Consider the following 57,671-nt stretch of genomic DNA (forward strand, 5'->3'; position numbering starts at 1 on the left):
TCTGCTCTAGGTAGCACGCCTGATTTTCCATTAGATGAGGATCAAAGATATCAATTTGAAATTATAGGTAATACTTTACAGGCTGTAGGGAGTGGTTTATCTGCGGACGGGCAAGGTTCGAATTTTATGGGAACTGTAGGTGAACAAATACAAGCGACTGGTAATTCAACTGTTTTAGTCGGATTATTAATTTACAAGAAAGACAATCCCGACCTTGCGGAAAGGGTGGTGATTTCAGGGAATTGGCTACAAGCGTTGGGGAGTTTTGTTGGTCTTGATTATATTGAAAATGAAAGTATTAGTGTCTTAGACAGTAATATAGGAGGAGTCCTACAAGGTATCGGAAACTCATTGCAAGCAATAGGAGGAATTGAGACATTACGTCCTAACCTTATCCCTTATAAGGGTGTTGGTACTCTTGGAAGTTGGATACAAGCAACTGGTAGCGTTATATCTTTTCTTGTGGAAGTAAGTGATGAATGAACTGAGAGCGGTTTTCGTGGTGGTTGCATAGATGTGGGATGTAACAAGCGGTTAAGAGGGTGAAATGGTCAAGGGCCGCATTAGCTCATCTGCCAAGAGTAGAATGAGAATCCGGTTTTCGCACTGCGATTATCGGTTTTTAAGGGTTCGGGGTTAGCCTGGACGGTCACCTTGCTGATAAGGCCTTGCTACTAATTACTATGTAGGGTGAGTCCATCACAGCCTTATTATGGATAGCAAAGTGATTTGAAGCGTCTTCCTTTCAGGGGGGCGCTTTTTTATATGGAGGGATGGCATTGGAACTCTTGAAAGATTGTTCAAAACAACATACAAGGACTTTCATCGTAGGGGCAAACACTTGTCAGGCAAGAGCGCTATGGCAAGATTTGAAAAAGAGATTCCCACAATATAAATCGCAATTTGTTTCAATGAATCCGGCAAAGCTATACGGGGTAAATCCTAGCGAAACAATTTTAATTTTATTGCCGGGTTATTTCCGAAATCCAATAATCAATTGCTATGAATTTCAATGGTTGAAGGAAAAAGCTATTGAAGTAATTCATATCAATGAGGAGGAAATCAAATGAGAATTTTAGTTCTTAAAACGAATTGTCTACTAGATCAGGGGACAAAGGAGAACATTAGAGAAGAAGCTAAGAAAGCAGCACAGACTGGTATTATGATTCTTGATAGGGGAATGGGTTTAGATGTTATTGAAGTAGACAAGTCAGCCCTATTAGATGAAAAGGGAATTGCGGAGAGTTTTGAACAAGCAATGAAAAAAGTTAGGGAAATGACGGTAGGTGGAAAATATGTTCCGTACGAAGAACGAAAAGCCGAGAAACTTGAAGCGTCTCCATTGATACAAATCACATTGAAAGATATACATTCAGTTCCCGAAGTGATTCACAAAGGAGAGCCATTAGAAGGACGGGTTGATATAGATTTCAATTGGAAAACGGGTGGATTTGACACAGTTGGTTCAACTTATATTAATCTGCGGACACTTGGGAGTAAGGGTAAGAAACCAAGTGAAAAACGGATTGAGTATAAACATGGAGAAGCAATGGATGAGCTGCCGACAAAAGATGATCTAGTTTGGGATAAAGAACGAGGCGTTTATATTCTTCCGAAGAAAAAACAAGACTGAAAGCACTGTCCAATAGGATGGTGCTTTTTCTATTTGCTGTAAAGCGTTCCTGTCTGTTTACAAAATCAATGGCGGCTAACAAACAGGGGCGGCTTAGATCAAATAAAAAAGGAGAGATTGAGGATGTCGTTTACAAAGCCAACAAGTTTAAGTTTTGCAAAGTCGACTGATGATGATGTGAAAAATGAAGAAGAGCGAGACTTTCAAAGAAATCTTCGTTTAGGGATATTAACACTCAATGAAGTGCGTGCGCATTATGGACTAAAGCACATTGGAGAGATTGGCAATGTCATTTATAAAAGGAGGTAAGAGCAATGAAGCCTATTAAAGAAACGTCAGAAGGTCAGATCATGTGGGATGAAAAGAATCATCCCGAGACATCAAATGAATGGATCAACACAAGAAGATGAAACACCTGTGATTGAAGAAACAGAGCAACAACATGAAGACGATCCGGCGCTTGATGATCTTACGAAAGAGGAACTTATGAAGCTTGCTGCGGATCGAGGCATTGAAGTAAAGCCAGCAATGAACAAACCAACGATCATTGAATTGTTAAGCGCAGCTGATGAAGGGTGAGATATTGCATTCATGATGGATGTCGAAATCTCTTAGAGCCTGGCAGATATTATTGTGACGAGCACCGGAAGAAGAGGAAGCTGAAAGGAAAGAAACGTAATGCCTTTCAATCAGTCAACAAGTCTTTTTATAGATCGGATGCTTGGCAGTCTATGAGGCAGTTCATATATGAGAGAGATAAAGGCAAATGCACAAAGTGTAATAAATTTGTGTTTGGAAAGTCTGCTCACGTTCACCATATCGAACCAATTTCAAAAAGTCCTGAATTGAAACTTGAGGAAACAAACCTCACTCTTCTTTGCAACAAGTGCCACGCAGAGGAAGAGAACAAAATGAGCAAAGCCCCCCCTTCAATCTTCGAAAAATACTTTGGCTAGGGGACAGGGTAGGGGGAGGCTTGCGTGTAAAAAGACAAAATTTTCGAGGGGGGGTAAGGGCTAAAAAATGGAAATGGATGATAAAAAAGCACGGGCAGCGCAAACAAGAAAATTGAACAAAATTCGTAAAGATGAACATGAGAAAATCGTGGGTCTTTTAAAAGCAATTGGAACTTATTCAACATCCCTTACGCCTCTAATCGAAACTTATTTAGATGCTTATGTTGTTTATACAGTGATGTATGAAGAATGGCGTAATGACGGGTTTCAGGCCACAATCATGTATATAAATAAAGCTGGCCACGAAAACGAAATGAAGCATCCTTTGGCTCAACAGGTTGCCGACTGGAATAGTAAGATAAGTAAGCTCTTAGAGTTGCTAGGATTGACACCGAAGTTGCAAAAAATGGTCAACGGTTCTACACCAAAAAGCACTGACAAAATACAAGCATTTGCGCAGAAATGGGCTAAAAAATAGTGATTGAACCGGGCGTAAACTACGCTGATATATATGCAAAACAGGTGTTAAGCAACAAAAAAGAACATTGTAAGGCGGTCATCAAAGCCGTTGAGCGTTATTTGCGGTGGAAAAAACGAAAAGATATTTGGCTAGATGTGGACGCTGCTAATAGAGCAATGGATTTCATTGAAACCTTCTGTAAACATTCAAAAGGTGAACTAGCTGGGAAGCCGTTAACATTGGAATTGTGGCAAAAATTTATATATACGAACATCTATGGATTTTATAAGAAAGATGAAAAAGGCCGTGAAGTCAGAGCGGTTAGAACTGCATATGTTCAAGTGCCGAGGAAAAACGGGAAAACGGTTTTAGCGAGTGGGTCGGGCACTTATGCATTATATGGTGATGGTGAACTTGGTGCCGAATGTTATACAGCTGCAACGGATTCAGATCAAGCCAATATCGCTGCGCAGCAAATAGCATCTACAATCATAAATAGCCCAGACCTAGATGAGGTCACTCAAATTTATAAAGGGCAAAAAGGAAAGATAAATGCGATTTGGTACCGTTTTTCAATTGATGGTGTGGAATATGCGAACTGCCTTGTTCCCTTATCCAAAAATACTAAAGGTCTTGATGGAAAGGGACCTCATTTTGTTCTCTTAGACGAAGTACACGCCCAGGATAATGCGGACATGTATGACATTCTTAAATCAGGAATGGGCTCACGCTTGCAACCACTTATGTTCATTATTTCTACAGCTGGAAAAGGGACAACGTCTGTAGGTTTGCAAATATATGAGTATGCTAAAAGTCTATTGAATTTAAGAAAAGATGAAGAAGATGACACTTCTTATTTCACTTTCATAACGGAACCTGACAAGGGTGATAAATGGGATGATCGCAAGGTTTGGAAGAAAGTAAATCCGAACTGGGGAGTAAGTGTCCAGCCTTCTTTCTTGGAAAGTGAATTTAAAAATGCTCAACAAAGCGCCGAGCGTAAAGATGAATTTTTGGCGAAATACTTAAACATTTTCGTGAGAAGCACAGGCGCTTATTTTGATAAAGATATTGTAGGAAAAATGATACTCGATGATAACGGGGAAATCATACGTGACATAGGGGATTATTCCGGGTCCGAGGTTGTCTTGGGTCTCGACTTGTCAAAAACAACTGATTTGACTTGTGTATCAATTAATATACCAACACACGATGATTCCGGCCGTTCAAGACTTGTGGTCAAACAAATGTATTTTATTCCCGATCACAATATTGAAGGGCGCGAAAAGACTGAAAACATACCATATCGGCAAATGGCCGAAAAAGGTTTTTTGACGTTTTGTCCTGGAAGGTCCATTGATTATGACATGGTCATTCGTTACATGATTGAATGTGCGCAAATGTATGATGTCATTCAAGTGAACTATGATCCGGCGCTATCTGAAAAAATCATTGAGTCGTTAGAGGCAGAGGGTTTTACATGTGTAGAAGTTAAACAATATGGGGCCGTTTTAAATAGCCCGTGGGATGATGCAGAAGTATTGATGTATGAAGAGAGAATTAAAACAGACAATCCACTATTTATCTATTGTATTGAGAACGTGGTGGCTGAAAAGAATTACCAGGGCTTAAAGCGGCCATCGAAGAAACAGAGCAAGAATAAGATTGACGGCTTTTCGGCTTTCCTTACAGCACATAAGGAAACAATGATGATGATGGAAGATTACAACAGCGATGAATATGAATCGATGCTAGATGAATTATACCGTTAGGGGGTGAATACGTGGGAATTGTTCAAAGAATTAAACAACTTTTTTCATCAAAAAGGAGTGTTGATCTATTCAACAATTCTTTTTTTAATTTTGGGACATACGTGAATGATGACAACATCCTTAGTTCCAGTGATACTTATTACCTTTTGAAATTAATAAGTGACCAAGTGGCGCTCGCTAACTTCATTGTGGAAGATGAGACAGGCAAAGACATATACACGGGCCAGGCTGCAAAAGTTTTGAAACAGCTAAACAACCCGAATGACTATTTAACTTCTTATGAATTTAAGAAATTGCTAGTCAACGTATATCTTCTCAGAGGTGAAGTGTTCCTTTTTCATGAAGGTGCGCAGCTGCACATCTTAGACAATGTTTATGCTGAAATGACGAATTTCGGATATGAAAAATATTCGCTAGGCGGTCAAGGTATTCCGAGGTACATGATCAGACACATAAAAAACATAGGTGTGAACCATTTGAAAGGTGTCGGTTTGCTTGATTTGGCCCGTGAAACACTAGAGGGTGTTATGAATGCTGAAAAGGCATTGACCGACAAATATAAAAAAGGTGGATTAATGGCGTTTTTGCTCAAACTTGAGGCGCACTTATCACCAACGAATGCAAACCAAAATAAAACAGTCAAAAAGATTCTTGATCAACTCGAAGACATTAAAGATTCAGGAAAAACAAAGCTCATTCCATTGGGTAAAGGTTATGAAATAGAAGCTCTTGAGTCTCCTGTGGATGATGAAAAAACCCTGCAATATCTTAGTATCTACAAAAAAGATTTGGGGAAATACTTCGGCCTTGATAAAGAGCTGCTAGATAAATTGGAAGAGAAAGATATGGAGCAAGCTATGATGAAATTATTCACCAGCTGCTTGAAGCCAATTTTTAAAAACATTGAAGAGCATTTGACGGCTTTACTACTTGGAGAAGATAGCGTCCTAAAAATTAAATTTCGTCACGATTTACTGGATTTTGTAGGCATTAAAACAAAAACAGAGATCGCATACAACTTAGTCAGAACGATGATCGCCACGCCGGACGATGCCCGCAAAATGCTTGGATGGGACCCACTCAATACAGAAGAGTCCTCTAAACTCTATGTAAGTAAAGATTTGGTCGGCATTGATCGTCTTCATGAGGAAGCGGCAAACGCTTTGAAAGGTGGTGAGGATGATGGGTAAAGAAAAACGCACATTTTCAATAAAAGGGCTTGAGGTTCGAGAGTCCGGCGAAGAAGCAGCACCGTCCAAAATTGTTGGATATGGTGCTGTTTTTGATAGTCCGGCAGATATTGCAGGATGCTTCACGGAAATTATTTCACCAGGAGCATTTAAAAAGGCGCTTGATTCAAATTCAGACGTACGGGCCTTATTTAATCATAATTGGGATTGTGTTCTAGGCCGAGTGAAGAGCGGCACCCTGATGCTTGAGGAAGATGAGAGGGGCCTTAGATTTGAAGTGACACCACCTGAAACAACCTGGGTGGAAGACCTTAAAAAAAGCATGAAGCGTGGCGACATTGATCAATGCAGTTTTGGTTTTATAGTCACAAAAGACGAATGGGATTACGAAGCAGAGCCAGCAGTGAGAACAATCAAAGAAGTCGAGCTTTACGAAATTAGTGTTGTGTCTCTTCCTGCTTATGAAGATACAGAAGCCGCAGTAAGATCGGGAGACATTCTAAAGAAAGCAAAAGAAGAGCGTGAACATTCAAAAAAGAAACAAGCAATCATAAATAAAATACAGGAGGTTTTACAATAATGAACATCAAAAAAATCCTTGAAAATCGCAAAAAGCAAATTGAAAACAGAATGACGGAAATTCGTGAAACAATCGAAGGGGAAGGCACTACGGATACTACTCTTGAAGAATTACAAAAAGAAGTTGATGAACTGGCTGAGGAGCTTGCTGAAATTAAAGAAGAGCTTGAGAAGGATGCGAAAGATGACGATTCTGACGGTAACACGGGGACAGGTGAAGAAGGCCGCAGCGCAACACCTAAAGACAAAGAGCAGGAAAAACGTAATGCCCTTGCTGATTCTATTCTGTCTTCTCTTTCTTCAAGATCACGTGAACAAGCAAAAGAAGGCGAAGTAAGAAAGGGTTTTGCGCAATTTGTAGCGGGTCAAATTTCTACTTCTGAAGCTAGAGCGATGGGCCTGAAAACAAACGGTAATGATATTTTTGTACCTGATGTCTTGGCATCTGAAATCTTAACGTATGCACAAGAAGAAAACCCGTTGAGAAAACACGGTACAGTGTATAGAACAACAGGTACACAAGGTTTCCCAATCCTAGTTAAAAAGTCGAAAGTTAATCGACATAAGGACGAACGAGGAAAGAATGAGCCTATCCCTGAAACAGATATCTCTTTCGAAGAGTATGCACTTAATCCATCTGAAACGGATGCGCTAGTTCTTGTTACGAAAAAATTGCTTGCGCGCACTGACCTTCCTATTGAACAAGTGATCATCGACGACCTCAAAAAAGCCTATGTGGAGGAAGAGGCAAGTTTCTTCTTCAATGGTGCTGATAACCCAGGTTCTTTGTTTGAAAAAGCTGTGAAATTCACAACTACAGAAACCGATCCTTATAATCGTTTTGTCAGATTAAAGAATACATTGCCGACAGCTATTTTGAAGCAAGCTAGATGGATGACAAACAGAGCGGGCTTAACGCTTATCGAAACATTAAAAGACAAAGAGGGACGCCCGTTACTGCGTGAAACAGGCATTGAGGGCAAATTCGGTGAAGCGATTCTTAATTTCCCTGTGGAAGTTTCTGATTATGTCGATGGTGACAATTCTGAAATCCCACGTTTCTTCTTCGGTGACTTCTCAAAATTCCGTGTGCAAGATGTTATCGGATCAATGGAAGTGACAAAGTTGAATGAAAGATATTCAGATACAAACCATGTCGGTCTTAAAATTTGGAATCTGAATGACGGTCAATTGGTTCAGTCACCTCTTGAGCCTGCCATTTTCCACATGGAGTTGAACCCGGATGGCTCAACACCGACTGAATGATCAATTAAAAGAACATTTACGGCTTGATGACGGGGAAGAAGATACTTCCCTGTCTTTTTATTTAACAGCTGCGACAAATTACGTCAGGAACGCCACAGGCGGCGAAGATGACTATTTGATTGTTCTTCTTGCTGGCGTGCTGTTTGAGTATCGTGTCGAAAAGAACATTGATCAAGCATTAAACGCATTATCACCATTTATTATCCAAGCGGATATGGCAAGGGGTGAAGAAGATGGCACATAATCCAGGAAGAAGGCGCCATAAAATTCATATTCAACACAGCGTGCCTGGGCGGAATCCTGAAACAATGAAACCTGTTCAAGAATGGGTGACGCACCGGATGGCTTGGGCTGAAATTCTACAGCCGAAAGGAAATTGGGTCATCCAAGCAGCAGCGCAAGGACAACAAAACACCGTCTTTTTTCGCATAAGACACAAAGAAACAACGGATAAAACGGGAACTATGCGTGTTCTTTTTGCGGGGACAGAATTAAATCAATCATGCCTGATCTCCAATATAAGGAGTTAATGGTGATTGAATGTGTGGGGTGGGATCATGAGGATCGCAGCACAAGCGGAGGGAATTGACGAGGCAATCCGACGGCTTCAAGAAGTTGGGGCGAATTTAAAAAAAGCACAACCAAAAGCCTTGAGAGCTGGCGCCAAAATTCTTGCAGAACAAATGAAAAAAGAGGTTAACGTTTCTGATATTGACCATGTTCATATTAGGGATGACATCAAGGTGAGACAAACACCGAAAAAAGAGCGTGTTTACGCTGATGCGGTTTCATATGATGTGGGACCTGGTAAGGAAACCGCCTGGCGTGCAAGATTCCATCATGAAGGCTATGTCGCAAAGAACGGCCGTTTTGTGAAGGGGAATCCCTTTGGAACACGGGCCTATCGAATTAAAAAAGATGCGATTAATCAAGCCGTACTAAAGGAACTGCAAAAAGGAGCAACATGACCATGATTGATTTTGAGCCAATTGTAACGAAACATTTGTTAGATGATCCGGCCATTCAATCAATGACGAGTGGAAGAGTTTTCGCAGGAGACTTTCCTCTTGAATTTAAAGCGGAATTCCCGCATATCCTGGTTGCTGAAATGGACAATGTAGATGTCGAATACTCCGACAACAAGGCAACACATTCAGAGATCGACATACAAGTAAACATTTGGATTCAAGCGAGCGAAAGCATATCGGCTATTCAACAAGCCGTAGATCAAAAAATGAAAGCCCTGGGATGCAAAAGAATCACGGTTTCTTCTTTCAACGAAATAGAAAGAAATGCTTTCAGAAGAGCTTTTTTATATAGAACAATTGTGAAACATTAAAGGAGGAAAAAGCATGTCAGTCATTGTAGGTTTAGAAAACCTTGTTTATGCCGATTTAACCGAAAACGGAAAGTCTTTTGAATATGGAGAGGTAAAACCCTTTGCGCCACTATGTGCAGCAAAAGTAGACACTAGCACAGACTCATCAACGGTTTATGCTGATAATGGTCCTATCATTGTGCTTTCATCTACAGGTGAAACAAAAGTGACAATTGAGACAACTGAAATCCCGCAGGATGTATTGGCCCACATTACCGGCCAAAAGATTGTAGATGGTGTAATTGCATGGAAACAAGATGCTATCCCACCTTATATCGCACTAGGATTCACGGGAACGAAAGAAGACGGCAATGTTCGTCATGTGTGGTTAGTCAAAGGCCGTTTCTCGATTCCATCCACTGATTGGAAAACAAAAGAGGACAAGCCGGAAGCGCAAAAAGAAAGTATCGAAGGAACTTTTGTTCAGCGGAGTGATAAAGTTTTCAAAATCACAGGAGACAGCAGCGTCAAAGGTTATGAAAAATATCGCGAAAAATTCTTTGATCAGGTATTTGATATTAAGCAGCTGGAAGAAACAAGCGGTGGTACTTCTTCTAAAGTAGATACAACTAAATCTAGTGGAGGTGCTGCTTAATGTCGAAGCCATTAGAAATCACGCTGCGTATTGATCAAAATGATCAAACATTTTATCAAGAATTTGTGTCTTTAAAATATAAACGCAAGGCCCTTGAAATTGAACTGGATGCCAAAAAAGATGATATTGATCCAGGGGATATCGAAGCACGACAACTCAATTTAATTTGGGAAGTGTTCGGAAAACAGTTCACGAAAAAGCAACTTGATGAAGGTTTAAACGCCATTGGGTTCCGTGATGTTTTATACGATATTATCGGGGTTGGGCTTTTAGGCTATCCATCCAGGGAAGAAATTGAGGCGAGAGAGTCGGAAAACGACCTGGGAAAGCTAGTGGAAAAGCTGATGAAAGAGCAAATGGAACAAAACTGATCACGCTTGAAAAAGCGTACGAGAATATTAAAACGCAATATTTGCAGCTAATGCGTCAAGGGTGGTCCGTCCCTCAAATTGATGAGATGGATTACCCTTTTTATATTGAGCTTCTTGAGCACTTGCCAAAAATGGAAAGTGAAATCAAAGAAGAAGAAAGCAAACCGAAAGTCGTGCCTATAGATAAAGTGTTTTAAGGAGGGAGAGCATGGCAGCCAGTGAAGTGACAAATATGATTATGCGTTTAGGCTTTGACGATGGCGGGACATCTGCGGGCATTGAAAATATAGCAGAAAAAATGGCCCTTGTTAGAAGTAGTATGAAGGCTACTGCCTCCCAATTTGGACAATTTGGGGACGAGTCGGAAAAGCTTAGACGCAAACAAGAAGACCTTTCACAGCTTTATGAATTACAAGGAAGCAAGATCGAGCAGTTAAAGAAAAAGTATGAAGTGTTAGCCAGGGAAAAAGGTGAAAATTCTAAAGAAGCCTTGCAGCTGGCGACAGTAATTAATAGAGAAGTGACAAACCATAATCAGCTTGAGCGTGCTCTTCGATCAACTACCTTACAAATAAATACACAAAATTCAGCTTGGACAAGAGCCGGAAACAGCTTGCAAGAATATGGTGAACGTCTTCAATCAACTGGAAACAAGATGTCAACAATCGGAAAAGTGGGTTTTGCTGCCATTACGGCACCTGTTAGCGCACTTGGCGTGATGGCTGTTAAATCTGCGGCCGATGTTGAAAAGGCACAAGGGAAGATTGCTGCTTCCCTCAACTTAACCAAGAAAGAAGCAGCCGAGGTGAACAAAGTCACAAGAGAAATGTGGCTATCTGGCTTCGGTGAGTCGATGGAGGAAGTAAATCAAGGTGTCATTGATACACGTAAAAACCTTCAAAACCTCAAAGGGGATCAACTTGAATTAGCAACTAAAAGAGCTAATATTTTAAAAGATGTGTTTGAGTACGAGATCCCGGAAAGCACGAGAGCGGCCAAAGCACTCATGGATAATTACGGTGAGGATGTGGGGAAATCATTTGATTATATTACAGTAGCCGCACAAAAAGGTGGGGACTATTCCAACGAGCTTCTTGATACGGTGAGCGAATATTCATCTCAATTTAGTTCAGCGGGTATATCCATAGAAGGCATGTTTAACATCATGTTGCAAGGTGCTAAAAATGGTGCTTGGAACATGGATAAAGTTGGTGACGCAGTAAAAGAGTTTAATATTCGTGCGCAGGACGGTTCAAAAAGTACCGTTAACGCATTTAAAGATATCGGCCTTGATGCTGAAAAGATGGGTACGGCCATTGCAGAAGGTGGAGAAAAAGGACAAAAGGCATTCATGGCAACTGTTTCAGCGATTGCGGCCGTAAAAGACCCACTCGACAGGGATGCGGCTGGTGTCGCTCTTTTCGGTACCATGTGGGAGGATTTACGGGGGAAAGTCGTGACATCCTTAGACCCGACAAAAGACATGCTCGGGGAAGTGGAAGGCGCAACAGAAAAGGCAGGAAAAGCGATAAAGGATAATTTCAATGATCGTGCTGTCATGGCCTTTCGCAAATTGATGTCAAACCTTTTGCCGATTGGTGAAATTTTGCTAGAAAAAATCGAGCCGGCACTAGATAAGGCTGGCGATGCGGTTGATCGTTTCACAAAATGGTTTCAAGGCTTAACACCTTCAATGCAAAATACCATTGTCATTGCTGGTTTATTGGCTGCTGCTTTTCCTCCTGTTATCATTGCCCTGGGTTTGGTTGTTTCCAGCATAGGGACCGTTACGGGAGCATTAGGCAGGGGGGCGGTTGCGTTTGGTCGTTATCGGGCAGAGGCAGCACTTGCAAGAACTTCCACCTCACAACTTGCCGCCGCAAATACTGCCGCAGCTGCACAAATGAATATCAGTAATGCAGCAGTGACAAGGAACACAAGGGGCCTTCGTGGTTTACGTGGAGCGTCAGGCCTTGCAGGTACAGCGATGATGTCCTTTGGAGGTAAATGGGGCTCATTGTTAGGCGTTGCAACGATGTTCGCACCGGAGATCGCAAAAGGCGCACAATCTTTATTTAATTTCAGAGGAGGCGCACGAGTCGCTACGACTGCTACATCTAGTCTAGGTGCCGGCACAGCTCAAACAGCCGGAAGGTTTGCCGGATTTGGCGTAAAGGCGCTAGGTGTGGTTAAAAGTCTTGGGAATGTTGCCCGAGTCGCAAGCGTTGCAAGGGTGGGTATGTCTGCATTCGGTGGACCGGTTGGTTTAGCGGTTACGGGTGTGTCTTTATTAGCTGAAGGCGGTTATAAACTATATAAGCATTTAAAAGAAGAGCAAATACCAGCCCTTGAGGACTTCGGGGAAAAGGTTTCAGAAAGTACCACGAAATCGGTTCTCGGTTATAAAAAATTAAATGATCAAGCAACCGCACAATTAAACCAATTGAACTGGTCAGGCCAAAAGGTTTCAAAAGAAACAGCTGATAACATCGTGAAAAATTTCAATACGATGGGTGATCAGATAAAACAAAGCATTGAAACGAAAGGGAATCAAAGTTTTGAATCACTTAGAAAATTTATGGCCGGCAGCAAAAGCCTTTCTCAAAAAGAACAGGAAGCCATTTTAAACAATGTTAAAAAGAAACAGAATGAGCAAGTAAAAGCCGTGAGCGATGGCGAAGCGAAAATAAAAGCGATCTTAACCCAAGCAAGTTCAGAGAAAAGAAACCTTACTCAAAAAGAAAAAACAACGATCAATAACATTCAAAAAAGCATGATGACAACGGCAGTTAAAACAATGAGTAAAAGCGAAGTCGAACAAAAGGCCATTATGAGTAAATTACAAACCGAATCTAAAAGTATCACGGCGAGACAAGCAGCGGACACCATTAAAAACAGCATCAAAGCAAAAGAAGGCGCAGTGAAAGAGGCTGATGATAAATATAATAAAACGGTTGCTGCCGTTATCCGTGAACGTGATGAAACGGGTTCGATTTCTACGAAACAGGCAAACAAACTTATTAAAGAGGCGAAAAGACAGCGTGACGATTCTGTTTCAACAGCAAAGGACATGCATAAAAAGGTGGTCAAAGAAGCGAGAAAACAGGCTGGTGCTCACGCTGATGAAATTAATACCGAAACTGGAGAAGTAAAAACCGGTTGGGAAAAAATGATGGATATTGTTAATAGTGCTTGGAACTGGATTCAAGGTCTCTTCGGTGGAGGGGATAAGAAAAAGAAAAAATCTAACCCGCCAAAATTAGGCACGGACGGTAAGGGGAAGTATTTAGAAAACCGAGCTTATGCAAAAGGCACGCCAGCAACAGGGCACCCGGGTGGGCTTGCTGTTACGAGTGAAAAGGGTCGCGAATTAATTCATGAGCCAGGAGTCGGAACCTATGTGTCAGGAAATTCTGGCCCAGAGCTGCGCTATTTAAGAAAAGGGTCATCCGTTCTGCCAAACAGAGAAACCGAACGTGTGTTAAAACGTCATGGGATGCCTGGATATGAAAATGGTGTAGGAGACTATTTTGATTGGATCATGAAAGGACCGAAATTCCTTTGGAATAAGGCTACTGAAAAATTCGGTTTGAATGATGGTTTACTTCCTTCGTGGTTCACGAATGTGAGCGGCAGCCCAGTAGAAGCCATTGCAAAACTTGCATTCAGTGGTGTGGATTCTCTCATAGGTTCCATTGGTTCTTTCTTTGGTGGCGGTAACGCTACTGAAAACGTGAAAAGATGGGTGGCTCAAGCCATTTCAATTGCGGGTATTTCTCCTTCTTTCGCAGGAGCTTTACAGACAATAGCAATGAAGGAATCAGGAGGAAACCCGACCGTCGTTAACAATTGGGATAGCAACGCAAAGGCGGGTCATCCGTCACAAGGGCTTATGCAGTTTATCCCTTCTACATTTGCAGCGCACGCAAAAAAGGGGTTCACAGATATAAGAAATCCTGTTCATCAAATACTAGCTGCGATAAATTATCTCAACAGTCGATATGGGGGGATCAACAGACACCCTGGTCTTGTGAATATGAGTAAAGGCGGGAAATATATTGGCTACGCAGCGGGCGGCGTTTCCCCAGGAGCAGGAGGTACCAAACTAGCTGCACTAAATGAAAGAGGATATGACGAACATATCATTACAACAGACCCGTCATATCGTGAAAGGAGCCTAGCAATTTGGGCCCGTGCTGGCGCTGAATTAGGTGTCAATCCACAGTCTGCACCAAGCGGGATGAATTTGGAGCCGATGACATCAAGACAAGATACAACAAACGCATTATTACAAGAACAAAACGAGCTTTTACGTGAAATTGTTAGCACTGGCGGTGTCATCAAGGTTGGCGAAAAAACATTTGCAAAAGTCATGAATAAAATCGGTATGAAGCAGCTTCAAGATAAAGCAGTATTGATGGGGGGATGGTGATGGAATTTGATCTTATTATTGACGGGGAGCGTTTAAATGATGTCTTCCCCAATGTCTTTCTAACGTCATTTGAACCCGAGGCACCATCATTCGATAGAAAAAACTTTACAAATTCGAGCCGCCACGGTATTCAGACACAAAGAAAGAGTCGTTTTACACGTTTGAAAGAAAGAAAAATACTTGTTGATCTTACAATAGACGCAGCAAACACAGAGCATTTTTATCTTGTAAGATCAGAAGTATATGAATATCTTGGCCGGCCCGATCCATACGAAATCATATGCACGTTTCGGCCCGAAAGGAAATGGCTTGTTGTGTGTGATGACGCATATACCATTGGTCAGGAGCAGGGGAAAACGGGTGGAACTTTTACAATCACGCTTACGGCCATTGAAGGGTGCTCACAGTCGGTGCATGATAGCCGATCACCACAGGAATTGCAAAGTGAGAGATTCATGGGAAGAAATTTTGAACGTTATAGAGAGCAGCCTTTTCGATTTAAAGAAAGGGCTTTTTCTGTTTATAACTATGGTGATGTGAGATTGTCACCTATTGATCATGAGTATACAGTCAATATGTTTTTGGCTGGAACAGACATAAAAATTGAGAACAAAACAACAGGCGAGTCTATTACATTAGTAGGCGCTCAATCAAAAAACAATTTGTTGAACGTGATAAAGCAGTATGTTTTTAAAGGTTCGCAAGCTGTGGAAAGAAGAGGTCGCTTTCCTGAACTCATGCCAGGTAAGAATGACTTTGTGATTACGGGTGCAACGTATATCGACATTGAATTTATTACTCATTTTTACTACAAAGGAGGGTAAGCATGAACCAACTATTTGTCCAGGATAAAGGAACAAAACAAGAATATGAAATAGTCGGCAGTAGCCCGCGCCTAACGGATGGAATTGATGGCAAAAAGACAATGGAACTACAGATAGAAGCGGGCTTTACTGATCCTATATCTTTTGAGGCATTGGTCGGGAGAAACCTTCTAATTGTGGATGAAAAGGTACACAAGCGGCAAAAATACGTTATCCGAAATTTTTCAAAAACTCAAGATGGTGATGTACTGTCTAAAAGTGTTTCAGCTACTCATATTTATGCTTTTTTGCTATCAAAAAACAGAGTAGATGAGGTTATTCAAGGCGAATTAACACTTGAACAGGCGTTTGCTCATGCCTTGAAAGGGAGTAAATTCACGTTCAAAATTATGGATGATGCGAAAGACATCAAACCTGTCAAAAATGAAGGGTTTGGCGATGCATTTTCTATTGAACTGATAGACACGATTATTTCAAATTACAAAATCGAACTTGATGTGAATAATTACGAGATTTATATACACAAGAAAATAGGAAAGAAAATCAATAAAACGCTTGATACTAGAGCGAATATAAACGGTCTAACGGTTACTATTTCAGAAGACAACACGGCCACACGGGGCAGAGGCTTCGGCAAGCAAAAAGAAGAAAAAGACACGATAAGTGAAAGCGCTATAGGTTATGAGAGCAAAACCGGTACGTGGTCTTATGACGATGCTTTGAAAGCTGATTTTACGAATAAGCCTGGTGCCACTTTTACTTTTTCTTTCACTGGCACCGGATTCCGATTTGTTACCTTAACTTCAAAATTGGGAGGTAAATGGGAATTTAAAATTGATGACGATAAGACGAAAACGATCAGCGTTTATAAAGATCAAACACCTAAAAAAGAAACGATAGAAGTCATTAGAGGTCTTGAGCATAAAAAACATAAGGTCGTTGCAACGTTTAAGGGAAAGGACAACAAAAATCCCAATACAAAAGGGAAGAAAACAGCGGTCCCGATCATGTATCTATTGAGGGACAACGTCATTGAAACATATCGGGAATATAAAAATGAAAATGAAAAATATGTATTCGAGCCGGTCCTTTTCGTTCATCCAAACGAACAGGATTTTTTAATTGACGGTCAGCCTACATGGGCCGAACCAATTAAAGATGATGCAGTTACAAAGGCAGAAGATATGAACACTCTTTTGAAAGAAAAAGTCAATCCATTCCCGGAAGTGACCGTGGCAATTGATTTTGAGGAATTTGAAGTTGAAGAGCTAAAAGGGTTAGAGGATGAACTCAACAAGGGTGACACGCTACATGTTATAGCCGATACACCTGAACATGGTATCACGTTTGAAGATGATGTAAGAGCCGTCAGCATGACTTATAACCCGTTAGACTCGACCGAGAAACCCGACGTTACTTTTACCAATGTCCAAAAGGATATGTTTGATTTGCAGCTTGAAGACAGGCGAAGAATCAGAAACCAAGAGCGCTATATCAAGGAACAAAAAAATAGTTTATTGGCTCAAATTCAAGCAGCAAAAAACGAATTGTCCGATCTAATTGAAAAAGGAAAAACAGGTAGCCCGCAAAATGCGGGTTTTAGTTTGGTCTTTAAAGGCGGATCGTGGGGTTCTTCTGCTGGTGATGTGTATATAGACGGAAGCGATTTAATATTTGAAACACCTGAAAATTATGAAATGGTTTATGCGACTGTAGACGGCTCGTCGCTGCTTAAACAGAACGGGATCACGCCTTCAATCGACTATGAAGACAATCAAACTGATACATTCATCATTTCCTTTTTTCAGAGTGGAAAAAAAATAAAGCCGGATCAAGTGCCCGATACTTCAAAAATATCGGTTGGTATTGTCGGCTATTCATAAGAAGGTGATCACATGTTTAATTTGAAGAAACAGCACACGCCTAGCCCACATTCAAAATTAATACAAGAGCTGAATGACAATGCCCGCACCACTGAAAATGCTTTGAATGAATTGAATAGAGCAGATGAGAGGCACCAACAAAGCGAGACGGCACACAAAGCCGAGCATATTACCCATCGTGGGAAAAGCGTTGCTCACTGGGTTAATAGTTTATGGGCTAGATTGATTAATCTAATTGTAAATCACGACGGAAATGACGTGAAAGAGGTCGTGGATGGTCGGGTTGCAATAGATGCCACCATTCATCCAACCTTAAACGACCGACTTGAATATGACTTTGATAGATTGGAGCAAAAAGTGAATGACATGCTTTCAATCGTGTCTTTGCAGCCGTTTCTGAACAAATACGGCAACTTTACAAAAGCTCTTCAAGCTGCACTTGATTTGTCAAAAGATCGTCCCATTTGGCTTTATATTCCCCCTGGAGGCTATACCCTGCGTGAACGAGTGAGGATTTATAAAAACACTCATATCACTTTACAGGCAGGGGCAACGATCAAGCGTGGATTTGTTGGCAGCATGTTTGTAAATGGTGATTCCACAGAGAGTTTCACCGGATATAACGGCCACGGAAAATTGATCATTGACGGACAAGGAACAATTGACAGCATGGGGCATGAAATCAAAGAGCAGTGTTCTATTTTCGGCTTTGCTCACGCATCCGGCATTATCATGCGAGATATTACCTTGAGAAATGTTTGTGGTGGGCACGCCTTTGACTGTGCCGGAAATGAAAACGTGCTGATCGACAATGTGACATTCGAAGGGTTTGCGGATTATGTAGGGGATAGATGGTTCTCCGCAGCGGTTCAAGTTGATTTGATGCGTTCCTCTAGTAACTTCGGTGCGTTTGGCGCTTATGACCACGCACCGACAAGGAACCTCACAATGCAAAATTGTACTATCCGAAAATCAGCAGAGCTTGGGGGTTATCCTAGAGCCATTGATTCACATACAAGCACTGACGGCGTTCTATACTCGGGCATAAGGTTTATTAACAATAAGGTCTATGACTGTACAGAATGGGCGGTATCGGGCAACAAATGGCAAGATGTGTTTATAGATGGTAATAGCTTTGAGAACTGTTCTGGTGGCGTTAGAACGTTATTGCCGAGCGTCAGCAGCGTTTACACTCAAGACAAAAACGGAAATCCGACTAGCAGAGTAAACAAGACAAAGCGTCACACAATCACAAATAACAAATTTATAAATATGTCGGTTGATCATGCGATTCAGGTTTATGGCCGTAAAGGTTATCAAACGATTGATCATGTGGTCATTTCAAAAAATCAAATTGACGGCACAACAAGGCACGCTATTCATGTGTCAGATGTGAAACATTTTGTTATTGATGATAACAACATGGAGAACATTGGACACCACGGCGTACTGGTCACACGCAGCACACGGGGAAAGGTACATCACAACACAGGAAGGGAAATTCAAGGAAACGGCGTGCGTGTCGAAGAAGGCAGCTGCGATTATGTATCGGTCGATGATAACACGCTAGAAGAGATCGGTTTCTCGGGTATATCAGTTTCGGGAGAATCGGAATATGTACAGGTGGATAAAAACACAATTATGAATGCGGGCAAGCGAGGGGATGAATATGACTTTATTTTGCTTATGGATGGCGTCAAAAATAGTGCTGTCCGCAACAACACGGCAACCGGGAAAACAGGCAGGTACGGTATGTATTTAACAAGTAAATGTTCATCTATTCAGCATTACGGCAACCGATTAAAAGGTGCTGGAAAAGTATCAGCATTAAACGATAATAGCGTTGATCCTATTCGGACCGTTGAAAATATCACTTGATTTGAGGGGGGATAACATGACGAATCAACTTTTTAAAAATGGCGTGCTGCCTTTCGTGGTTGATGCCTATGATCAAAGCGTGTACGATTCAAAAATTGTTTTTTCGACCCAGGACATCGGCACAGCAAAGCTAATTTTCAAATTGCGTAAAGATGGTGTGCCACTTCCGTTGTCAGCGGTTGACGGAAAACTCGTACTTTTATTTAATAATGGATCCAAGAACGTTCGGAATATCACACTTGTTGATAAAGTCGAAGGGATCGCCGAATACGTCCTAGATAATGACGAGATCAAGCAATATGGCAAGGTTCAAGCGTCCTTAAATTTGTATTATCGCAACGGACAAGCCTTGTCGATTCATGAATTTACATTTGAAATTCAGCGAAACTTAATTGACCAGGACATTGCCCCGGCAGCGGAATTTTATATTGATGATTTCCAAACGCTAAAAAAGCAGATTGAGCGCATGGCGGCAGAGCTTGAAAACGACATTCAAAACCGCACTGACGATATGCAAGGAAACATTGATAAGATCACCAAAGAGCTTCAAGAACAGCTTGATCACTTGAAAGAAAAACTAGGTGATCTCGAAGCACTTGAAACCAAACAAGGCGCACAAGATAAAGTAGAAGCAGCGCTTGCAGCTGCTAAAAAATATACGGAGGATTACGCAGAGACACCCGCAGGGGCTCAAGAGAAAGCTGATGCAGCTGTGCAAAAGTCAAAGGACTTTGTATCAGGTTTCCAGCAGAAAAAAATCACGGCTGATACAGGAACGCCTTTGATTCTTAATAAAGACACGACCGTCAGTATTTTGGATGCTGTGATTGATAACGGTCTAGGAATGGGCACTTTTTACACCATAGCAAAATCAAAAGATTTACCTAACAATCGTTCTTTCAGAGGTTTTTTTCATATGACAGATGTATCATCCGATGGGAAGGCTACTTTTGGATGGGTATACGCTACAGATTACCACAACAATGTTTACACTAACTATCTCAACAATAGCGTATGGAGTGGGTGGAAACGTGTAATGATGGAAGCCGAGGCACAAGAATCGAAGGTACAAATAGCCGAGTTGTATTATCTAAACGCAGTAGGAGGTGACACATGATGATTGACTGGTTTAGACGAATCAAGGATTTTTATGACGAAGCACTGTGGACAAAGGAAATGGTGTATAACACCGTAGCGGCCGGGAGAATCACGGCCGAACAATATGAGCAGATCACAGGTGAGCCATACGAGGTATAGGCTTATTTTTTATGGCGGGAGAAGGTGAGAAAAATGGAAATGGACATGACGCAGTATTTAATGACACAAGGACCGTTTGCGGTTCTTTTTTGTTGGGTGCTGTTTTATGTATTGAACACGACAAAAGAGCGTGAGAACAAGCTCAACGAGCAAATAGACGCACAAAATGATGTACTAGCAAAATTCAGCGAGAAATATGACGTCGTCATTGAAAAACTCGATAGGATCGAAAGAAACCAAAAATAACTGAAATGGGGAATTGAATATGACAAATTTCGACAAAGGCACTGTGATCCGTACGGTGCTTCTTTTTATGGCATTAATCAACCAATTTTTAATCATGGTCGGTAAACCTGTTTTGCCGATCAGTGAGGACCAAGTCACTTCATTGGCTGAAACATTGTACCTTGCCTTCTCAATGATTTTTACAATTGTCACAACCTTGATGGCATGGTTCAAAAATAACTATGTGACATCTAAAGGACAGAAGCAGAAAGAAGCGCTGCAACAAAAAGGATTAACAAAATAAAGAGCTGCCCCAGGCGGCTTTTTTAAATACTAAAAACAATTTTAAGGAGACGATGAACAATGGTAAAAATCATTCAAGACTTCATTTCAAAAGGGAATAAAAATCGACCAGGCAACTATATGAAGCCTTTATATATTACGGTCCACAACACAGCCAATACAGCAAAAGGGGCAAACGCAGCGAGTCACGCAGCGTTCGTAAAACGATCTAGTACAGGTGTAAGCTGGCACTATACGGTGGATGAAAATTGCATCTATCAACATTTGCCGTTAAACGAAAACGGATGGCATGCAGGAGATGGACGAGGAACCGGCAACATGAAATCAATCGGTATTGAAATTTGCGAGAACAGCGATGGTAATTTTGAGAAGGCTGTCGAGAACGCTCAATGGCTAATTCGTCAGTTGATGCAGGATCAAGGTATTCCGCTGGCCAATGTTGTTCCCCATAAAAGATGGAGCGGTAAACAATGTCCACGAAAGCTGCTTAATCGCTGGGACAGCTTCAAAGCGGGTATTGCAACAGCTCAAACGGGTAAAAAGGCAACCGTGAAACCTGTAAAATCAGCACCATTCAAAAAACAAGCTTCCAAGCCTGCTAAAAAGACATACAACCTGCCATCTGGCATTTTAAAAGTCACCAAGCCCTTAACGAAAGGGGCAGGCGTAAAAGCCGTACAGCAAGCTCTAGCGGCACTCTATTTCTATCCTGACAAAGGGGCAAAAAACAATGGTATTGACGGCTACTATGGTGCGAAAACAGCGGATGCGGTCAAACGGTTCCAGCTTATGAATGGACTCGTTGCTGATGGCATTTATGGTCCTAAGACTAAAGCAGCCCTCGAAAAGCTATTAAAATGAAAAGGGCAGGCATTACGCCTGCTTTTTAAAGCTTTAATAGATTGAAAGGTTTTAATTTGTTTTCGGAGGTGGAAAACCATGATATAATTACCAGTAAAGTATTTTTCTGAATTCAGGAGGTCTCCCCTTGTTTAATATATATTGTGATGAAAGTTGTCATTTGGAAAAGGACAAGAGTGATGTAATGGTATTAGGTGCAATAGGAATTGATTCTCGATATCTTAAAGAAATTTATGAAGATATACGTCAGATTAAGATTAATCATGGGTTAGATTCTTGGTTTGAGATTAAGTGGACCAAAGTTTCTAAGGGGAAGATTGATTTTTACATAGAATTGATTAAGTACTTTTTTAACACACCATCTTTATCTTTTCGGGGTGTTGTTGCTACAGGTAAAAATGAATTAGATCACTCCATTTATAATGGAAACGATTATGACACTTGGTACTATAAAATGTACTTTTTATTGCTTGATCCATTTACCTTGCCAAATAATAAATATCGAATTTTTATTGATATAAAGGATACTCGTGGAGGAAAAAAAGTAAAGAAACTTCACGATGTTCTTTGTAATAATAAATATGACTTCAACAAAGAAATTATAGAAGACATAAAGCAGATTCATTCTCATGAATCTGAAGTTTTGCAATTATGCGATTTATTTATTGGAGCACTGTCATATTTCCATAGAGGCTTATATTTAGACTCAAATTCTAGTGAAGCTAAAAAAGCAATGATTGAGAAAATAAAAGAAATGTCAGGCCGGCTCTTAAATTATAGTACACCCAGAGCAGAAAACAAATTTAATTTATTTATTTGGCAGCCAAGAAGGAGCTTTTAAAAATGTATTCAGAAAAGTTATCTCCTCCTATAGATATCACAGGGTTGACGAAACATTCTGATATTGAAAATAAGCTTTATAGAGTTTTTCGAGAAAATATTATGGATAAGGAGATCAGAAGTGAATTCAAAGGTAAATTTATTTTTGTGAATCTTAAAAATTGTATAGAAAGAAAAAGTGAGACGTTTTGGCACTTAATCAGTTTGAATAGTAAAGAGAAATTCAATATATTGCCATGTAATAACTGTTTATCCATAACTAAGTGTTATTCTAATTGTATTGAAAATGAAAGAAGAATTCTTATGAACAATAGCGATGTTCGAAACATTTGTTATTATAGGGGGATAAGAATACATTGGATAAACGAAATAATAAATCTGGCAAATAAAGGTGATCCGGACATTAAGATATGGAGAGTGAATAAAAAGAAAGGGCGGAAACAGACATATATTAGATTTGTAAATGGGGCTGTTGATTATGTTGTAATACTTGATGAATGTTATAAAAAAGGAAAACTGAAGAATTATGTATTGACTTCAGCTTATCCGGTTTTTTACATAAATGCTAAGTTGAATTTTGATTCTGAGTATTCTAGATATATAAAGAGTTTAGTACATGATCCTAAATAAAAAACCGGTAATCGCTGTGCGAAAACCGGATTCTCCTTCTACACGTGGCAGATGAGCTATATTTAAATTACTATAAAAGTAACCTGTTGTCAACAGATCATATAACAATGTCAACTTAATTAAGCCCAGAATGGGATTCATTTAAAGTATTCCCATTCTGTTTTGTTTTAAAACTTATTATGAAGTCCTGTTATAGAAAATGTAGTTACCCAGTTTATTTGAACCGCCATTCCTGCTTTTTATCCCACAACAATTCCTCCCAAGTCACTTCAATTTTTTTTACTTTCCGTCAACAAGTAAATCAATTTTCAAAACAGTAATCAAACTGAAAAGTTGTTAAACAAAACCATTAAAAATGGTATACTTATGTGCATATTATAATAGGGGGTACAAACCTTGAAACCATTTTGGGAAATAGATGAAGAAGGTTATTATACGCTGGAAAAGATAAATGAGAAAAAAATAGCTAAAGCAGAAAAAAAGCTTGGAGTAATTTTACCTGATACATACAAAAAGCTCATTTTAGAACAGAACGGTGGTTATATTGTTCATAATGCTTTTCCTACAAGTCATCCTAACTCATGGGCTGAAGATCATATTCAATTTAATCACTTGCGAGGAATCGCGAAAGATGAAGGAATTATGGACAGTGAGTATCTAATTGAAGAATGGGAATTGCCTAAAGGACTTGTTCTGATTAATGGGGATGGCCATACATGGGTAGCAATGGATTATCGAAAAACGAAAGAGAATCCCCCTATCCACTATTTTGATGTAGAAATGGAAGAAGACTTTAAGCTGGCAGATTCATTTGATGAATTTATTGAAGGGCTCTATACAGTTGAATACACTGCTGATGAAGAAGACGAGACAGAGTACGAATACGAAGAAACAGAGGAGGAATATATAACTAAAGCAGAACTTGAAGCGATCTTAGAGAAAGAAGCACCTGATTCAGCAGATATTCATCAAATTACTAAATATCCGTTACAAGATTTAGGAGAAGTAGAGTGGTTCTTTAAAAGAATAAAAAGCTATATTGAATCTGTTAAAGATGAAGACGTTCTTTATGAAGTAGCTGCAAGCATTGACACAATCCTTATATTAAGAGTAGATACAATGCCAAGTAACGAAATTATAAAAAAGACATTATTTGAAATTGTAGACATTTTTGAAAAAGCTGAAGTTCCCCAGATAACTGTAACAGCTGGAAATTTTGCTATTAATATAGATGCATTAAATTAAGGTAAATTTAAGGAGAAAATAGTTATTTTTAACTTATAATTAGTATGTTCCAAAAATACTAATTGTAGGGAGAAATGTAATTTGAAGAAAATAATTTTATCATTCCTAGCACTCGTAGTAATATTGGCCGGCTTACCAATGAGTTTTGTGAGTGCAACTGAAGATTCTCCAAAAGCTAAAACAGCTGTAGAGCCAGGCAGAAAGCAATATATTCCTGATGCTGATCCTAATCCTAATGCTACAGAAGATGATCTCATTTCTGATGATGAATTAGAAGAAATTTCAGAGGCTGAGTGGGATAAACTTCCGACAGTTGAAGAAGATGGTACTGTACGTCCTGTACCTGAAGGACCTGTAGTTAAAACACAAGCCTTAACCAAAATTCTTAAACTTCTTCAAAGTCCTGCTGTAAAAGAGGTGAAGAAAGGTAAGAAAGTAAAACGATATACTGAGAAACATACCAACAGTGGAATCAAATATGTCCATATTAAAAATGGAAAGCTTGCAGGTCAAAAACATCCTGTAACTAAGGTTCCTTTTACTAAACAAGGTTTTCCTGTTTTTAACTCTACACATACAATGACATTGCCACTTAAAGAATTAAAATCATCTAACTATACACAATTCAAATTAGCTAATGCTAGTTTGAAAAAAAGGGTCAATAGTAATATCACATTGATGGGTAAGTTTACAAAAGCTCAACTAAAAGAGATAGATGCCGGTAAAACTCCTACAGGGTACACTTGGCATCATCATGAAGTAGTTGGCCGTATGCAACTAGTTGATACTTGGAAGCATGAGAAAACAGGGCATACTGGTGGAAGATCTATTTGGGGTAGCTTCAAATAATAAAGGCACTAAAGAGGGACGACTTTGTCTCTCTTTTTTAATTTTGTTTTCGCATTTATCAAAAGAATATCGTCTGATGTTTAAAAACTCCATTCTCTTTATCCCAAATCAAATCTTTACAAGACATAAGATTTTTAACTGCCTTGCGTATCGCCGCCTCATCTCTGCCTGTTTTCCTTTTAAGATCATCCATTGTTGGGTTACGTCTAAAACGGCTCATATTATAGATGATCCTGTATAGCTTCCTCTCAAGATCATTCATGACATCACCACCGTGAACTATCTTATTTGAATATCTTTTTCATTAGCTTGCCGGATGCTTTACCGGCAGCGCGGCGAGCTATACGTTTGCCTATAGTGCCCTTTTGAACGGCGTTAACATCTCCCAGGTATTTTGATGTTTTATAAAGGAATGATCTAATTTTGTTTATGTTCATTCATTTCACTTCCTTTTATATTCAATTATAACTTATTATCTTGAAAGTGGGTGACCCACATAAACACCCACAAAAGTAAATAAAGTAAAAAAAGATTACGGAATGTGTTTTTTAAAAACGTTGATATACTAGGCTTTAAACAACAATAAACAACATTGAATAATTCGTTGATAAAAGAGCGTAAGAAATACGGTCTTAAAGGCGCTCGTCGCGCACCTCAGTTCTCAAAACGTTAATTCTATTACGTTTCTCAAAGGCTCTCAAGCTTATGCTTGGGGGTCTTTTTTTAGGCTCTAAAATAATAGGACCACGAGAATTTATTGCTGGTTATAACTCTATACCTTTGAAACTTTTGAGTGGTTTGATCTTTTAGAGTTTCTGTTACGTGTTTATAAATGTTCATAGTCATTGGATGCCTAATCGAGCCTGTACATCTTTAATGCCTGATCCCGCTTCAAATAAACTTATAATATGAAAATAGGTCATTACTGCTATTGCCTCAGAACGGTGTATTTTTCCGTAATCAGCAGAGGCCATGGTTTGATGAGTTCTCGTGTAGCAAAACTCGCCAATTTTTGTTAGCTAATTTATGATGTATGGTAAGAGGAAAATAGGGAAAATAATGTGTTTTTGCTATATAATTTGCCTAAATGTCTTTGAATCACCTTTATTGACCACTATGTTGAACTGTAGATGCGATCTAGGAATATTTATTATTACGTATTACGTGATGTTATTAAATTATAGGTAGGTGCAATAGTGAGTTTAGTGAAAATAGAACCCATAAGTACACTTAATAATAGTGAGATAACTGAAATTTTTAAATGTGCTCCTCAAGGAGGTATGAGGCGCTCGCTTGAAACGAATACCTTAGTTTTAGTATCGGATCATACCAAAGCATTGTATGAAGACCGGTGGGACGGAAATGTTTTTCATTATACTGGTATGGGTAGAACGGGAGATCAGACATTGACATCTCAAAATAAAACTGTGGCTGAATCATTAAGTAATAAAGTGGAGATGCATTTGTTCGAAGTGTTTGAAGCGAAGAAATATGTGTATCGTGGGGTAGTGAAACTAGCTGATGAACCTTATCAAGAAGAGCAGCTAGATGATAATGACCAACTGCGACAAGTATGGGTCTTCCCTCTTGTGTTGGCAGACGATCAAAAGTTTATCATTCCAGATAAGTTGATAAAAATGAAACAAGTGTTGAGGGAAAAGAAGGTAAGAAAACTGGGTGAGACCGTTTTAGAAAACAGAGCTAGAACCGCCAGAAGAAAAAGTAGTAAACGTAAGACTATCTCAACTACATATGAACGTGACCCATATGTTACAGAATTTGCAAAACGCTGGGCAAAGGGAGTTTGTCAGTTATGTGAACAACCGGCTCCATATTTAAATATGAATGGGGAGCCTCATTTACATACCCATCATATTAAATGGCTATCACGTGGTGGAGATGATTCAATATACAACACTATTGCTCTTTGTCCTAATTGCCATGATAAAATGCATATTTTAGATTTGGAAGAGGACGTAAGAAAACTTCAAGAGAAAGTGTTAAAGTGCGTAGAAGTGGAAACAATCAAAATTTGAACCGATGGGCACAGGTTAATTTTGATCACATTTTGAAGACAAATATACAGAACGACATTCTTTCTTTTTGGCTGATGCAAAAATAGCCCGTTAATTAGCGCGTCTCGCACTTCGTTAATCAATTTTATATTGTATGGACGTTTTACAAAGGTTTGTTACAGACAAACCATATACGAAAAGCATCAGCATCCTGCTGATGCTTTTTTTATTTGTGCTTTTTTTGTATGGAAACATATAAAATAGGATCATAGCAAGGTTTCTGTTTAAAAAACGAAGTCTATGGAGGGGGTGTCATATGAATCTGACAACAGAAAGGTGTATCATTCGCTCATTTGCTGAAGATGATTGGCAGGATGTCTATGCATATACTTCTGATCCGGAAGTGATGAAGTATATTCCGGAAGGTGTTTTTTCTAAAGAAAATGCGCAGGAATTTGTTAAAAATAATCGTCTTAAAACAGCCAAGAATTTTGCTGTTCTATTAAAAGAAGACCAGATTTGCATCGGGCATATCGTGTTTCATTCTTACTTTGGTGAGCACACATATGAAATTGGCTGGGTTTTCAATCCTGCCTATCAAAACAAGGGCTATGCAACAGAAGCGGCGTATGCTGTCTTACATCATGGTTTTCACACTCTGAACTTACATCGAATCATTGCGACTTGTCAGCCTGAAAATGTGCCATCGTGGAGAGTGATGGAGAAATTGGGGATGAGGAGAGAGGGATATTTTAAACAGTGTATACCCCAAGGAAATGAGTGGTGGGATGAGTTTTACTATGCCCTCCTACAAGAGGAATGGTTCGAGAAGAGGGCTTGATCAGTTTTCATGATATGAAGTACATTGATGAAAAAGCAGCTGATCAAATCTTATATGAGAACGCTCTTAACTGGTATTTTAGTAAGTGAAAAACAGTCTTCCATCTATCGTAGGAGGTGCTTTCATTGAATTTAAATCAATTGACATTTAGAGAAGCTGTGCAAGAAGATCTCGACAAAATCGTCTTCATGCTTTCAGATGATAAGTTAAGTCAAAAGAGAGAGCGTTACACTCGCCCATTATTAGAAAGCTATATCAAAGCCTTTCAATCAATCGATGCTGATCCAAATATTGAACTCATTGTTGCGTGTGACCAGAAAGAAGCCGTTGGTGTTCTTCAGTTAACCATGACGCCATTTCTTACTTATCAAGGAGGATGGAGAGCATCCATCGAAGGAGTTCGTACGGCTTCGAGTCATAGAGGAAAAGGAGTCGGTTCGCTGCTTATAAAGTGGGCCATTCAACGCGCAAGCGACCGCGGCTGTCATATGATTCAGCTGACAACAGATAAACAGAGGCCAGAAGCACGCCATTTTTATGAGAAATTAGGGTTTGAAGCCACTCATGAAGGAATGAAGCTGCATTTGCCTCATGAATAAGGATATCAAGAAGCGGAGGATTCACGTACCTCTGGCTTTTTTGTGCCTTTATTAGAAATATTTGCTATATTTAATATGTAAATCCTCTGTTATTTGGAAAGGAGAAACATGTTACTCAAAATCGGTCTAGTTGTTGTAGGTGTGGTCGTACTTTACGTAGGGGTTCAAGTTTTGTTGTATAAAAGAGATATGAAAAAAACAAAGGAAGATCTTTTGACATTTGTCGCAAAAAACAAAAAGGACGTTTCAGTGACAATCATTGAAAATGATGATGTGATGTTAGAGTGGAATGCTGATCAAAAAACGCCACTTGCAAGTACGGTGAAATTAGTGGTTTTATTTCATTTTGTTAAAGCTGTATCGAGCGGCGGCATCAAGCTAGAGGAAAAAGTGGCATTGCCTGATATAGAGCGGTTTTATATTGATAGAACAGACGGTGGTGCGCACGCGTACTGGCTGGAGGTCAATGATTTTTCTGAGCATGCGACTTTATTAGATGTTGCCAAAGGGATGATGCAATTCAGTTCGAATGCTTGTACGGATTATTTGATTGACCGGCTGGGCTTAGAAAAGATCAATGATCAGATGAAACAAGCAGGTCTTACAGAACATGATGAACTCATGCCGCTGACGCCAATGATTTTGTGGTCCGCTTATGTATCTGATCGTCGGCGGGATGCATTCAAGAAAATGAGCGGTGTATCCGAAGAACAATACAAATCTCTAATGAATGAGATTTTTAATATCATGAAAAGTGACCCAGAGTATAAAAAGGCGTTAGAAGAAAAAATGAAAAAAAAGAACTTATTAGGCTGGCGTATACAATCATTACTGACGCAAAAGCTGACAAAGTCTACAACCAATCAATATGCACAATTTATGAAACGTCTTCATGACGAGCTGTTAACAACAGAAGAAAAGGGTCTTTTTAGCCAAATCGTACTGGGAGAAACATTGAAAAAGGAAACAGATCAATATTTTTGGTATAAAGGTGGAGCAACATTGTTTGTTTTCACAAGTGCTTTATATCGAAGAACAGATACATCCTCTATCTCCATCTCTCTTTTTATCAATGATCCAAAAGCGAACAATTCTCACTGGATTGGGGAAGTATTCAACGAATTTATGCTTACTACAGCAGTGGATCAAAACTTTCGACAACGATTGATACAGGCTTTCACTACATAAACATCAAAAAACAGAGGGAAACACCCCTCTGTTTTATTATTTCTGCATTGGAAACGCTTTGTATACATCTTGGCGTTTCTTTTTTGACTTCACAACTCCATCAACCAGTTCCTTTTGCCAAAGTGTTGTATCGTCTTTGTACTTTTTAAAAGGGTGAGGGAGTTTTTTTTCTAGCTGTTTTCTTTTAAACGAGACGGACGGCTCGTCTTTAGAGCTCATGTTAAGTGTCACTTGCTCTACGTTATCGACAAGAATAAAAAGTGCGATGGCGTTGTATAAATACGTTTTTTCGATCGTATCCTTTTGATCAAACCAGAAGGCGTCAAACTGTTCTTCTGTATAGCCTGCATTTTCTTTTACTCCATACGTGACGTCTAATGCTTTCCCATCGATGATTTCAAATTCACGTATTATGCCTCCAGGAAGATCTGATAAGATTTCACGAATGGCTGAATTGTCACCGAGATACGTGTTTTTGTGTGTTGAAAGTTGTTTTAAGGATATGTCTTCATTCCTTTTATACTGCTCTTTTTCTCTGCGGCTTGACTGCTGCATGCAGATAAGACGACAGTTAATAGCAGCAGGATATACATCCATTTCTTCATTGATTTTGCCCCTTTATTGTTTCTTTCTATATGTAAATGTCTATTTTATCACAATTTTCCATTCCGATCGTTCACAGGCCGCCATTTCCATTTACTGAACTGCATGTTTTGTTCAAACCAACGAACAATACAAAGAAAAAAGGAGTTCATTCCATGGCAGAAGTGCTTTCATTTTATCAATTGAAAACAAAACGAGATGTCACGCTTGAAAAGAAGCTTTTGCGTACATTGTCTCTTCAACAAGTAACGGCCGCTTCTGAGAAATTCACAAAGAAGCTGTTTCCATTTGCAGATGATCCAGCTGGGATTATGAGTGATGGCTGCATCGATTTCGCCATTGAAGCTTTTTTAGCTGGCGGGAGATACGGTGAGTCGAGTAAATACGGGGAATCGTTCGAAGATATCAAAAAACGGTCCTCCCAGGAGGAAGCTGAGCTGATTGAAGAGCTCGCAGGATGCTTGCAATCGTGGGGGAATATGTTCCGTATGGAGCGGAAAATGTCATGTTTATATCCATTTGCGAGGGATTTTTTAAGCATGTGGTGGCAGGAAGGCTTTCGTGAATCAGAAAAAAGACACAAGCTTCGGCTGCACTAAGCATATTTCCAGCCCTTGTCCCATATCTATAAAATAATGGTGTATGGGAGGGACAGGGATGAAAAGAAAGCTGAAGTGGACAGGGTTTTTAATCGGGTTTATTGTCCTCTTATTCTTATTCAGGTTTCAATTTCTAAATGATGATTCTTGGAAATCGTGGAATTTACCTCTAAGCGGGAAGATCATCTATTTGGATCCGGGTCACGGCGGTCCAGATGGCGGGGCTGTGGGAGGAGAGCTGCTTGAGAAAGAGATTGCACTGGATGTGTCCATGAAGATACGTGACTATTTGCAGGAGCAGGGAGCACTTGTTCTCATGACCCGAGAGGATGATTCTGATTTATCATCAAAGAATACAAAGGGTTATGCCCGGAAGAAAGCGGAGGATTTAAGGAACCGCGTTAAAGTTATCAATGAATCTGAAGCGGACCTCTATTTAAGCATTCATTTAAATGCGATACCATCAAACAAATGGAGCGGGGCGCAGACGTTTTTTTACGGAAAGTATGAAGAAAATGAAAAGGCAGCGAAGTTCATTCAAGATGAATTGCGAAGGAATCTTGAAAACACAGATCGAAAGGCGAAGCGGATTAATGGCATTTATTTAATGCAAAATGTCACAAAGCCAGGAGCTCTTGTGGAAATTGGATTTCTCTCCAATCCAAAAGAGGCTGGCCAGCTGGCAACACCTAAATATCAGGATCAAATTGCCGCCTCTATTTATAAAGGGATTTTAAGATATTTAACAGAGCAAAAAGAGCCGCCTGAATAAGGGGCTTTTTCCTTTTGATCGCAGGCAAACAGGACAGACATTGTAAGGATATGTATGATATACTTGGATTGTAAACGAATTCAATAAAGGGTGAGGTTCTGCTATGATCGGACAAGATGATGTGAGAAAACTAGTTGGGAAGATGGACGAACCTTTCCTTCATATACCGCTTGGTGAGCTGGATGCCATCAAGGAAATCAGCCTAAAGCCTGAGAAAGAGCATGTGAGCCTGAAGGTGGCTATTGCCAAAACAGGCACTGCTGAGCAGATGAAGCTGCAGCAAGACATCGTACAAGCCTTGAAAGCAGCTGGCGCTAACACAGTAGGACTTCGTTTTGAAGAACTTCCTCAGGAAACACTTGAAAAGTTTATGCCATCACAAGATGAGGAAGAAACCCTGCTTAACTCTAAAAATCCGCCTGAGTTCTTAGCGATTGCGAGTGGAAAGGGCGGCGTTGGTAAATCGACGGTTTCTGTTAACCTTGCTGTAGCGCTTGCTCGTCTAGGGAAAAAAGTCGGGCTGATTGATGCTGATATTTATGGCTTTAGTGTACCGGATATGATGGGAATCACTGTCAGACCAACAGTTAAAGGGGAAAAAATTATTCCTGTGGAGCGCTTTGGTGTCAAAGTGATTTCAATGGGCTTTTTTGTTGAAGAAAATGCACCGGTTATTTGGAGAGGACCGATGCTTGGAAAAATGTTAAATAACTTCTTCCACGAAGTTGAGTGGGGAGAATTAGATTACTTACTATTAGACCTTCCGCCTGGAACGGGAGATGTGGCGCTTGATATTCATACAATGCTGCCTAGCTGTAAAGAAATCATTGTCACTACACCGCATCCAACGGCTGCCTTCGTTGCAGCAAGAGCAGGCGCAATGGCACTGCAAACAGACCATGAAGTGCTCGGTGTCGTTGAGAATATGAGCTATTATGAAAGCAAAAAAACAGGTGAAAAGGAATACGTCTTTGGAAAAGGCGGCGGGGACAAGCTGGCTGAAGAGCTGCGTGTATCAGTCCTTGGCCAAATTCCTTTAAGACAGCCTGATTGGAATGAGGATGATTTCGCACCTTCTGTCTATGATGCGAGTCACCCGACAGGAGAAGTGTATCAGCACATTGCGAATAAAGTCATTGAACAATTAGCAGTGAAAGCATAATGAAAGCCCGAGTGGATGAACGCCACTCGGGTGATGTTTAACTGTCGCTTCCTTCACTGCCTTGCGAGCCGGAATCACTGCTGCTTTCAGATGCTGCCTTTTTGAGCTCATCTTCGAATTTCTTCTTATAAAGAGGGCTGCTCAATGTTTCCGTAATGACTTTTTCTAAGTGCTTTCTAAACTCTTTGCTTTTTACAAGTTCACCGTATTTCTTTTCCATCTCAGGATCCTTGAGAATATCCATCATCAGCTGTTGATAGTCAGGATCCTTCATTAACTGTTTTAACATTCTTTCATGCTGTTGCTGCATGGATTTTGCGAAAGTCTCGGCAAATTTAGAATCCTCAAAGACCTTCTTCCAGAACTCTTTGCCTTTATCAGAAGTCAGTGTTTTCTCTATCGTTTTTTTCACAGTTTGTTCATCCATTACCAAAGCTTCATTCATTGCCTCGTCATTTAATAACTGTTGAATGGCCTTTTTACCGTCATCTGTCTTTAATATATCGACGACCATTTTTTTTGTTTCGTCATAGTCCATATTAGATGAGGATTGGGTTTTGGGAGCACAAGCTGTTAGAGATAAAAGAAGAAAACAGCTCATTATACGCAAGATGCCTTTTGACATACTGTGGCTCCTTTCGTTACATGTCTTACTTTTAATATGAATGTTTCACGTAAATTTATACATAACAAAAATAGGGGTTGGATCAATTCAATGAAAAGTCGGGATTTAGTTCGTTTTTTCTTCTCTGTGCTAGCTGTTGGAGCGGTCATTACAAGCGTGGTAGGCTTTGCGCTGGAGTGGGGGAAGTATCAGAAGCTTTTTATATCGTTTGAAATTCTAGAGATCGCATCTGTGTTATTTTGGTTCATTGGTGTAGGGATGATCTTTAGTGTCATTAGCCAGATGGGGTTTGTTGTTTTTTTGACAGTGCACCGATTTGCATTAGAGATTTTTCGGTCGCATTCTTTATGGAATACCATTCAGCTGTTTCTTGTGATTTTTGTGCTGTTTGATTTAGCTTACTTGCGATTTTTGTTTTTCGGGGAGAATGATTCATTTCTTCCATATTTGTGGCTGCCTTTATTTATCGGGGTGTTTGCATTGATCGTGGCTTACTTTAAACAGCAGCAGTCCTCTAAGAAAACATTTGTTTCTGCAATGTTTCTCATGGTCGTCATCACGTCGTTAGAATGGTTCCCGGCGCTTAGAGTCAATGAAGAGGACTGGCTGTATTTAATGCTATTCCCGCTATTAGGCTGTAATGCGTTTCAGCTGTTAGCGATGCCGCGGTTTTCAAAAACGAAAGCTACTTAACTTCAGATGACTTTGTTTTCGTATTGGAGATCAGTTCGCCAACCGTCACATTTTTTAAATGCTTTTCTTTTATTTGTTTCAAAATAGCGGGTAAGGCTTGAGCGGTTTGGGTTGCTGAATCTGAGGCGTGAAGGAGAACAATGTCTCCGCTTTTCATTCGATCATTTACATTCTGAACAATTTGGTCGACACCCGGATTCAGCCAATCCTGTGAATTGATGCTGTAATGAACAACGGTATAACCGTACTGTGTGGCTATTTTTAGTGCTGTTTCGTTAAACTGTCCAGTTGGCGGTCTTAATAGTTGAATGTCATCTAGTCCAAGCTTTTGAAATGTATTTTGTGCACGGACAAGATCTTGCTTGATTTCACTATCTTCAAGCTGACTATAATTTTTATAAGCATAGCCGAGGCTTCCAATTTGATGGCCGTCCTCCTTAATTTGTTTCACGATATCAGGATGACGCTCAGCCCAAGAAGCAGACAGAAAGAAGGTGGCGTTCTTTATACCGTACTCTCGAAGGACATTTAAAATAGGAACAGCCTTCTCATCTCCCCAGCCAATATTAAAAGTGAGAGAGACATGTTTTGATGAAGTCTCGCCTTTATAAATGGCTCGGGGTCCATGTTCAGTTTTAAATACCGACAGCGGCGGTGCCTTTTGTACATAAAAAAAGGTTGCAGCTGCAAGGGCTGCTACAAGAATAATGACAACTTGCTTCAGCCGTTTAATAGGCAACACATATAATCGACTCAATTCAAACACTCCTGCCTTGTCCAAGATTGTTACTTGATTGTATGCAGGACAAGGGTTTAAGATGCTTAATAAAACTATTTCAAAAAAAGTTTTGAAAAGACGTTGACCAATAGAATGTTTTCGTGATATATTATTAATCGTCGCTGACACACAGTGACAAACACAAAACGCTTCGGGAAATAAACTTGAAAAAAGTTGTTGACATAAGATGAAGCAAAATGTTATATTATTAAAGCCGCTAAGAACGGCGGAGATGATCTTTGAAAACTAAACAAGACAAAACGTACCTGTTAATTCGAGTTTTTATAAAAAATCCTATGATACTTCATAGGTAGTCAGTCAAACTGGCGAAAAGCAAAACTTCGGTTTTGTACTTTTTCGGAGAGTTTGATCCTGGCTCAGGACGAACGCTGGCGGCGTGCCTAATACATGCAAGTCGAGCGGACAGAAGGGAGCTTGCTCCCGGATGTTAGCGGCGGACGGGTGAGTAACACGTGGGTAACCTGCCTGTAAGACTGGGATAACTCCGGGAAACCGGAGCTAATACCGGATAGTTCCTTGAACCGCATGGTTCAAGGATGAAAGACGGTTTCGGCTGTCACTTACAGATGGACCCGCGGCGCATTAGCTAGTTGGTGGGGTAATGGCTCACCAAGGCGACGATGCGTAGCCGACCTGAGAGGGTGATCGGCCACACTGGGACTGAGACACGGCCCAGACTCCTACGGGAGGCAGCAGTAGGGAATCTTCCGCAATGGACGAAAGTCTGACGGAGCAACGCCGCGTGAGTGATGAAGGTTTTCGGATCGTAAAGCTCTGTTGTTAGGGAAGAACAAGTGCGAGAGTAACTGCTCGCACCTTGACGGTACCTAACCAGAAAGCCACGGCTAACTACGTGCCAGCAGCCGCGGTAATACGTAGGTGGCAAGCGTTGTCCGGAATTATTGGGCGTAAAGGGCTCGCAGGCGGTTTCTTAAGTCTGATGTGAAAGCCCCCGGCTCAACCGGGGAGGGTCATTGGAAACTGGGAAACTTGAGTGCAGAAGAGGAGAGTGGAATTCCACGTGTAGCGGTGAAATGCGTAGAGATGTGGAGGAACACCAGTGGCGAAGGCGACTCTCTGGTCTGTAACTGACGCTGAGGAGCGAAAGCGTGGGGAGCGAACAGGATTAGATACCCTGGTAGTCCACGCCGTAAACGATGAGTGCTAAGTGTTAGGGGGTTTCCGCCCCTTAGTGCTGCAGCTAACGCATTAAGCACTCCGCCTGGGGAGTACGGTCGCAAGACTGAAACTCAAAGGAATTGACGGGGGCCCGCACAAGCGGTGGAGCATGTGGTTTAATTCGAAGCAACGCGAAGAACCTTACCAGGTCTTGACATCCTCTGACAACCCTAGAGATAGGGCTTTCCCTTCGGGGACAGAGTGACAGGTGGTGCATGGTTGTCGTCAGCTCGTGTCGTGAGATGTTGGGTTAAGTCCCGCAACGAGCGCAACCCTTGATCTTAGTTGCCAGCATTCAGTTGGGCACTCTAAGGTGACTGCCGGTGACAAACCGGAGGAAGGTGGGGATGACGTCAAATCATCATGCCCCTTATGACCTGGGCTACACACGTGCTACAATGGACAGAACAAAGGGCTGCAAGACCGCAAGGTTTAGCCAATCCCATAAATCTGTTCTCAGTTCGGATCGCAGTCTGCAACTCGACTGCGTGAAGCTGGAATCGCTAGTAATCGCGGATCAGCATGCCGCGGTGAATACGTTCCCGGGCCTTGTACACACCGCCCGTCACACCACGAGAGTTTGCAACACCCGAAGTCGGTGAGGTAACCTTTATGGAGCCAGCCGCCGAAGGTGGGGCAGATGATTGGGGTGAAGTCGTAACAAGGTAGCCGTATCGGAAGGTGCGGCTGGATCACCTCCTTTCTAAGGATATATGGAGCAGCGTACGTTTTCGTCTTGTTTAGTTTTGAAGGATCATTCCTTCAAAACATGTCTCTAGCGAGACAGGATTGTTCTTTGAAAACTAGATAACAATAAGTAATACATTCACATTGAATGCAATGCAAAGTTCATCACACATAGTGATTCTTTCTAAAGTAAGAAATGGTTAAGTTAGAAAGGGCGCACGGTGGATGCCTTGGCACTAGGAGCCGATGAAGGACGGGACGAACACCGATATGCTTCGGGGAGCTGTAAGCAAGCTTTGATCCGGAGATTTCCGAATGGGGAAACCCACTGCTCGTAATGGAGTAGTATCCATACTTGAATACATAGAGTATGAGAAGGCATACCCGGGGAACTGAAACATCTAAGTACCCGGAGGAAGAGAAAGCAAATGCGATTCCCTGAGTAGCGGCGAGCGAAACGGGAACAGCCCAAACCAAGAGGCTTGCCTCTTGGGGTTGTAGGACACTCTATACGGAGTTACAAAGGAATGATATAAGCGAAGAGGTCTGGAAAGGCCCGCCAAAGAAGGTAACAGCCCTGTAACTGAAATGTTGTTCTCTCCAGAGTGGATCCTGAGTACGGCGGAACACGTGAAATTCCGTCGGAATCCGGGAGGACCATCTCCCAAGGCTAAATACTCCCTAGTGACCGATAGTGAACCAGTACCGTGAGGGAAAGGTGAAAAGCACCCCGGAAGGGGAGTGAAATAGATCCTGAAACCGTGTGCCTACAAGTAGTCAGAGCCCGTTAACGGGTGATGGCGTGCCTTTTGTAGAATGAACCGGCGAGTTACGATCCCGTGCAAGGTTAAGCAGAAGATGCGGAGCCGCAGCGAAAGCGAGTCTGAATAGGGCGCATGAGTACGTGGTCGTAGACCCGAAACCAGGTGATCTACCCATGTCCAGGGTGAAGTTCAGGTAACACTGAATGGAGGCCCGAACCCACGCACGTTGAAAAGTGCGGGGATGAGGTGTGGGTAGGGGTGAAATGCCAATCGAACCTGGAGATAGCTGGTTCTCTCCGAAATAGCTTTAGGGCTAGCCTCAAGGTAAGAGTCTCGGAGGTAGAGCACTGATTGGACTAGGGGCCCCTACCGGGTTACCGAATTCAGTCAAACTCCGAATGCCGATGACTTATCCTTGGGAGTCAGACTGCGAGTGATAAGATCCGTAGTCGAAAGGGAAACAGCCCAGACCGCCAGCTAAGGTCCCAAAGTATACGTTAAGTGGAAAAGGATGTGGAGTTGCTTAGACAACCAGGATGTTGGCTTAGAAGCAGCCACCATTTAAAGAGTGCGTAATAGCTCACTGGTCGAGTGACTCTGCGCCGAAAATGTACCGGGGCTAAACGTATCACCGAAGCTGCGGACTGTTCTTACGAACAGTGGTAGGAGAGCGTTCTAAGGGCTGTGAAGCCAGACCGGAAGGACTGGTGGAGCGCTTAGAAGTGAGAATGCCGGTATGAGTAGCGAAAGACGGGTGAGAATCCCGTCCACCGAATGCCTAAGGTTTCCTGAGGAAGGCTCGTCCGCTCAGGGTTAGTCGGGACCTAAGCCGAGGCCGAAAGGCGTAGGCGATGGACAACAGGTTGATATTCCTGTACCACCTCCTCACCATTTGAGCAATGGGGGGACGCAGGAGGATAGGGTAAGCGCGGTATTGGATATCCGCGTCCAAGCAGTTAGGCTGGGAAATAGGCAAATCCGTTTCCCGTGAAGGCTGAGCTGTGATGGCGAGCGAAATTTAGTAGCGAAGTTCCTGATTCCACACTGCCAAGAAAAGCCTCTAGCGAGGTGAGAGGTGCCCGTACCGCAAACCGACACAGGTAGGCGAGGAGAGAATCCTAAGGTGATCGAGAGAACTCTCGTTAAGGAACTCGGCAAAATGACCCCGTAACTTCGGGAGAAGGGGTGCTTCTTAGGGTGTTAAAGCCCCGAGAAGCCGCAGTGAATAGGCCCAGGCGACTGTTTAGCAAAAACACAGGTCTCTGCGAAGCCGTAAGGCGAAGTATAGGGGCTGACGCCTGCCCGGTGCTGGAAGGTTAAGAGGAGCGCTTAGCGTAAGCGAAGGTGCGAATTGAAGCCCCAGTAAACGGCGGCCGTAACTATAACGGTCCTAAGGTAGCGAAATTCCTTGTCGGGTAAGTTCCGACCCGCACGAAAGGCGCAACGATCTGGGCACTGTCTCAACGAGAGACTCGGTGAAATTATAGTACCTGTGAAGATGCAGGTTACCCGCGACAGGACGGAAAGACCCCGTGGAGCTTTACTGCAGCCTGATATTGAATGTTGGTACAGCTTGTACAGGATAGGTAGGAGCCTTGGAAACCGGAGCGCTAGCTTCGGTGGAGGCATCGGTGGGATACTACCCTGGCTGTATTGACCTTCTAACCCGCTGCCCTTATCGGGCAGGGAGACAGTGTCAGGTGGGCAGTTTGACTGGGGCGGTCGCCTCCTAAAATGTAACGGAGGCGCCCAAAGGTTCCCTCAGAATGGTTGGAAATCATTCGCAGAGTGTAAAGGCACAAGGGAGCTTGACTGCGAGACCTACAAGTCGAGCAGGGACGAAAGTCGGGCTTAGTGATCCGGTGGTTCCGCATGGAAGGGCCATCGCTCAACGGATAAAAGCTACCCCGGGGATAACAGGCTTATCTCCCCCAAGAGTCCACATCGACGGGGAGGTTTGGCACCTCGATGTCGGCTCATCGCATCCTGGGGCTGTAGTCGGTCCCAAGGGTTGGGCTGTTCGCCCATTAAAGCGGTACGCGAGCTGGGTTCAGAACGTCGTGAGACAGTTCGGTCCCTATCCGTCGCGGGCGCAGGAAATTTGAGAGGAGCTGTCCTTAGTACGAGAGGACCGGGATGGACGCACCGCTGGTGTACCAGTTGTTCTGCCAAGGGCATCGCTGGGTAGCTATGTGCGGACGGGATAAGTGCTGAAAGCATCTAAGCATGAAGCCCCCCTCAAGATGAGATTTCCCATTCCGCAAGGAAGTAAGATCCCTGAAAGATGATCAGGTTGATAGGTCTGAGGTGGAAGCGTGGTGACACGTGGAGCTGACAGATACTAATAGATCGAGGACTTAACCTATATTCTATTGTGAAGCATGAACATTGTTATCTAGTTTTGAGAGAACATTCTCTCCATCAGGTTTGGTGGCGATAGCGAAGAGGTCACACCCGTTCCCATACCGAACACGGAAGTTAAGCTCTTCAGCGCCGATGGTAGTTGGGGGTTTCCCCCTGTGAGAGTAGGACGCCGCCAAGCTTTTTGTTTATATCCTTCCAATGGAAGAAGTTACTTTATCATTCCGCAGTAGCTCAGTGGTAGAGCTATCGGCTGTTAACCGATCGGTCGTAGGTTCGAGTCCTACCTGCGGAGCCATGCTTCCATAGCTCAGTAGGTAGAGCACTTCCATGGTAAGGAAGAGGTCAGCGGTTCGAGCCCGCTTGGAAGCTTTCCTCTATATGTTGATATGACAAGGTTTCTCGATGATGAGAAGGCTTTTTTTGTTTGTTTATATATATATATATTGAACTGCTCGATGATTAGTAGACTGATGACATTAGGAAAGAGAATAAAGCGGCTTGCACAGAAGTGTTGCATCGATTTTTTACTTATCCCTTCTTTTTGTTCTTGATTCTTCATTCTCTTTCTTTTATTCTTACTAAAGTGATATCCTCTATATTAAAAGACTCTGTACGTTCCTCTTTTCCCCCGAAAGTGAAGTATCGTTTGTTTTCCCTTTCTTTATCTCCAGGTATAGTTGATCTTCTTTTTCCATGTACGGTATGTATATAAAAAGGAGTAGATGGTTTGAAAGATTTATTTGTAAAGCAAGAATGGTTTGGACATGTACGTCAGGACGTGCTTGCGGGTATATTAGTCGCACTGGCTTTAATTCCTGAGGCCATTGCGTTTTCGATTATTGCGGGCGTTGATCCGAAGGTCGGCTTGTATGCATCATTTTGTATCGCGATTGTGATTTCGTTTGTTGGTGGACGCCCAGGCATGATTTCGGCTGCAACAGGGGCTATGGCTCTTGTCATGGTTAACTTGGTCGCTGATTATGGGTTGCAATATTTGTTTGCAGCTACGATTTTGACGGGTTTGATTCAAATTGTGTTTGGATTGTGCCGAGTGTCTCGTTTGATGAAATTTATTCCGAGGTCCGTCATGGTTGGCTTTGTCAATGCGTTGGCTATTATGATCTTCATGGCTCAGCTTCCACATTTCGTTGGGGAATCAATGGCTATGTATATGATGACAGGGGGCGCCTTGCTGATCATTTATTTATTGCCTATGGTGATAAAGGTGATACCTTCCCCACTCATTGCCATTATTGTAATGACGATATTGGCCGTATTTGGACATATTGATGTTAGAACAGTTGGAGATATGGGAGAGCTTCCTAGTTCTTTGCCTGTTTTTCTGATACCTCAAGTTCCGTTTAACTGGGAAACAGTTGCTATCATTTTTCCTTATTCTTTAGCACTTGCGATGGTTGGTTTACTTGAGTCTCTTTTAACCGCACAGATTGTCGATGATATGACAGAGACGTCTAGTAATAAGAACAAGGAAGCGAGAGGTCAAGGGATTGCCAATGTGGTTGCGGGATTCTTTGGTGGTATGGCTGGCTGTGCGATGATTGGCCAATCTGTGATTAATACGAAGGCAGGAGGACGAGGCCGGCTTTCTACCTTTGTAGCGGGTGCTTTTTTAATGGTGCTGATTTTTGTACTAGGTGATGTCGTGGTTCAAATTCCGATGGCTGCTCTAGTGGCTGTGATGTTCATGGTTTCCATTGGCACATTTGATTGGAGTTCCTTTCAGCAGCTAAAAAAGAATCCGAAAACAGATTCTATTGTGATGGTTGTCACGGTCGTGACGGTGGTGTTGACTCATGATTTATCAAAAGGCGTTTTTGCAGGTGTACTGCTTAGTGCGGTATTCTTTGTCGCAAAGATATCGAAGCTTCATATTACGTCTAAAGAAAGCCAGGCAGGTACTTGGGAATATCGAGTTAAAGGACAAATTTTCTTTGCTTCTGTCACTGATTTGATCCAAGCTTTCCATCAGGGGAAAGAACTCCAATCTGTTGTGATTGATTTGTCTGAAGCACGTATATGGGATGAATCAGGTGTAGCAGCGATAGAACGTATAAAGGAAAGGTATCAAGCAAATGGCGTCCAGGTAGACGTAGTTGGAATGGATACATCAAGTCAAAAGCTTGTGAAACAAGTGAATGGTTCTTAAAAAGACCTTTCTGTCTGTTACAATAGAAAAGGTAAGAAAGTGAAGGGATGGAGGTGGCCGGCATGCTTGTGCGTTTGAATCAAGTGCTCGGCCGGATGATGCCGCTCATTACACCTTTTAGTGTGTTACTCGGTGTTTTGTTGGCGGCCTATTTAAAGGATTTTACGTTTTTGGTGCCATGGGTATTTGCTGTGATGACCTTTGCAGGGAGTTTGTCTTCTACTTTTTCGGCTTTAAAGCATACGGTGATGCACCCATTGCCTTTGATTTTATCGTTTATGATTTTACACGTATTGATGCCTCTTTATGCTTGGTCAGCGGGACATCTCATATTTGCGGGTGATGCTATGACGATCACCGGTTTGACACTTGCAATGGTGATTCCCACAGGAGTTTCTAGTTTAATATGGGCGGCAATGTATAAGGGGAATGTTGGGTTAACGTTATCGATTATTTTAATTGATACATTGCTTTCGCCATTGATTGTGCCAGCCAGTTTGTCACTTTTAGCCGGTACACAGGTTCATATGGACATGGTCGCGATCATGAAAGGGCTGTTTGGGATGGTGGTGCTTCCATCTATTTTAGGCATGCTCGTTCGTCACTATGCAAAGCCTGCTGTGACGAAAATGATCAGTCAGACACTGTCACCTTTTTCAAAAATAGGCTTGTTTGTAGTGGTGTCGATTAACAGTTCTGTTGTTGCGCCATACTTGCGTGAACTGGATGCCGCATTTTTTAGCAAGGCAGCGACTGTGTTTCTCATTGCGATGAGCGGATATGCGTTTGCATGGTTGATTGGAAAGACGATGAAATGTACTCAAGGAGAGATTGTGGCCATCGTGTATACGGGCGGTATGAGAAACATTAGTGCGGGGGCTGTGCTTGCCATTAGCTTTTTCCCGCCTGCTGTCGCTGTTCCTGTGGTGATTGGCATGCTGTTTCAGCAAGTGCTTGCTGCCTTGTTTGGTTTCTTACTCAATCGTTTTGAGCTGAAAGCACCTGCTGTGACCAAATCTTTCTCATGAAAAAAACCTCCATCCTTTGATAGATGGAGGTTTTTTCTGTGATTTAATAGATGAGATATTTTTTTCGCTTCTTTTCGAATGTTTTAAGGTCGTGATGATAGCGTTTCATAATGTGTTTGACGGAAGTCCCTTTATTGATTTCTTCTTTCATCCAGCCATTCCCGATGAGTTTGTCAAAGCTGCCTGTTTGAAGGAACTGAAAGTCATTAGGGTATAAATCATGTATTGCTTTGATAATGGATAACCCCGTTTTCACTGCTTCGAAGGATGAGCGGTCTGTGACGTATAACTGCACACCATGAGATAGTGTACCGGCATGTTTAGAAAATGTGGGGGTGAATGACACAGGTCTAAATTGAACGCCTTTTAGTTTTAGCTGATTTAAGTGATCTGCCAGCTCGCTGCTATTGATATATGGTGCACCAATGAGCTCGAATGGTTTTGTCGTTCCTCTGCCTTCAGAGACATTTGTGCCTTCAATTAATCCTGTGGCAGGATATACAAAGGTACTATCCACTGTTGGCATGTTAGGAGAAGGAAGGACGAACGGCAGCTTTGTATCATCGAATGTCATGGACCGCTTCCAATTTTTCATTTTGATGACTGTTACATCAGCATTGATATGAAACTCTTTGTTAAACAGTTTTGCAAGCTCACCAGTGGTCATTCCATGTCTTAATGGGATTGGATAGAGCCCTACAAATGAGGCGTGTTCAGGCTCTAAAACAGGTCCTTCTACTTTTAGTCCGCCAATGGGATTTGGGCGGTCTAGGACAACAAAGGGAATGTTGTTTTCTTTAGCGGCTTCCATCGCATAGGCCATTGTGTAAATATAGGTGTAATAACGAGCACCAACGTCTTGAATATCAAACAGCAGGACATCTACATTTTTCAGCATTTCAGGAGTTGGTTTTCTTGTTTTTCCATAAAGAGAGTAAACAGGAAGACCTGTTTTTTCATCGGTATAGGATTCGACGCCTTCTCCTGCTTGTGCATCGCCACGCACGCCGTGTTCAGGTCCATATAAAGCAGTGAGCTTGATATTTGGATGTTCAAATAGGAGATCGACACTGCTTTTCATATTTGCATCAATGCCAGTCGGGTTGGTAATGAGACCAACTCTTTTCCCTTTTAGCCATGAAAGGTTGTTTGAGAGAAGTGTTTCAATCCCTGTTTTGACTGCTGCTTTTTTTCCCTTTGTATCTGTTCGTTCTTCTGCGGGAGAGGCGGCGGTCAATGTGCTCATCATGAGAAAGCTTGCGAGTATGAAACTGACTGTTTTCTTCAAGAGAATCCCTCCTATTTGATCTGTTTCCCTTTCAAGTTGAGGCCATAGCCGAATGGGTAAAGGGTTTGATTTGGATGAGTGACAGATGGGATATCAACTGGCAGTTTCCCTTTAGGTGATGCAGCTCCAAATATCACTTCTAGTCCAGCAGGAATATTTGGCTGATTGAATTGTCCGTTTGAGTAGCCTTTAAAACCGTACACAGCTAGTAAGGCATCGGCTTCTTCAAAATTTGCCGCATCATAAGGATTTCTAAGGCTCATGATGACCATTTTTTTGTTTTGTGCTACTGCTTCTTTCATGACAGCACGAGGGAAGGCAGTAGCCCATTTTTTCGGATCCTGGACATTGTCATCAATTACGCCATCATTCACAGCTGGATCATTTTGGACAACGTAAGAGCCAGTGATGACGTAGTCAGCTTCTTGAATCAGGTTGGCTGTATCTTTGGTGAACGTTTTATCCGCAAAAGCATATGACTGGATGCGTACAGGCTTGATCTTTTTTTGTTTCATGAGAGATTCGACTGTGACAGACATTGCTTTAGTCTGATCTTCGTAAGGTGCCATGACCACGATTTTGTCATTCTTTTTAGGCTTGAAAGGTAAGGTCTTTTTGTTGTTTTTAAGCAGGGTGATTCCTTCACGTGCCATTTTTTGTTCTGCTTTAAGGTGCGACTTTTTCCCGACGACTTGAGTGGCTTTTTTGATTTTTTTCTCAAGACTGATTGGTTTTTTGGAGGAAATAATGCCGCGTTTGATTTTCAATTGAAGAATTTTTTCGACAGATTCGTTAATCTGAGATATCGGAATCTCTTTCTTTAAAATCGCTTGTTTGACAGCATTGAATACATTCTCTAGGTTTTTCTCTGTTTTTAATGAGGTGACTGGTGCTGGCATGAGAGCGATGTCGACACCTGCTTTAATGGCCATCACTACGGCTTCTTCCTGTCCGAAATTATCTGCAATCGCTTTCATATTTAGAGCGTCTGTCACAACAACACCGTGAAAGCCCATCTCTTCTTTTAATAAGTTTGTGATGACTTTTTTTGATAAGGTTGCTGGAACCATGATGTCCTCGCCATCTTTTTTGCTTCGATACGTTGTGTCATCAATGGCAGGAAATTGCACATGAGCGGTCATGACCATATCTGCACCAGCATTGATCGCTTGTTGGAACGGATACAGCTCAACCTTTTTTAAACGATCTAGCTCATGCTCTACGAGCGGCAAGCCGTAGTGACTATCGACGGCTGTATCACCATGTCCCGGGAAATGTTTTAGTGTGGAAATGGTCTTTTCCTTTTGAAGTCCTTTCATGGTTTGAAGGCCAAGTCTAGAGACAAGAGCAGGATCAGAGCTAAAGGAACGGACACCAATGACGGGGTTGTTTGGGTTATTATTCACATCAAGCACAGGAGAGAAGTTTGTATTGATGCCTAAGGCGTTTAATTCTTTTCCGATGATTTTTCCTGTGTCATATGCATTTTTTTTGCTTCTAGAGGCACCAATCGACATATTTCCTGGGAAATGTGTTCCCTTTTGTAACCTTGTGACGATTCCGCCTTCTTGATCAATGGAAATGAGTAAAGGAATGTTTGGTGATGCTTTTTGAAATTCATGGGTGAGTTTCACGGTTTGTTCCGTATCAACGACATTTTCGGCAAATAAGATGACACCGCCTAGATGATATTTTTCTACAAGATGAGATACTTCGTTATTCATCTTTGTGAAGCCTGTAGGTGTGGATTCATCTTTTGTTTGCCAATTGCGAAAGTCCGGCATGAGCATTTGACCTATCTTTTCATCCAGTGACATGTCTTGAACCATTTGTTTAGCGGTTGGCAGAGAGGCAGAGCTAACCTTTTCCGTTGGAATGGAGGAGGTTAGCAGGGCTAAAACCAGTGCAGCGGGGAAGAGAGCTTTCAACATCGAATTCCTCCTTTTACTGAAAAGATTCGTAGATTGCGGTTATGATGCTTCCATAAGTACCAGTTGGGAACAGGTCGCCTTCAAATTGATTAGGATTTGTTTCTGGTGAAACAACGGGTGAATGTTTCTTATTCGTCAGCAACACGACACCTAAATTGTGTTTAGGATCAATCAACGTCATTGTGCCGGTCCAGCCAGTATGCCCATAGGCTTCGTTACTTGCATATTTTCCAAACATCCATTCCATGTCAGTATGACCGTTTTTTCGCCAGCCTAGCCCGTAAGTTGGGTTCGTATCAGATGAGGCTGTAAAGAGATCGATAGAAGCCTGATCAAAAATGGTTGTTTTTCCATAGCCTCCTTTATTAAGCATCAGCTGAAGTAGCACGGCCATATCTGAGGTGTTCGAGAAAAGTCCAGCGTGGCCGGAGATACCTGCCATTGAGTAATATGCTTTCTCGTCGTGTACTTCACCTAGCAGGGTGTACCGTCGGATGTTTTCAAAATCGATGACACCGTCTCGTGAATTGCCTAAACGTTCAGTTGCTGCAAAATGCTTCGGCTTGAACCCTTTTTGCAGCGGATTGAACATGGTATGTTTGAGACCTAGCGGCCGATAAATTGTTGACTCGACATATTGATCAAGAGACATGCCTGTTTTCTTCTCGATGATCATGCCTAGCAGCATGTAATCAATGTCACTATAAATGTGCTGGGTACCTGGCTTGTATTGCAGCGGTACCTTTGGCAGCCATTTCATCGTTGTTTTTCTGTCTTGAGAATAAAAAGAGCCAGCTGATTTTTTGCTATAAAATAAGACACTGGAAGGGAGACCCGCAGAATGGGTGAGAAGATCTTTTACCCGAAGCTGGTCTTTACCGGTTACCTTTGCATCAGGTTCATCCTGAAAATCTGGAAGGATGGTCTGTATTTTTTCGTTGACATCAAGTTTTTTCTCGTAGACAAGCTTTTGCAGGGCATAGTTGGTCGCATACATTTTTGTATTGGATGCCAAATCGAATAGTGTATCTTTTTTCATTTTTTTATACGATTTGAGTTCTGTTGTGCCATCATATTTTTGCCGGTAGCCATAGGCTTTTTGATGGACGATCTTTCCGTCCTTGATAATGATGAGAGCGGCTCCTGGAAATCCTGCTTTGATGTCATTTTGAATCATTTGATCAACCTTCCTCAGCTGCCTGGAAGAAAAGCCTACTTGTTCCGGTCGTTTTGCTTTTTTTAAGACGGGATATTCTTCAGGTGCTGTTTTAGACAAAGACGATACAGGATGGGAGCTAGTTGCAAATGTTTGTACTGGTAACCCAAGGAGCATGAGCAGACATGTGATCAAAAGAAAACATTTCTTCAAGGTCTAGACCTCCTTATTGATTGTGATCCTCGAATTCAACAGCCATATCATCATGAAACCCAAATAAGTATGTGAAGAAAAATCCAGCAACATATGCGATAAATAGTCCAATTAAGTAAAGAAGCATTTGATGTGTGTGAACAATAAAGGTTAATGGAAGACCGGATACCCCGATGGCTTTCGTCGCAATTTGGAAGTAGGCTTGAAATGCGCCGCCGATTCCTGCACCAAGACAAGCGGTGAGAAATGGTCGTCCCAGCGGGAGTGTGACACCAAAAATGAGTGGTTCGCCAATGCCCAGCATCCCTGAAGGAAGTCCACCAGCAATGGCTCTTTTGAGCTTTTTCTTTTTTGTTTTCATATAAATGGCGAATGCAGCGCCTACCTGTCCTGCACCGCCCATAGCGAGAATTGGCAGTAGCGGGTCATCTCCAATTGAATTGATGAGTTCCATATGAATCGGTGTCAGCCCTTGGTGAAGTCCTGTTACAACAAGTGGGAGGAAGGTAGCACCAAGAACAAATCCTGCGAAAATTCCGCCCATATTCAATAGATAAGTTAGTCCTGAGGTGATGGCATCAGATATAAATCCGCCGACTGGCATGAAGACAACGTACGTGAAAATGCCTGTAATGAGTAGTGTGATGGTTGGTGTGACGATAATATCAAGTGATTGCGGGACGAAGCGTCTAATTCGGGTTTCCACAAGTGCCATAAAGATGGCGGCTAGAAGAACACCGATGAGTCCGCCTCTGCCTGGTAGAATATTTGTTCCAAATAACATAATGTCTGCGGAGGCTGGGTTAATAATGAGGATACCAGCTAATGCGCCTAATGCAGGAGAGCCTCCAAATTCCTTTGCTGCATTTGTTCCGACTAATATCCCGAGATAAGCGAAAAGTCCAGAACCGATAACCGTTAAAATAATCGCAGCTTGAGATTTTTCGTCAAGCCAGCCTGCTTGCACGATTGCTTTTGTAATTCCGGTAATCAGACCTGAGGCAACTAGTGCCGGAATAATTGGAATGAAAATGCTGGCAATCCGCCGTAAGAACAGCTTGAATGGTGTGCGGTTCTTTTGTGAAATGGCTTGCTTGTTTTTTTGTGCTTCGTTGTTTAAATCATAAGAGCCAGAGGCATTTAGTAGCTCTTCAAACGCACTTGATACTTGGTTGACAACGCCAGTGCCTAAAATGATTTGAAGCGTTTCTGCTTCGACGACGCCAATGACGCCATCGAGTTCTTTGATTGCTGTGACGTGAACTTTTTCATTGTCCATCGGTGTAATTCGGAGCCTTGTCATACAATGTGTATGGGAAGAGATATTTTCAGAACCACCACAGAGTGAAAGAATGTCTTTCGCCAACTGCTGATATTTCTTTTGATGACTCATGTTGAATCCCCCTTTGATTTTCGTTTCATGGAGCGGATGGCATGCCTTGTTTTGTCAATATATTGGGCTGTCTCTTCATATTGACGAGAAGCTAAACTGAGGAACAAGACATCAATTAAGTAGAGCTGTGCCATTCTAGAGGAAGTGGCAGCACTGCGAAAAGGTGCTTCATTGGAACCGGACGTCGATAGGTGAACATCACATAAGGCAGAAACGCTTGTATGACCTGGATGTGTTAAAGCAATGGTTTTCACTTGATTGTCTTTTGCGAGCTGAAGGGCTTGAATGATGTCTAACGTTTCTCCTGAAAAGGAGATCCCAAACACAATGTCATTCTCTCCTGCATTTGCGATGACGGTGGAGGCAATGTGCATGTCAGTGAAGGCTGTTGCTGCATAGTTAATTCTGAGAAATTTCTGCTGGGCATCAGCTGCGACGATGCCAGATGCACCAACACCGATAAAATGAATTTGGTTTGCATGCAGCAGTAATTGAACAGCCTTTTCTAAAGCATCTGCATTTAAAATAGAAGCGGTGTCCTTAATCGATTGAATCGAGTTTCCTGCTGTTTTTTGAATAATGGATTGAAGCGGTTCATCTTGTTCGATATCTCTGTAGCCTTGTTTATCGTCATGCATCAAGTCTCCAGCGATCCGCATTTTTAAATCTTGATAGCCATCCAGCCCGAGAGATTTACAAAGACGGATGACTGCAGAGCTGCTTGCGCCAGCTGCCTGACTAATTTCATGTACTGTGCTTTTAATGACTTTGTCAGGATGGGCAAGGATATAGTCTGCAATGATTTTTTCAGATTGGGGAAGCTTTGATTTGATTGTGTGTAGTAGGGTAAGTCCACCTGCTGACATGAGCTCTGCCTCCTTTAGGATTGATAACGTGAGATCGCTTTGTCAATATGGCCATTCGTTTTGTTGAGTAAATCTTTGGCTGTTTTCTTATCTGTATTTGTTTGGAGCATGACGATGGCCGTTTTGACTTCTAAGTCTGCTGCTTCAAGAGTCTTCACGGCTTGTTCGTAGGAAGCATTTGTCACATGTTGAATGATGGTGATGGCGCGTTCTTTTAATTTATGATTGCTGACTTTTACATCAACCATCAAGTTTTCATATACTTTGCCTTGTCTGATCATGACTGAGGTGGAAAGCATATTTAAAATCATTTTATGAGCGGATGCTGCTTTCATTCTTGTTGACCCAGTGATGGCTTCTGGTCCTACAATAACCTCAATGGCGCAATCTGCAAGCTCGCTAATTTCTGCTTGTTCATTGCAGCTGAGTGCTACTGTTTTAGCTCCAATTGACTTTGCGTAGTTTAAAGCGCCGATGATATAAGGTGTCCTGCCGCTTGCGGCAATACCGACGACTGTATCTTTTGATGTCAGGTGGATGTGTACTAAATCCTGTTTGCCGGCATCTTCACTGTCTTCCACATCTTCGGCAGCTTGAGAAAAAGCTGAGTCTCCGCCTGCCATGATGCCAATAATGACATCAGGTGAGACGCTATAGGTTGGCGGACATTCGACAGCATCCATTACGCCAATTCTGCCGCTTGTTCCGGCGCCTAAATAAACGAGTCGGCCTCCATTTGAGATGGATTCATAAGCAAAGTCACTTGCTGTTTTGACATGTGGAAGTACAAGGTTGACTGCTTGAGCGACCTTCATATCTTCTTCATTGATCATCTGGAGTATTTCAAGCGGATCTGCTTGAGAAATTCCCATTGTGTTTGGGTTTCTTGATTCTGTTGTCAAAGAACGCAGTTGAGATGGCTGCATGTGACATACCTCCTTATTTCTTCATTTTCAGTATATTGAGTATGATATGAAATTTCAATATTATATTTGAATATTGAAATTATATTTCAGTCAAATTGTTGAACGAATAGGGAGTAAATAGTTAGAAAATAAAAAAAATAAAAATCCCCTTTACAAAAGGGGGACAACCTGTATATAATAACTTTTGTCAGCTTCACGGAAACAACAAACTTGACAAACTGGCCCGTTGGTCAAGCGGTTAAGACACCGCCCTTTCACGGCGGTAACACGGGTTCGAATCCCGTACGGGTCACCATGATGTGGAGGATTAGCTCAGCTGGGAGAGCATCTGCCTTACAAGCAGAGGGTCGGCGGTTCGAGCCCGTCATCCTCCACCATATGCCGGTGTAGCTCAACTGGTAGAGCAACTGACTTGTAATCAGTAGGTTGGGGGTTCAAGTCCTCTTGCCGGCACTGTTTTTTCTTTATCAATTCCATATGTGGAGGGGTAGCGAAGTGGCTAAACGCGGCGGACTGTAAATCCGCTCCCTCCGGGTTCGGCGGTTCGAATCCGTCCCCCTCCACCATTTTTGGGCTATAGCCAAGCGGTAAGGCAACGGACTTTGACTCCGTCATGCGTTGGTTCGAATCCAGCTAGCCCAGTTAAGACACCTTTTTGAAAAAGGTGTCTTTTTTTATGTTGGCAGAGGGACTGTATAACTATTCAAAATGTTGTCGAGTTGAGTCAGAAGGCATCAAGAAAGTAAAATATAATCATGAACGGAAAGGGGATGTACATATGGGAGAGCAAAAGAAGGTCACGATTATTGGAGTTCCAATGGACTTGGGTCAAACGAGAAGGGGCGTCGATATGGGCCCGAGTGCGATTCGTTGTGCAGGCGTAAAAGAAAAATTGGAAACGCTCTCATTTGATGTAGAGGATCTTGGAGATATTCCAGTTGAACAAAGAGATGATGAGAAAGGTTTATATACAAGTGAAAAGCTGAAAAATTTGACGGAGAATGCTGGGGCAAATCAGCTGCTTGCTGAGAAGGTTGACAGTATTGTGCAATCTGGTTCGTTTCCGCTCATTTTAGGCGGTGATCACAGCATTGCGATTGGCACACTTGCTGGGGTAGCCAAGCATTATGAAAACTTAGGTGTCATTTGGTATGATGCACACGGGGATTTGAATACGGAGGAAACCTCTCCTTCTGGAAATATTCATGGCATGCCGCTTGCTGTCAGTCTCGGTTTTGGGCATGCAGATTTAACAAACATTGGCGGTTATTCGCCTAAATTGAAGCCTGAAAATGTCGTTATAATTGGTGCTCGATCTTTAGATGAAGGAGAGCGGGCATTGATTCGAGAGAAAGGCATTAAAGTGTATACGATGCATGAAATTGATCGTTTAGGGATGACAAGGGTGATGGAGGAAGCGATTGCGTATCTAAAGGAGAGAACCGATGGTGTCCATCTGTCGCTTGATTTAGATGGATTAGATCCAGCTGAATGCCCTGGTGTAGGTACTCCGGTAGCAGGCGGCATTAGTTATCGGGAGAGTCATCTCGCAATGGAGCTTTTAGAGGAGGCGGGTATTTTAACGTCAGCTGAATTTGTTGAAGTAAATCCGGTTTTAGATGAGAAAAACAAAACCGCAGAAGCGGCAGTTGCGTTAATTGGTTCATTAATGGGTGAAAAGCTATTGTAGGTAGAGCGGGACTTGTTCCCGTTCTTTTTTGTTTTGGGAAAATTTAAGGATATGTTAAGGTTTTTACCGGTTGATAAGCGTAACACACTGTCAAAAATTTGTTACACTATTTTTTAGAGGAGAATGAAACCTTTTGGAAAGAGGTTCGTATACATAAAGACCGGTGAAGGCAGAGGTTGAATATACTATGGACACAATGATTAAAAAGAGAATTAAGCAAGTGAAAAAAGGCGACCAGAACGCATTTGCAGACATCGTAGACCTGTATAAAGACAAAATTTATCAGCTGTGCTACCGTATGCTTGGGAATGCACATGAAGCGGAGGATATTGCGCAGGAGGCGTTTATTCGTGCTTATGTGAATATCGAAAGCTTTGATGTGAACCGTAAGTTTTCCACGTGGCTGTACCGCATTGCAACCAACCTGACCATCGACCGTATTCGCAAAAAAAAGCCGGATTATTATTTAGATGCAGAGGTGGCAGGAACAGAAGGATTAAATATGTATTCTCAAATTGCTGCTGATGGCATTTTGCCAGAGGATGAGGTGGTGTCTCTTGAATTATCGAGTACCATTCAGCAAAAAATTTTAAGATTACCCGACAAATATCGTTCGGTCATCGTATTAAAGTATATTGATGAACTCTCGTTAAAAGAAATTAGTGAGATTCTGAATATACCAGTTGGTACGGTGAAAACGAGAATACACAGGGGTAGAGAGGCTCTCCGGAAACAGTTGAGAGACCTTTGAGTGAGGTGATTTTGATGAGCTGTCAGGATAGAATCGTCCAGCTTATGCATCAGTATTTAGACGGGGACATTGAGCCCCAAGACGAAAAAGAATTAAAATGCCATCTGCAATCGTGTGAGGAGTGCCGTACTCATTTTCAACAAATTGAGAAATCCATCGCGCTAGTGCAGAGTACATCTCATATAGAAGCACCATCTGATTTCACTGCAAAGGTGATGGCAGGTCTTCCAAAGGAGAAAAAGCGTGTGTCGGTTCAAAGATGGATCAAAGCTCACCCGCTGATGGTAGCCGCTGCCCTCTTTCTCATTTTAATGGGAGGCAGTCTGTTTACGAGCTGGAATACCGATCATAATTTCAGTGTGTCAAAGCAGCCGAATCTCGTCGTTGAAAATGATACAGTGACCGTACCTAAAGGGGAAACAGTAAAGGGTGATGTCACTGTCAAAAATGGCAAGCTGATTGTAGAAGGCAAGGTTGATGGAAATGTCACCGTCGTCAATGGGGAACAGTTGACTGCTTCTGCCGGACAAGTCACTGGTCAAATTAATGAAATTAATGAAGTATTTGATTGGATCTGGTACAAAATGAAATCAACAGCACAAAACGTAATGCGGGTCATTGGGCCAGAGGAGCAAAAGTAACTCAATCGGCTTAAAGAGCAGTCTCTAAGGGGGCTGCTCTTTTTCTATACATTGGCGGGATTCACGCCTACTAGCAACTCAGCCAGATATGGCAACTATTTTCCTTGCTGAAACAAAATGTGGTATAATAGCCACGCTATGTATTGATACATAGGCTATTTTTATATTAAAAAATGCATCAAACGAAGAATAACTGAAAATTCTGGAGGACGAGGAAATGGCTTTAGGGGATATTCCTTTTTTGCAGTACCTCGGTAATGCTGTTGATATTCTCGTTGTTTGGTATGTGATATATAAATTAATGATGGTCATCCGCGGAACAAAAGCGGTTCAGCTTTTAAAGGGAATTGTGGTCATTGTTCTTGTCAGGATGGGAAGTGCGTATCTCGGTCTTAACACACTTCAATGGCTGATGGATCAAGCGATTACGTGGGGATTCCTTGCGATCATTATTATTTTTCAGCCAGAGCTAAGGAGAGCGCTTGAGCAGCTTGGGCGCGGCCGTTTCTTCTCAAGAAGCGGGACACCTGTAGAGGAGCAGCAGCAGAAAACGATCGAGGCAATTACAAAAGCAATTAACTATATGGCGAAACGCAGAATCGGCGCACTGCTGACAATTGAGCGCGATACCGGAATGAATGATTACATAGAGACAGGAATTCCTTTGAATGCAAAGGTGAGTTCAGAGCTGCTCATTAATATTTTCATTCCGAATACACCGCTTCATGACGGTGCTGTCATTATGAAGCGGGATGAGATTGCAGCTGCAGCTTGCTATTTACCGCTGTCAGAAAGCCCTTTTATCTCTAAGGAGCTGGGGACGCGTCATAGGGCGGCAGTCGGAATTAGTGAAGTGACAGACAGCTTAACTGTCATCGTTTCTGAGGAAACTGGCGGAATTTCTGTCGCAAGGAATGGTGATCTCCACCGAGAATTGACAGAAGAAGCGCTTGAAGAAATGCTGATTGCTGAATTTAGTAAGAACAGCAAAGATGCTTCCTCGACCAAATGGTATTGGAGGGGCAAGAAAAATGGATAAGATTTTGAATAATCGCTGGGCCGTTAAGCTTCTTGCATTGGTCTTCGCTTTATTGCTGTATGGTGCAGTCAATTCAGCGCAAGCGCCCACGCCGAAAAAAATCGGTGAATCCTTTTTCCCAACATCGACGACAGATGAAGCAACTTTAACCGACATTCCTGTTAAAGCGTATTATGATGACGAGAAGTACGTCGTCACTGGTGTGCCGCAGACAGTCAATGTCACGATTAAAGGATCAACTAGTGCTGTGAAAACAGCAAGACAAACAAAGAATTTTGAAATTTACGCAGACATGCAGAACTTATCGACAGGTACACATAAAGTGGAGCTGAAGGCAAGAGATGTATCGAAGGGACTCACACTATCGATTAATCCATCTGTGACGACTGTGACGATACAAGAAAAAACGACAGCTGAATTTCCTGTTGAAACCGAGTTTTATAATCAAAATAAAATCAAAGACGGCTATTCACCTGAACAGCCCATTGTGAATCCGAAAAAGGTCACAGTTACTGGATCAAAGGACGTCATCGACAAAATTTCTGTCATTAAAGCTTTTGTGAACTTAGAAGATGTCGATCAGCAAATTGAAAAAGAGGCGAAGCTCACTGTGTATGATAGCAGCGGGAATGAGCTGCCAGTTGAAGTAAGTCCGTCCGTGGTGGATATTACAGTTCCAATCTCTAGTCCAAGCAAAAAGGCCCCTTTTAAAATTGAGCGGACGGGCAGCTTGCCAGAAGGAATCAGCATCTCAAGCATTGAGACAAGCCCGAGTGAGGTCACAGTGTACGGATCTCAAAAGGTGCTGGATGCCCTTGATTTTATTGATGGCGTCAAGCTGGACCTAAGCAAGATCAAAGATGATACGGAGATTGATGCCGATATTCCCCTGCCAGATGGTGTGAAAAAGGTATCACCTGAAACCGTTAAGATCAAAGTGAAGGTTGCAACAGCTGAAGAAAAAAAGATCGATAATGTACCGATTTCTGTCGTGGGTTTGAGCAAGGATCTCACTTCTGATTTTGTGAGCCCCTCTTCTGGACGGCTCACGTTAACAGCAAAGGGATCAAAGAGTGCGATTGATAAACTAAAGGCTTCAGATGTTGAAGCCTATATCAATGCAGGGGACTTAAACGAAGGAACCCATGAGGTCAAAGTTCAAGTAAATGGTCCTCAAAATGTGACTTGGACATTATCGAGATCAAAGGTCAAAGTGAAACTCACTTCTACTGACACAGAGGATCAGCCGGCTTCGACGAATGATCGGAAGGATCAAAAAGATCAACAAGATCCATCCACTGATGACGATGATCAGGGTGAGAAGAGTAAAGAAGAATCCACGCAAGATAAAGCAAAGAAAGAATCGAGTCAAAGACAGCGGGTCAAAGAAGATAAAAAAGAGGACGATGCGTCCTCTTGAATGGTAAAAAAGGAGCGATTGAAACATGGGCAAGTACTTTGGAACTGATGGTGTAAGGGGTGTAGCGAATAGCGAATTAACGCCAGAGCTCGCATTTAAAGTTGGGAGATTTGGCGGCTATGTGCTCACGAAGGATAAAGAACGTCCAAAGGTACTCGTTGGTCGAGACACACGTGTATCTGGTCATATGTTAGAAGGAGCGCTTGTTGCAGGCTTGCTTTCAATTGGAGCTGAAGTGATGCGTCTAGGTGTGATCTCAACACCTGGTGTGTCTTATTTAACGAAGGCAATGGATGCAGAAGCGGGTGTCATGATATCTGCTTCACACAATCCAGTTCAAGACAACGGCATTAAATTCTTCGGCGGTGACGGCTTTAAGCTGTCAGATGAACAGGAAAACGAAATTGAGCAGCTGATGGATCAGCCAGTCGATCAATTACCACGCCCAGTTGGAGCCGATCTTGGAACGGTGAACGACTACTTTGAAGGCGGTCAGAAATACTTGCAATTTCTAAAGCAGACAGCGGACGAGGATTTTACAGGTATTCACGTGGCGCTTGACTGTGCACACGGTGCAACCTCTTCTCTAGCGACACATTTATTTGCAGATTTAGATGCTGATGTGTCCACAATGGGAACATCTCCAAACGGATTGAATATCAATGATGGTGTAGGCTCCACTCATCCAGAAGCACTTTCTGCTTTTGTGAAGGAGAAGGGTGCCGATATTGGTCTTGCGTTTGATGGTGACGGTGACCGTTTAATTGCAGTCGATGAAAAAGGTGATATCGTAGACGGCGATCAAATTATGTACATATGTGCACGTTATTTGAAGGATGAAGGCC

At 42.0% G+C, this 57,671-nt stretch carries 57 protein-coding genes, 7 tRNA genes, 3 rRNA genes and 1 pseudogene (2 of these 68 only partly in view); 57 read left to right on the plus strand and 11 right to left on the minus strand.

Features of this window, described 5'->3' with window-relative positions:
* The 30 genes from NSQ76_RS01000 to NSQ76_RS01145 all read left to right on the plus strand — a co-directional run.
* Positions 1-483: the 3' portion of a DUF6944 family repetitive protein gene (locus tag NSQ76_RS01000; RefSeq protein WP_341051785.1), read on the plus strand. 60 nt of this gene lie to the left of the window's left edge; 483 of the gene's 543 nt are visible here — the last part of the coding sequence; the start codon falls outside the window, past its left edge; the stop codon is at positions 481-483.
* A 290-nt stretch (positions 484-773) separates the two neighbouring features.
* Positions 774-1,070 carry a hypothetical protein gene (locus NSQ76_RS01005; protein WP_341051787.1) on the plus strand — a complete coding sequence of 99 codons (297 nt, stop codon included), beginning with the start codon at positions 774-776 and terminating at the stop codon, positions 1,068-1,070.
* The gene (locus NSQ76_RS01010; protein ID WP_341051789.1) at positions 1,067-1,633 is read left to right on the plus strand and encodes a hypothetical protein; all 567 of its coding nucleotides are present in this window, start codon (positions 1,067-1,069) and stop codon (positions 1,631-1,633) included. The genes NSQ76_RS01005 and NSQ76_RS01010 overlap by 4 nt, the downstream gene beginning before the upstream one ends.
* A 123-nt stretch (positions 1,634-1,756) precedes the next feature.
* Positions 1,757-1,942 carry a hypothetical protein gene (locus tag NSQ76_RS01015; RefSeq protein WP_135032511.1) on the plus strand — a complete coding sequence of 62 codons (186 nt, stop codon included), beginning with the start codon at positions 1,757-1,759 and terminating at the stop codon, positions 1,940-1,942.
* A gap of 75 nt (positions 1,943-2,017) precedes the next feature.
* Positions 2,018-2,212 (plus strand): hypothetical protein, encoded by a 195-nt coding sequence (locus NSQ76_RS01020; protein ID WP_341051793.1) that lies wholly within the window; start codon positions 2,018-2,020, stop codon positions 2,210-2,212.
* Between the two features lie 152 nt (positions 2,213-2,364).
* A complete protein-coding gene (locus NSQ76_RS20930) occupies positions 2,365-2,589 on the plus strand; it encodes an HNH endonuclease (RefSeq protein WP_347343003.1) in 225 nt (74 codons plus the stop codon).
* A 67-nt stretch (positions 2,590-2,656) separates the two neighbouring features.
* Positions 2,657-3,067, plus strand: a complete 411-nt coding sequence (locus tag NSQ76_RS01030; protein WP_047946330.1) for a P27 family phage terminase small subunit — start codon at positions 2,657-2,659, stop codon at positions 3,065-3,067.
* The gene (locus NSQ76_RS01035) at positions 3,067-4,821 is read left to right on the plus strand and encodes a terminase large subunit (protein WP_341051799.1); all 1,755 of its coding nucleotides are present in this window, start codon (positions 3,067-3,069) and stop codon (positions 4,819-4,821) included. Before NSQ76_RS01030 ends, NSQ76_RS01035 begins: the two co-directional genes overlap by 1 nt.
* An 11-nt stretch (positions 4,822-4,832) precedes the next feature.
* Entirely contained in the window at positions 4,833-6,011 is a 1,179-nt protein-coding gene (locus NSQ76_RS01040; protein ID WP_341051801.1) for a phage portal protein, read from the plus strand.
* On the plus strand, positions 6,004-6,591 hold the full coding sequence (locus tag NSQ76_RS01045; RefSeq protein WP_135033263.1) for an HK97 family phage prohead protease: 588 nt from the start codon (positions 6,004-6,006) through the stop codon (positions 6,589-6,591). Before NSQ76_RS01040 ends, NSQ76_RS01045 begins: the two co-directional genes overlap by 8 nt.
* Entirely contained in the window at positions 6,591-7,856 is a 1,266-nt protein-coding gene (locus NSQ76_RS01050) for a phage major capsid protein (RefSeq protein WP_341051808.1), read from the plus strand. Before NSQ76_RS01045 ends, NSQ76_RS01050 begins: the two co-directional genes overlap by 1 nt.
* A complete protein-coding gene (locus NSQ76_RS01055; protein WP_135033262.1) occupies positions 7,834-8,100 on the plus strand; it encodes a head-tail connector protein in 267 nt (88 codons plus the stop codon). Before NSQ76_RS01050 ends, NSQ76_RS01055 begins: the two co-directional genes overlap by 23 nt.
* The gene (locus NSQ76_RS01060) at positions 8,090-8,386 is read left to right on the plus strand and encodes a phage head closure protein (protein WP_341051813.1); all 297 of its coding nucleotides are present in this window, start codon (positions 8,090-8,092) and stop codon (positions 8,384-8,386) included. Before NSQ76_RS01055 ends, NSQ76_RS01060 begins: the two co-directional genes overlap by 11 nt.
* A 12-nt stretch (positions 8,387-8,398) precedes the next feature.
* Complete coding sequence (locus tag NSQ76_RS01065) at positions 8,399-8,824, plus strand: HK97-gp10 family putative phage morphogenesis protein (RefSeq protein ID WP_233230876.1); 426 nt, start codon at positions 8,399-8,401, stop codon at positions 8,822-8,824.
* A gap of 2 nt (positions 8,825-8,826) precedes the next feature.
* The gene (locus NSQ76_RS01070; protein ID WP_341051815.1) at positions 8,827-9,195 is read left to right on the plus strand and encodes a DUF3168 domain-containing protein; all 369 of its coding nucleotides are present in this window, start codon (positions 8,827-8,829) and stop codon (positions 9,193-9,195) included.
* A gap of 13 nt (positions 9,196-9,208) precedes the next feature.
* Complete coding sequence (locus tag NSQ76_RS01075; RefSeq protein ID WP_135033268.1) at positions 9,209-9,829, plus strand: major tail protein; 621 nt, start codon at positions 9,209-9,211, stop codon at positions 9,827-9,829.
* Entirely contained in the window at positions 9,829-10,200 is a 372-nt protein-coding gene (gene gpG / locus NSQ76_RS01080) for a phage tail assembly chaperone G (RefSeq protein WP_106035568.1), read from the plus strand. Before NSQ76_RS01075 ends, gpG begins: the two co-directional genes overlap by 1 nt.
* Before the next feature lie 208 nt (positions 10,201-10,408).
* On the plus strand, positions 10,409-14,632 hold the full coding sequence (locus tag NSQ76_RS01085; protein WP_341051821.1) for a phage tail tape measure protein: 4,224 nt from the start codon (positions 10,409-10,411) through the stop codon (positions 14,630-14,632).
* A complete protein-coding gene (locus tag NSQ76_RS01090) occupies positions 14,632-15,456 on the plus strand; it encodes a phage tail domain-containing protein (protein ID WP_341051824.1) in 825 nt (274 codons plus the stop codon). Before NSQ76_RS01085 ends, NSQ76_RS01090 begins: the two co-directional genes overlap by 1 nt.
* 2 nt (positions 15,457-15,458) lie before the next feature.
* Entirely contained in the window at positions 15,459-17,339 is a 1,881-nt protein-coding gene (locus NSQ76_RS01095; RefSeq protein ID WP_341051825.1) for a phage tail spike protein, read from the plus strand.
* A 12-nt stretch (positions 17,340-17,351) separates the two neighbouring features.
* Complete coding sequence (locus tag NSQ76_RS01100) at positions 17,352-19,217, plus strand: right-handed parallel beta-helix repeat-containing protein (protein ID WP_341051826.1); 1,866 nt, start codon at positions 17,352-17,354, stop codon at positions 19,215-19,217.
* A gap of 16 nt (positions 19,218-19,233) precedes the next feature.
* Complete coding sequence (locus NSQ76_RS01105; protein WP_341051828.1) at positions 19,234-20,334, plus strand: BppU family phage baseplate upper protein; 1,101 nt, start codon at positions 19,234-19,236, stop codon at positions 20,332-20,334.
* Positions 20,331-20,474: an XkdX family protein gene (locus NSQ76_RS01110; protein ID WP_244858508.1), complete on the plus strand. Its 144-nt coding sequence runs from the start codon at positions 20,331-20,333 to the stop codon at positions 20,472-20,474. The genes NSQ76_RS01105 and NSQ76_RS01110 overlap by 4 nt, the downstream gene beginning before the upstream one ends.
* Positions 20,475-20,507: 33 nt before the next feature.
* A complete protein-coding gene (locus NSQ76_RS01115) occupies positions 20,508-20,720 on the plus strand; it encodes a BhlA/UviB family holin-like peptide (RefSeq protein ID WP_135032793.1) in 213 nt (70 codons plus the stop codon).
* A 19-nt stretch (positions 20,721-20,739) separates the two neighbouring features.
* Positions 20,740-21,003: a phage holin gene (locus NSQ76_RS01120; protein WP_341051833.1), complete on the plus strand. Its 264-nt coding sequence runs from the start codon at positions 20,740-20,742 to the stop codon at positions 21,001-21,003.
* 59 nt (positions 21,004-21,062) lie between these two features.
* A complete protein-coding gene (locus NSQ76_RS01125) occupies positions 21,063-21,863 on the plus strand; it encodes a peptidoglycan recognition protein family protein (protein ID WP_341051836.1) in 801 nt (266 codons plus the stop codon).
* A 127-nt stretch (positions 21,864-21,990) separates the two neighbouring features.
* Positions 21,991-22,704, plus strand: coding sequence for a DUF3800 domain-containing protein (locus NSQ76_RS01130; RefSeq protein ID WP_341051839.1), 714 nt, complete (start codon positions 21,991-21,993; stop codon positions 22,702-22,704).
* Positions 22,705-22,706: 2 nt separating this feature from the next.
* Complete coding sequence (locus NSQ76_RS01135; protein ID WP_341051842.1) at positions 22,707-23,333, plus strand: hypothetical protein; 627 nt, start codon at positions 22,707-22,709, stop codon at positions 23,331-23,333.
* 396 nt (positions 23,334-23,729) lie between these two features.
* Entirely contained in the window at positions 23,730-24,578 is an 849-nt protein-coding gene (locus tag NSQ76_RS01140; protein ID WP_341051844.1) for an SMI1/KNR4 family protein, read from the plus strand.
* A gap of 81 nt (positions 24,579-24,659) precedes the next feature.
* Positions 24,660-25,427, plus strand: a complete 768-nt coding sequence (locus tag NSQ76_RS01145; RefSeq protein WP_341051846.1) for an HNH endonuclease — start codon at positions 24,660-24,662, stop codon at positions 25,425-25,427.
* 58 nt (positions 25,428-25,485) lie between these two features.
* Here the strand turns inward: NSQ76_RS01145 and NSQ76_RS01150 are convergent, their stop codons facing one another.
* Positions 25,486-25,689: a hypothetical protein gene (locus tag NSQ76_RS01150; protein WP_341051849.1), complete on the minus strand. Its 204-nt coding sequence runs from the start codon at positions 25,687-25,689 to the stop codon at positions 25,486-25,488.
* A 22-nt stretch (positions 25,690-25,711) separates the two neighbouring features.
* A complete protein-coding gene (locus NSQ76_RS01155; RefSeq protein WP_341051850.1) occupies positions 25,712-25,864 on the minus strand; it encodes a hypothetical protein in 153 nt (50 codons plus the stop codon).
* A 170-nt stretch (positions 25,865-26,034) separates the two neighbouring features.
* Here NSQ76_RS01155 and rpsI point away from each other — a divergent pair.
* The 5 genes and pseudogenes from rpsI to NSQ76_RS01180 all read left to right on the plus strand — a co-directional run.
* Positions 26,035-26,100 (plus strand): annotated as a pseudogene (gene rpsI / locus NSQ76_RS01160) (30S ribosomal protein S9); the annotation flags it as partial.
* Between the two features lie 523 nt (positions 26,101-26,623).
* On the plus strand, positions 26,624-27,463 hold the full coding sequence (locus NSQ76_RS01165) for an HNH endonuclease (RefSeq protein ID WP_034621543.1): 840 nt from the start codon (positions 26,624-26,626) through the stop codon (positions 27,461-27,463).
* Between the two features lie 295 nt (positions 27,464-27,758).
* Entirely contained in the window at positions 27,759-28,283 is a 525-nt protein-coding gene (locus NSQ76_RS01170) for a GNAT family N-acetyltransferase (protein WP_034621546.1), read from the plus strand.
* A gap of 125 nt (positions 28,284-28,408) precedes the next feature.
* Positions 28,409-28,882, plus strand: a complete 474-nt coding sequence (locus NSQ76_RS01175; protein WP_339240665.1) for a GNAT family N-acetyltransferase — start codon at positions 28,409-28,411, stop codon at positions 28,880-28,882.
* A gap of 108 nt (positions 28,883-28,990) precedes the next feature.
* Positions 28,991-30,070: a serine hydrolase gene (locus tag NSQ76_RS01180; RefSeq protein ID WP_341051853.1), complete on the plus strand. Its 1,080-nt coding sequence runs from the start codon at positions 28,991-28,993 to the stop codon at positions 30,068-30,070.
* A 36-nt stretch (positions 30,071-30,106) separates the two neighbouring features.
* On the opposite strand, the gene NSQ76_RS01185 is transcribed toward NSQ76_RS01180, so the two are convergent.
* Entirely contained in the window at positions 30,107-30,667 is a 561-nt protein-coding gene (locus NSQ76_RS01185) for a DUF4825 domain-containing protein (protein WP_341051856.1), read from the minus strand.
* A gap of 161 nt (positions 30,668-30,828) precedes the next feature.
* On the opposite strand from NSQ76_RS01185, the gene NSQ76_RS01190 reads away from it, so the two are divergent.
* From NSQ76_RS01190 to NSQ76_RS01200, 3 genes are all read left to right on the plus strand, one after another.
* Positions 30,829-31,272: a DUF2521 family protein gene (locus NSQ76_RS01190; RefSeq protein ID WP_034621549.1), complete on the plus strand. Its 444-nt coding sequence runs from the start codon at positions 30,829-30,831 to the stop codon at positions 31,270-31,272.
* A gap of 58 nt (positions 31,273-31,330) precedes the next feature.
* Complete coding sequence (gene cwlD, locus NSQ76_RS01195) at positions 31,331-32,044, plus strand: N-acetylmuramoyl-L-alanine amidase CwlD (protein ID WP_024425615.1); 714 nt, start codon at positions 31,331-31,333, stop codon at positions 32,042-32,044.
* 103 nt (positions 32,045-32,147) lie between these two features.
* The gene (locus NSQ76_RS01200; protein WP_024425873.1) at positions 32,148-33,206 is read left to right on the plus strand and encodes an Mrp/NBP35 family ATP-binding protein; all 1,059 of its coding nucleotides are present in this window, start codon (positions 32,148-32,150) and stop codon (positions 33,204-33,206) included.
* Between the two features lie 37 nt (positions 33,207-33,243).
* Here NSQ76_RS01200 and gerD read toward each other — a convergent pair whose 3' ends face one another.
* Positions 33,244-33,831, minus strand: a complete 588-nt coding sequence (gene gerD, locus NSQ76_RS01205) for a spore germination lipoprotein GerD (RefSeq protein WP_025092243.1) — start codon at positions 33,829-33,831, stop codon at positions 33,244-33,246.
* 90 nt (positions 33,832-33,921) lie between these two features.
* Between gerD and NSQ76_RS01210 the strand changes: the two genes are divergently transcribed.
* Positions 33,922-34,524, plus strand: a complete 603-nt coding sequence (locus tag NSQ76_RS01210) for a KinB-signaling pathway activation protein (RefSeq protein WP_034621553.1) — start codon at positions 33,922-33,924, stop codon at positions 34,522-34,524.
* Here NSQ76_RS01210 and pdaB read toward each other — a convergent pair.
* Complete coding sequence (gene pdaB / locus NSQ76_RS01215) at positions 34,517-35,281, minus strand: polysaccharide deacetylase family sporulation protein PdaB (RefSeq protein ID WP_025092244.1); 765 nt, start codon at positions 35,279-35,281, stop codon at positions 34,517-34,519. The two genes, NSQ76_RS01210 and pdaB, sit on opposite strands and share 8 nt — an antisense overlap.
* A gap of 375 nt (positions 35,282-35,656) precedes the next feature.
* On the opposite strand from pdaB, the gene NSQ76_RS01220 reads away from it, so the two are divergent.
* From NSQ76_RS01220 to NSQ76_RS01250, 7 genes are all read left to right on the plus strand, one after another.
* Positions 35,657-37,205: ribosomal RNA gene (locus NSQ76_RS01220) — 16S ribosomal RNA — on the plus strand.
* 182 nt (positions 37,206-37,387) lie between these two features.
* A 23S ribosomal RNA gene (locus NSQ76_RS01225) occupies positions 37,388-40,318 on the plus strand.
* 61 nt (positions 40,319-40,379) lie between these two features.
* Positions 40,380-40,495 (plus strand): 5S ribosomal RNA (gene rrf, locus NSQ76_RS01230).
* The 16S, 23S and 5S rRNA genes sit together here with 2 tRNA genes alongside, the layout of an rRNA operon.
* Before the next feature lie 42 nt (positions 40,496-40,537).
* Positions 40,538-40,612 (plus strand) — tRNA-Asn (locus tag NSQ76_RS01235).
* Between the two features lies 1 nt (position 40,613).
* A tRNA-Thr gene (locus NSQ76_RS01240) sits at positions 40,614-40,686 on the plus strand.
* Positions 40,687-41,044: 358 nt separating this feature from the next.
* Entirely contained in the window at positions 41,045-42,484 is a 1,440-nt protein-coding gene (locus tag NSQ76_RS01245) for a SulP family inorganic anion transporter (protein ID WP_024427492.1), read from the plus strand.
* 62 nt (positions 42,485-42,546) lie between these two features.
* Positions 42,547-43,512, plus strand: a complete 966-nt coding sequence (locus NSQ76_RS01250; RefSeq protein WP_024424456.1) for a bile acid:sodium symporter family protein — start codon at positions 42,547-42,549, stop codon at positions 43,510-43,512.
* Positions 43,513-43,555: 43 nt separating this feature from the next.
* Here the strand turns inward: NSQ76_RS01250 and NSQ76_RS01255 are convergent, their stop codons facing one another.
* From NSQ76_RS01255 to murQ, 6 genes are read right to left on the minus strand one after another with little or no spacing between them, the layout of a single operon-like run.
* A complete protein-coding gene (locus tag NSQ76_RS01255) occupies positions 43,556-44,761 on the minus strand; it encodes an exo-beta-N-acetylmuramidase NamZ family protein (RefSeq protein ID WP_445661672.1) in 1,206 nt (401 codons plus the stop codon).
* A 50-nt stretch (positions 44,762-44,811) separates the two neighbouring features.
* Positions 44,812-46,731, minus strand: coding sequence for a glycoside hydrolase family 3 protein (locus tag NSQ76_RS01260; protein WP_341051867.1), 1,920 nt, complete (start codon positions 46,729-46,731; stop codon positions 44,812-44,814).
* 13 nt (positions 46,732-46,744) lie between these two features.
* On the minus strand, positions 46,745-48,100 hold the full coding sequence (gene pbp4b / locus NSQ76_RS01265) for a penicillin binding protein PBP4B (protein ID WP_341051869.1): 1,356 nt from the start codon (positions 48,098-48,100) through the stop codon (positions 46,745-46,747).
* A gap of 13 nt (positions 48,101-48,113) precedes the next feature.
* Positions 48,114-49,493, minus strand: a complete 1,380-nt coding sequence (locus NSQ76_RS01270; protein ID WP_024424453.1) for a PTS transporter subunit EIIC — start codon at positions 49,491-49,493, stop codon at positions 48,114-48,116.
* Complete coding sequence (locus NSQ76_RS01275; protein ID WP_025093532.1) at positions 49,490-50,359, minus strand: MurR/RpiR family transcriptional regulator; 870 nt, start codon at positions 50,357-50,359, stop codon at positions 49,490-49,492. The genes NSQ76_RS01270 and NSQ76_RS01275 overlap by 4 nt, the downstream gene beginning before the upstream one ends.
* A 14-nt stretch (positions 50,360-50,373) precedes the next feature.
* Entirely contained in the window at positions 50,374-51,285 is a 912-nt protein-coding gene (gene murQ, locus NSQ76_RS01280; protein ID WP_172881178.1) for an N-acetylmuramic acid 6-phosphate etherase, read from the minus strand.
* A 220-nt stretch (positions 51,286-51,505) separates the two neighbouring features.
* Between murQ and NSQ76_RS01285 the strand changes: the two genes are divergently transcribed.
* The 11 genes from NSQ76_RS01285 to glmM form a co-directional block, all read left to right on the plus strand.
* Positions 51,506-51,580: transfer RNA gene (locus tag NSQ76_RS01285), tRNA-Glu, on the plus strand.
* Positions 51,581-51,586: 6 nt separating this feature from the next.
* A tRNA-Val gene (locus NSQ76_RS01290) sits at positions 51,587-51,662 on the plus strand.
* Between the two features lie 3 nt (positions 51,663-51,665).
* Positions 51,666-51,738: transfer RNA gene (locus NSQ76_RS01295), tRNA-Thr, on the plus strand.
* Positions 51,739-51,766: 28 nt separating this feature from the next.
* Positions 51,767-51,851, plus strand: a tRNA-Tyr gene (locus NSQ76_RS01300).
* 4 nt (positions 51,852-51,855) lie between these two features.
* Positions 51,856-51,927: transfer RNA gene (locus NSQ76_RS01305), tRNA-Gln, on the plus strand.
* Between the two features lie 136 nt (positions 51,928-52,063).
* Positions 52,064-52,975, plus strand: a complete 912-nt coding sequence (gene rocF, locus NSQ76_RS01310) for an arginase (RefSeq protein WP_024424450.1) — start codon at positions 52,064-52,066, stop codon at positions 52,973-52,975.
* Between the two features lie 187 nt (positions 52,976-53,162).
* Positions 53,163-53,726: an RNA polymerase sigma factor SigW gene (sigW, locus tag NSQ76_RS01315; protein ID WP_024424449.1), complete on the plus strand. Its 564-nt coding sequence runs from the start codon at positions 53,163-53,165 to the stop codon at positions 53,724-53,726.
* 14 nt (positions 53,727-53,740) lie between these two features.
* Positions 53,741-54,367: an anti-sigma-W factor RsiW gene (gene rsiW, locus NSQ76_RS01320; RefSeq protein ID WP_341051874.1), complete on the plus strand. Its 627-nt coding sequence runs from the start codon at positions 53,741-53,743 to the stop codon at positions 54,365-54,367.
* Between the two features lie 217 nt (positions 54,368-54,584).
* Complete coding sequence (gene cdaA, locus NSQ76_RS01325; protein ID WP_008344027.1) at positions 54,585-55,406, plus strand: diadenylate cyclase CdaA; 822 nt, start codon at positions 54,585-54,587, stop codon at positions 55,404-55,406.
* Positions 55,399-56,826: a CdaR family protein gene (locus NSQ76_RS01330; protein ID WP_341051875.1), complete on the plus strand. Its 1,428-nt coding sequence runs from the start codon at positions 55,399-55,401 to the stop codon at positions 56,824-56,826. The genes cdaA and NSQ76_RS01330 overlap by 8 nt, the downstream gene beginning before the upstream one ends.
* Before the next feature lie 25 nt (positions 56,827-56,851).
* On the plus strand, positions 56,852-57,671 hold the 5' portion of the coding sequence (gene glmM, locus NSQ76_RS01335; RefSeq protein WP_024424446.1) for a phosphoglucosamine mutase. Its footprint extends 527 nt past the window's final position; 820 of the gene's 1,347 nt are visible here — the first part of the coding sequence; it begins with the start codon at positions 56,852-56,854; its stop codon lies off the right edge, out of view.

It is taken from the genome of Bacillus sp. FSL M8-0256 (assembly GCF_038005765.1).
Classification (GTDB): domain Bacteria; phylum Bacillota; class Bacilli; order Bacillales; family Bacillaceae; genus Bacillus; species Bacillus safensis.

Bases quoted from the DNA above. Each gene is read 5' to 3' on its own strand.
- cwlD (WP_024425615.1), top strand. From the start codon at position 31,331: ATGAAAAGAAAGCTGAAGTGGACAGGGTTTTTAATCGGGTTTATTGTC.
- NSQ76_RS01070 (WP_341051815.1), top strand. From the start codon at position 8,827: ATGATTGATTTTGAGCCAATTGTAACGAAACATTTGTTAGATGATCCG.
- NSQ76_RS01060 (WP_341051813.1), top strand. From the start codon at position 8,090: ATGGCACATAATCCAGGAAGAAGGCGCCATAAAATTCATATTCAACAC.
- NSQ76_RS01020 (WP_341051793.1), top strand. From the start codon at position 2,018: ATGAATGGATCAACACAAGAAGATGAAACACCTGTGATTGAAGAAACA.
- gpG (WP_106035568.1), top strand. From the start codon at position 9,829: ATGTCGAAGCCATTAGAAATCACGCTGCGTATTGATCAAAATGATCAA.
- gerD (WP_025092243.1), bottom strand. From the start codon at position 33,831: ATGTCAAAAGGCATCTTGCGTATAATGAGCTGTTTTCTTCTTTTATCT.
- NSQ76_RS01155 (WP_341051850.1), bottom strand. From the start codon at position 25,864: ATGAACATAAACAAAATTAGATCATTCCTTTATAAAACATCAAAATAC.
- NSQ76_RS01270 (WP_024424453.1), bottom strand. From the start codon at position 49,493: ATGAGTCATCAAAAGAAATATCAGCAGTTGGCGAAAGACATTCTTTCA.
- NSQ76_RS01120 (WP_341051833.1), top strand. From the start codon at position 20,740: ATGACAAATTTCGACAAAGGCACTGTGATCCGTACGGTGCTTCTTTTT.
- NSQ76_RS01200 (WP_024425873.1), top strand. From the start codon at position 32,148: ATGATCGGACAAGATGATGTGAGAAAACTAGTTGGGAAGATGGACGAA.
- NSQ76_RS01050 (WP_341051808.1), top strand. From the start codon at position 6,591: ATGAACATCAAAAAAATCCTTGAAAATCGCAAAAAGCAAATTGAAAAC.
- murQ (WP_172881178.1), bottom strand. From the start codon at position 51,285: ATGCAGCCATCTCAACTGCGTTCTTTGACAACAGAATCAAGAAACCCA.
- NSQ76_RS01110 (WP_244858508.1), top strand. From the start codon at position 20,331: ATGATGATTGACTGGTTTAGACGAATCAAGGATTTTTATGACGAAGCA.
- NSQ76_RS01190 (WP_034621549.1), top strand. From the start codon at position 30,829: ATGGCAGAAGTGCTTTCATTTTATCAATTGAAAACAAAACGAGATGTC.
- NSQ76_RS01055 (WP_135033262.1), top strand. From the start codon at position 7,834: ATGGCTCAACACCGACTGAATGATCAATTAAAAGAACATTTACGGCTT.
- sigW (WP_024424449.1), top strand. From the start codon at position 53,163: ATGGACACAATGATTAAAAAGAGAATTAAGCAAGTGAAAAAAGGCGAC.
- NSQ76_RS01030 (WP_047946330.1), top strand. From the start codon at position 2,657: ATGGAAATGGATGATAAAAAAGCACGGGCAGCGCAAACAAGAAAATTG.
- NSQ76_RS01210 (WP_034621553.1), top strand. From the start codon at position 33,922: ATGAAAAGTCGGGATTTAGTTCGTTTTTTCTTCTCTGTGCTAGCTGTT.
- NSQ76_RS20930 (WP_347343003.1), top strand. From the start codon at position 2,365: ATGAGGCAGTTCATATATGAGAGAGATAAAGGCAAATGCACAAAGTGT.
- cdaA (WP_008344027.1), top strand. From the start codon at position 54,585: ATGGCTTTAGGGGATATTCCTTTTTTGCAGTACCTCGGTAATGCTGTT.
- NSQ76_RS01105 (WP_341051828.1), top strand. From the start codon at position 19,234: ATGACGAATCAACTTTTTAAAAATGGCGTGCTGCCTTTCGTGGTTGAT.
- NSQ76_RS01275 (WP_025093532.1), bottom strand. From the start codon at position 50,359: ATGTCAGCAGGTGGACTTACCCTACTACACACAATCAAATCAAAGCTT.
- NSQ76_RS01010 (WP_341051789.1), top strand. From the start codon at position 1,067: ATGAGAATTTTAGTTCTTAAAACGAATTGTCTACTAGATCAGGGGACA.
- NSQ76_RS01125 (WP_341051836.1), top strand. From the start codon at position 21,063: ATGGTAAAAATCATTCAAGACTTCATTTCAAAAGGGAATAAAAATCGA.
- NSQ76_RS01100 (WP_341051826.1), top strand. From the start codon at position 17,352: ATGTTTAATTTGAAGAAACAGCACACGCCTAGCCCACATTCAAAATTA.
- NSQ76_RS01075 (WP_135033268.1), top strand. From the start codon at position 9,209: ATGTCAGTCATTGTAGGTTTAGAAAACCTTGTTTATGCCGATTTAACC.
- rsiW (WP_341051874.1), top strand. From the start codon at position 53,741: ATGAGCTGTCAGGATAGAATCGTCCAGCTTATGCATCAGTATTTAGAC.
- NSQ76_RS01045 (WP_135033263.1), top strand. From the start codon at position 6,004: ATGGGTAAAGAAAAACGCACATTTTCAATAAAAGGGCTTGAGGTTCGA.
- NSQ76_RS01255 (WP_445661672.1), bottom strand. From the start codon at position 44,761: ATGATGAGCACATTGACCGCCGCCTCTCCCGCAGAAGAACGAACAGAT.
- NSQ76_RS01115 (WP_135032793.1), top strand. From the start codon at position 20,508: ATGGAAATGGACATGACGCAGTATTTAATGACACAAGGACCGTTTGCG.
- NSQ76_RS01135 (WP_341051842.1), top strand. From the start codon at position 22,707: ATGTATTCAGAAAAGTTATCTCCTCCTATAGATATCACAGGGTTGACG.
- rocF (WP_024424450.1), top strand. From the start codon at position 52,064: ATGGGAGAGCAAAAGAAGGTCACGATTATTGGAGTTCCAATGGACTTG.
- NSQ76_RS01330 (WP_341051875.1), top strand. From the start codon at position 55,399: ATGGATAAGATTTTGAATAATCGCTGGGCCGTTAAGCTTCTTGCATTG.
- NSQ76_RS01090 (WP_341051824.1), top strand. From the start codon at position 14,632: ATGGAATTTGATCTTATTATTGACGGGGAGCGTTTAAATGATGTCTTC.
- NSQ76_RS01095 (WP_341051825.1), top strand. From the start codon at position 15,459: ATGAACCAACTATTTGTCCAGGATAAAGGAACAAAACAAGAATATGAA.
- NSQ76_RS01260 (WP_341051867.1), bottom strand. From the start codon at position 46,731: ATGTTGAAAGCTCTCTTCCCCGCTGCACTGGTTTTAGCCCTGCTAACC.
- NSQ76_RS01015 (WP_135032511.1), top strand. From the start codon at position 1,757: ATGTCGTTTACAAAGCCAACAAGTTTAAGTTTTGCAAAGTCGACTGAT.
- NSQ76_RS01150 (WP_341051849.1), bottom strand. From the start codon at position 25,689: ATGAATGATCTTGAGAGGAAGCTATACAGGATCATCTATAATATGAGC.
- NSQ76_RS01180 (WP_341051853.1), top strand. From the start codon at position 28,991: ATGTTACTCAAAATCGGTCTAGTTGTTGTAGGTGTGGTCGTACTTTAC.
- NSQ76_RS01005 (WP_341051787.1), top strand. From the start codon at position 774: ATGGCATTGGAACTCTTGAAAGATTGTTCAAAACAACATACAAGGACT.
- NSQ76_RS01250 (WP_024424456.1), top strand. From the start codon at position 42,547: ATGCTTGTGCGTTTGAATCAAGTGCTCGGCCGGATGATGCCGCTCATT.
- NSQ76_RS01085 (WP_341051821.1), top strand. From the start codon at position 10,409: ATGGCAGCCAGTGAAGTGACAAATATGATTATGCGTTTAGGCTTTGAC.
- NSQ76_RS01170 (WP_034621546.1), top strand. From the start codon at position 27,759: ATGAATCTGACAACAGAAAGGTGTATCATTCGCTCATTTGCTGAAGAT.
- NSQ76_RS01185 (WP_341051856.1), bottom strand. From the start codon at position 30,667: ATGGATGTATATCCTGCTGCTATTAACTGTCGTCTTATCTGCATGCAG.